Annotated in this window: 50 protein-coding genes, 2 tRNA genes and 5 pseudogenes; 20 read left to right on the top strand and 37 right to left on the bottom strand. The window is 70.3% G+C overall.

Annotated elements, in window-relative coordinates:
- Positions 1–18: 18 nt before the first annotated feature.
- On the top strand, positions 19–1,167 hold the full coding sequence (locus VS93_RS13860; protein ID WP_046470346.1) for a helix-turn-helix domain-containing protein: 1,149 nt from the start codon (positions 19–21) through the stop codon (positions 1,165–1,167).
- Between the two features lie 54 nt (positions 1,168–1,221).
- Entirely contained in the window at positions 1,222–1,470 is a 249-nt protein-coding gene (locus tag VS93_RS13855) for a hypothetical protein (RefSeq protein ID WP_046470345.1), read from the top strand.
- A gap of 454 nt (positions 1,471–1,924) precedes the next feature.
- On the opposite strand, the gene VS93_RS13850 is transcribed toward VS93_RS13855, so the two are convergent.
- Positions 1,925–2,407 (bottom strand): OsmC family protein, encoded by a 483-nt coding sequence (locus VS93_RS13850; RefSeq protein WP_173434310.1) that lies wholly within the window; start codon positions 2,405–2,407, stop codon positions 1,925–1,927.
- Positions 2,408–2,536: 129 nt separating this feature from the next.
- Here VS93_RS13850 and aroA point away from each other — a divergent pair, with 129 nt between their 5' ends.
- On the top strand, positions 2,537–3,811 hold the full coding sequence (aroA, locus tag VS93_RS13845; RefSeq protein ID WP_046470344.1) for a 3-phosphoshikimate 1-carboxyvinyltransferase: 1,275 nt from the start codon (positions 2,537–2,539) through the stop codon (positions 3,809–3,811).
- A pseudogene (gene rsgA / locus VS93_RS13840) lies at positions 3,808–4,810 on the top strand (ribosome small subunit-dependent GTPase A). The gene aroA and the pseudogene rsgA overlap by 4 nt, the downstream one beginning before the upstream one ends.
- 71 nt (positions 4,811–4,881) lie before the next feature.
- Here the strand turns inward: rsgA and VS93_RS30450 are convergent.
- From VS93_RS30450 to VS93_RS13820, 6 genes are all read right to left on the bottom strand, one after another.
- The gene (locus VS93_RS30450) at positions 4,882–5,340 is read right to left on the bottom strand and encodes a hypothetical protein (RefSeq protein ID WP_201776642.1); all 459 of its coding nucleotides are present in this window, start codon (positions 5,338–5,340) and stop codon (positions 4,882–4,884) included.
- Entirely contained in the window at positions 5,223–5,867 is a 645-nt protein-coding gene (locus tag VS93_RS30445) for a redoxin domain-containing protein (RefSeq protein ID WP_052745744.1), read from the bottom strand. Before VS93_RS30445 ends, VS93_RS30450 begins: the two co-directional genes overlap by 118 nt.
- A 71-nt stretch (positions 5,868–5,938) precedes the next feature.
- Positions 5,939–6,286, bottom strand: a complete 348-nt coding sequence (locus tag VS93_RS13830) for a hypothetical protein (protein WP_046470343.1) — start codon at positions 6,284–6,286, stop codon at positions 5,939–5,941.
- Positions 6,283–6,417 carry a hypothetical protein gene (locus VS93_RS32525; protein ID WP_269082855.1) on the bottom strand — a complete coding sequence of 45 codons (135 nt, stop codon included), beginning with the start codon at positions 6,415–6,417 and terminating at the stop codon, positions 6,283–6,285. The genes VS93_RS13830 and VS93_RS32525 overlap by 4 nt, the downstream gene beginning before the upstream one ends.
- Positions 6,414–7,226 (bottom strand): alpha/beta fold hydrolase, encoded by an 813-nt coding sequence (locus VS93_RS13825; RefSeq protein WP_201776641.1) that lies wholly within the window; start codon positions 7,224–7,226, stop codon positions 6,414–6,416. The genes VS93_RS32525 and VS93_RS13825 overlap by 4 nt, the downstream gene beginning before the upstream one ends.
- A gap of 67 nt (positions 7,227–7,293) precedes the next feature.
- Positions 7,294–7,626 (bottom strand): hypothetical protein, encoded by a 333-nt coding sequence (locus VS93_RS13820; protein ID WP_156184828.1) that lies wholly within the window; start codon positions 7,624–7,626, stop codon positions 7,294–7,296.
- Between the two features lie 676 nt (positions 7,627–8,302).
- Between VS93_RS13820 and hisN the strand changes: the two genes are divergently transcribed.
- Positions 8,303–9,109: a histidinol-phosphatase gene (gene hisN, locus VS93_RS13815; protein WP_046470341.1), complete on the top strand. Its 807-nt coding sequence runs from the start codon at positions 8,303–8,305 to the stop codon at positions 9,107–9,109.
- 51 nt (positions 9,110–9,160) lie between these two features.
- Positions 9,161–9,712 carry a hypothetical protein gene (locus VS93_RS13810; RefSeq protein ID WP_052745743.1) on the top strand — a complete coding sequence of 184 codons (552 nt, stop codon included), beginning with the start codon at positions 9,161–9,163 and terminating at the stop codon, positions 9,710–9,712.
- A gap of 330 nt (positions 9,713–10,042) precedes the next feature.
- Here VS93_RS13810 and VS93_RS13805 read toward each other — a convergent pair.
- The 3 genes and pseudogenes from VS93_RS13805 to VS93_RS13795 form a co-directional block, all read right to left on the bottom strand.
- Positions 10,043–10,119, bottom strand: a tRNA-Met gene (locus VS93_RS13805).
- 485 nt (positions 10,120–10,604) lie between these two features.
- A tRNA-Met gene (locus VS93_RS13800) sits at positions 10,605–10,678 on the bottom strand.
- A gap of 153 nt (positions 10,679–10,831) precedes the next feature.
- Positions 10,832–13,833 (bottom strand): annotated as a pseudogene (locus tag VS93_RS13795) (UPF0182 family membrane protein).
- 282 nt (positions 13,834–14,115) lie between these two features.
- On the opposite strand from VS93_RS13795, the gene VS93_RS13790 reads away from it, so the two are divergent.
- Positions 14,116–14,652, top strand: coding sequence for a PPA1309 family protein (locus VS93_RS13790; RefSeq protein ID WP_236700537.1), 537 nt, complete (start codon positions 14,116–14,118; stop codon positions 14,650–14,652).
- 71 nt (positions 14,653–14,723) lie between these two features.
- On the opposite strand, the gene VS93_RS13785 is transcribed toward VS93_RS13790, so the two are convergent.
- The 3 genes from VS93_RS13785 to VS93_RS13775 all read right to left on the bottom strand — a co-directional run bounded on the left by VS93_RS13785 (position 14,724) and on the right by VS93_RS13775 (position 17,443).
- Positions 14,724–15,779 carry a YlbL family protein gene (locus VS93_RS13785; RefSeq protein ID WP_046470339.1) on the bottom strand — a complete coding sequence of 352 codons (1,056 nt, stop codon included), beginning with the start codon at positions 15,777–15,779 and terminating at the stop codon, positions 14,724–14,726.
- Between the two features lie 63 nt (positions 15,780–15,842).
- Complete coding sequence (locus VS93_RS13780) at positions 15,843–16,280, bottom strand: molybdenum cofactor biosynthesis protein MoaE (RefSeq protein WP_046470338.1); 438 nt, start codon at positions 16,278–16,280, stop codon at positions 15,843–15,845.
- Positions 16,281–16,375: 95 nt separating this feature from the next.
- A complete protein-coding gene (locus VS93_RS13775; protein ID WP_046470337.1) occupies positions 16,376–17,443 on the bottom strand; it encodes an NAD-dependent epimerase/dehydratase family protein in 1,068 nt (355 codons plus the stop codon).
- 149 nt (positions 17,444–17,592) lie between these two features.
- Between VS93_RS13775 and VS93_RS13770 the strand changes: the two genes are divergently transcribed.
- Together VS93_RS13770 and VS93_RS13765 are read left to right on the top strand one after the other, a co-directional pair.
- Positions 17,593–18,972, top strand: coding sequence for a zinc-dependent metalloprotease (locus tag VS93_RS13770; protein ID WP_173434311.1), 1,380 nt, complete (start codon positions 17,593–17,595; stop codon positions 18,970–18,972).
- Positions 18,969–19,526 (top strand): NUDIX hydrolase, encoded by a 558-nt coding sequence (locus VS93_RS13765; protein WP_046470335.1) that lies wholly within the window; start codon positions 18,969–18,971, stop codon positions 19,524–19,526. Before VS93_RS13770 ends, VS93_RS13765 begins: the two co-directional genes overlap by 4 nt.
- Here the strand turns inward: VS93_RS13765 and VS93_RS13760 are convergent.
- Positions 19,523–20,164, bottom strand: coding sequence for a DUF2064 domain-containing protein (locus tag VS93_RS13760; RefSeq protein ID WP_046470334.1), 642 nt, complete (start codon positions 20,162–20,164; stop codon positions 19,523–19,525). The genes VS93_RS13765 and VS93_RS13760 overlap by 4 nt on opposite strands.
- Before the next feature lie 569 nt (positions 20,165–20,733).
- Here VS93_RS13760 and VS93_RS13755 point away from each other — a divergent pair.
- Entirely contained in the window at positions 20,734–21,276 is a 543-nt protein-coding gene (locus VS93_RS13755; protein ID WP_052745742.1) for an AAA family ATPase, read from the top strand.
- Positions 21,277–21,301: 25 nt separating this feature from the next.
- Here VS93_RS13755 and VS93_RS13750 read toward each other — a convergent pair whose 3' ends face one another.
- The 5 genes from VS93_RS13750 to VS93_RS13735 form a co-directional block, all read right to left on the bottom strand.
- Positions 21,302–21,859, bottom strand: coding sequence for a M48 metallopeptidase family protein (locus VS93_RS13750; RefSeq protein ID WP_082126875.1), 558 nt, complete (start codon positions 21,857–21,859; stop codon positions 21,302–21,304).
- Between the two features lie 264 nt (positions 21,860–22,123).
- A complete protein-coding gene (locus VS93_RS30075) occupies positions 22,124–22,282 on the bottom strand; it encodes a hypothetical protein (RefSeq protein WP_173434309.1) in 159 nt (52 codons plus the stop codon).
- Between the two features lie 73 nt (positions 22,283–22,355).
- Positions 22,356–22,634 carry a WhiB family transcriptional regulator gene (locus tag VS93_RS13745; protein WP_046470332.1) on the bottom strand — a complete coding sequence of 93 codons (279 nt, stop codon included), beginning with the start codon at positions 22,632–22,634 and terminating at the stop codon, positions 22,356–22,358.
- Between the two features lie 649 nt (positions 22,635–23,283).
- Positions 23,284–24,219 carry an acyl-CoA thioesterase II gene (gene tesB, locus VS93_RS13740; protein ID WP_046470356.1) on the bottom strand — a complete coding sequence of 312 codons (936 nt, stop codon included), beginning with the start codon at positions 24,217–24,219 and terminating at the stop codon, positions 23,284–23,286.
- On the bottom strand, positions 24,212–26,299 hold the full coding sequence (locus VS93_RS13735; RefSeq protein ID WP_046470331.1) for an ATP-dependent DNA helicase UvrD2: 2,088 nt from the start codon (positions 26,297–26,299) through the stop codon (positions 24,212–24,214). Before VS93_RS13735 ends, tesB begins: the two co-directional genes overlap by 8 nt.
- Positions 26,300–26,645: 346 nt before the next feature.
- On the opposite strand from VS93_RS13735, the gene VS93_RS13730 reads away from it, so the two are divergent.
- Positions 26,646–26,906, top strand: coding sequence for a mycoredoxin (locus VS93_RS13730; protein WP_046470330.1), 261 nt, complete (start codon positions 26,646–26,648; stop codon positions 26,904–26,906).
- 58 nt (positions 26,907–26,964) lie between these two features.
- Entirely contained in the window at positions 26,965–27,444 is a 480-nt protein-coding gene (locus VS93_RS13725; RefSeq protein WP_046470329.1) for an ANTAR domain-containing response regulator, read from the top strand.
- A 140-nt stretch (positions 27,445–27,584) separates the two neighbouring features.
- Here the strand turns inward: VS93_RS13725 and nudC are convergent, their stop codons facing one another.
- The gene (gene nudC / locus VS93_RS13720) at positions 27,585–28,553 is read right to left on the bottom strand and encodes an NAD(+) diphosphatase (RefSeq protein ID WP_046470328.1); all 969 of its coding nucleotides are present in this window, start codon (positions 28,551–28,553) and stop codon (positions 27,585–27,587) included.
- A gap of 69 nt (positions 28,554–28,622) precedes the next feature.
- Positions 28,623–30,005, bottom strand: coding sequence for a dipeptidase (locus VS93_RS13715; RefSeq protein ID WP_046470327.1), 1,383 nt, complete (start codon positions 30,003–30,005; stop codon positions 28,623–28,625).
- Positions 30,006–30,247: 242 nt separating this feature from the next.
- On the opposite strand from VS93_RS13715, the gene VS93_RS13710 reads away from it, so the two are divergent.
- Complete coding sequence (locus VS93_RS13710) at positions 30,248–31,561, top strand: acyltransferase family protein (RefSeq protein ID WP_236700535.1); 1,314 nt, start codon at positions 30,248–30,250, stop codon at positions 31,559–31,561.
- A gap of 27 nt (positions 31,562–31,588) precedes the next feature.
- On the opposite strand, the pseudogene VS93_RS13705 reads toward VS93_RS13710, so the two are convergent.
- The 6 genes and pseudogenes from VS93_RS13705 to VS93_RS13680 all read right to left on the bottom strand — a co-directional run bounded on the left by VS93_RS13705 (position 31,589) and on the right by VS93_RS13680 (position 41,426).
- Positions 31,589–34,937 (bottom strand): annotated as a pseudogene (locus VS93_RS13705) (ATP-dependent helicase).
- Positions 34,934–38,073: pseudogene (locus VS93_RS13700) on the bottom strand (ATP-dependent helicase). Before VS93_RS13700 ends, VS93_RS13705 begins: the two co-directional pseudogenes overlap by 4 nt.
- A 97-nt stretch (positions 38,074–38,170) precedes the next feature.
- Positions 38,171–38,554, bottom strand: a complete 384-nt coding sequence (locus VS93_RS13695) for an MGMT family protein (protein ID WP_082126874.1) — start codon at positions 38,552–38,554, stop codon at positions 38,171–38,173.
- A 72-nt stretch (positions 38,555–38,626) separates the two neighbouring features.
- The gene (locus tag VS93_RS13690) at positions 38,627–38,974 is read right to left on the bottom strand and encodes an SPW repeat protein (RefSeq protein ID WP_236700534.1); all 348 of its coding nucleotides are present in this window, start codon (positions 38,972–38,974) and stop codon (positions 38,627–38,629) included.
- Positions 38,975–39,150: 176 nt separating this feature from the next.
- The gene (gene moeZ / locus VS93_RS13685; protein WP_046470325.1) at positions 39,151–40,311 is read right to left on the bottom strand and encodes an adenylyltransferase/sulfurtransferase MoeZ; all 1,161 of its coding nucleotides are present in this window, start codon (positions 40,309–40,311) and stop codon (positions 39,151–39,153) included.
- A gap of 188 nt (positions 40,312–40,499) precedes the next feature.
- Positions 40,500–41,426 (bottom strand): alpha/beta fold hydrolase, encoded by a 927-nt coding sequence (locus VS93_RS13680; RefSeq protein ID WP_046470324.1) that lies wholly within the window; start codon positions 41,424–41,426, stop codon positions 40,500–40,502.
- 196 nt (positions 41,427–41,622) lie between these two features.
- Between VS93_RS13680 and VS93_RS13675 the strand changes: the two genes are divergently transcribed.
- From VS93_RS13675 to VS93_RS13665, 3 genes and pseudogenes are all read left to right on the top strand, one after another.
- Positions 41,623–41,844 carry a hypothetical protein gene (locus VS93_RS13675; protein WP_046470353.1) on the top strand — a complete coding sequence of 74 codons (222 nt, stop codon included), beginning with the start codon at positions 41,623–41,625 and terminating at the stop codon, positions 41,842–41,844.
- A 225-nt stretch (positions 41,845–42,069) separates the two neighbouring features.
- The gene (locus VS93_RS13670) at positions 42,070–42,693 is read left to right on the top strand and encodes a TetR/AcrR family transcriptional regulator (RefSeq protein ID WP_082126877.1); all 624 of its coding nucleotides are present in this window, start codon (positions 42,070–42,072) and stop codon (positions 42,691–42,693) included.
- 215 nt (positions 42,694–42,908) lie between these two features.
- Positions 42,909–43,735: pseudogene (locus VS93_RS13665) on the top strand (mechanosensitive ion channel family protein).
- A gap of 89 nt (positions 43,736–43,824) precedes the next feature.
- Here VS93_RS13665 and VS93_RS13660 read toward each other — a convergent pair.
- The 3 genes from VS93_RS13660 to VS93_RS13650 all read right to left on the bottom strand — a co-directional run bounded on the left by VS93_RS13660 (position 43,825) and on the right by VS93_RS13650 (position 45,562).
- Positions 43,825–44,070 carry a hypothetical protein gene (locus VS93_RS13660; protein WP_046470322.1) on the bottom strand — a complete coding sequence of 82 codons (246 nt, stop codon included), beginning with the start codon at positions 44,068–44,070 and terminating at the stop codon, positions 43,825–43,827.
- A 254-nt stretch (positions 44,071–44,324) separates the two neighbouring features.
- On the bottom strand, positions 44,325–44,636 hold the full coding sequence (locus tag VS93_RS13655) for a DUF6401 family natural product biosynthesis protein (RefSeq protein WP_046470321.1): 312 nt from the start codon (positions 44,634–44,636) through the stop codon (positions 44,325–44,327).
- Between the two features lie 212 nt (positions 44,637–44,848).
- On the bottom strand, positions 44,849–45,562 hold the full coding sequence (locus VS93_RS13650) for a ferritin-like fold-containing protein (protein ID WP_082126873.1): 714 nt from the start codon (positions 45,560–45,562) through the stop codon (positions 44,849–44,851).
- Between the two features lie 685 nt (positions 45,563–46,247).
- Here VS93_RS13650 and VS93_RS13645 point away from each other — a divergent pair.
- Both VS93_RS13645 and VS93_RS13640 read left to right on the top strand, forming a co-directional pair.
- Positions 46,248–47,762 carry a DEAD/DEAH box helicase gene (locus VS93_RS13645; protein WP_082126876.1) on the top strand — a complete coding sequence of 505 codons (1,515 nt, stop codon included), beginning with the start codon at positions 46,248–46,250 and terminating at the stop codon, positions 47,760–47,762.
- 276 nt (positions 47,763–48,038) lie between these two features.
- Positions 48,039–48,932 (top strand): alpha/beta fold hydrolase, encoded by an 894-nt coding sequence (locus VS93_RS13640; RefSeq protein WP_082126872.1) that lies wholly within the window; start codon positions 48,039–48,041, stop codon positions 48,930–48,932.
- Positions 48,933–49,030: 98 nt separating this feature from the next.
- On the opposite strand, the gene VS93_RS13635 is transcribed toward VS93_RS13640, so the two are convergent.
- The 6 genes from VS93_RS13635 to VS93_RS32520 all read right to left on the bottom strand — a co-directional run bounded on the left by VS93_RS13635 (position 49,031) and on the right by VS93_RS32520 (position 53,703).
- Entirely contained in the window at positions 49,031–49,969 is a 939-nt protein-coding gene (locus tag VS93_RS13635) for an MBL fold metallo-hydrolase (RefSeq protein WP_046470351.1), read from the bottom strand.
- A gap of 141 nt (positions 49,970–50,110) precedes the next feature.
- Entirely contained in the window at positions 50,111–51,031 is a 921-nt protein-coding gene (locus VS93_RS13630; protein WP_046470318.1) for a PHP domain-containing protein, read from the bottom strand.
- Between the two features lie 46 nt (positions 51,032–51,077).
- Entirely contained in the window at positions 51,078–51,737 is a 660-nt protein-coding gene (locus tag VS93_RS13625) for a DUF6758 family protein (RefSeq protein ID WP_046470317.1), read from the bottom strand.
- A 45-nt stretch (positions 51,738–51,782) separates the two neighbouring features.
- Entirely contained in the window at positions 51,783–52,934 is a 1,152-nt protein-coding gene (locus VS93_RS13620) for a CPBP family intramembrane glutamic endopeptidase (protein WP_052745740.1), read from the bottom strand.
- Between the two features lie 292 nt (positions 52,935–53,226).
- A complete protein-coding gene (locus VS93_RS29200; protein WP_156184826.1) occupies positions 53,227–53,376 on the bottom strand; it encodes a hypothetical protein in 150 nt (49 codons plus the stop codon).
- A 195-nt stretch (positions 53,377–53,571) separates the two neighbouring features.
- Positions 53,572–53,703 (bottom strand): hypothetical protein, encoded by a 132-nt coding sequence (locus tag VS93_RS32520; RefSeq protein WP_269082854.1) that lies wholly within the window; start codon positions 53,701–53,703, stop codon positions 53,572–53,574.
- 128 nt (positions 53,704–53,831) lie between these two features.
- Here VS93_RS32520 and VS93_RS13615 point away from each other — a divergent pair, with 128 nt between their 5' ends.
- Together VS93_RS13615 and VS93_RS13610 are read left to right on the top strand one after the other, a co-directional pair.
- Entirely contained in the window at positions 53,832–54,971 is a 1,140-nt protein-coding gene (locus VS93_RS13615) for an Mrp/NBP35 family ATP-binding protein (protein ID WP_046470316.1), read from the top strand.
- Positions 54,968–55,453: a nucleoside deaminase gene (locus VS93_RS13610; RefSeq protein ID WP_046470349.1), complete on the top strand. Its 486-nt coding sequence runs from the start codon at positions 54,968–54,970 to the stop codon at positions 55,451–55,453. The genes VS93_RS13615 and VS93_RS13610 overlap by 4 nt, the downstream gene beginning before the upstream one ends.
- Positions 55,454–55,514: 61 nt before the next feature.
- Here VS93_RS13610 and VS93_RS13605 read toward each other — a convergent pair whose 3' ends face one another.
- Entirely contained in the window at positions 55,515–56,588 is a 1,074-nt protein-coding gene (locus VS93_RS13605; protein ID WP_236700533.1) for a S1C family serine protease, read from the bottom strand.
- Positions 56,589–56,805: the final 217 nt, after the last annotated feature.

Genomic DNA, 56,805 nt, shown 5'->3' with positions numbered 1-56,805 from the left:
CCGGAAAGGTAGGGCCTTATGCGTACACGTGGCGCCCCTGATGGCACCCCCGCCCACAGGATCGGGCCGGTAATCAAGGACCTGAGAAAATCGTTGGGTTGGTCGCAGAGCCACCTGGCCACCGCCCTCGGCCGCGCAGCCGGCGCTGAGACCGTCACCCGCGAGCACGTCTCACGGTGGGAGTCCGGCCGCGTCTGCCCCTCCGCCCACTGGCTGCGGCACCTGGCCACCGTCCTGCAGGTCCCCCTGGAAACGCTGAACAACATTCGCGTGGACCGCAGAACCTTCCTGACCGACATCGCCGGGGTCGCGATCGCCCCCGCCGTCGCCGCCGACCTCATCGAAGCGGGATTCGCCGCGGCCCTACGTGGTGATGGGCCCTCCCAGGACGACTGGGAGGCCGCGGTGGAGACCTACGGGCGGGACTACATGACCTCCGGCGCCGCGGAGATCCAGAAGCGCTTGGCGGCGGATCTGGTGGTGCTGCAGCAGCAGTTGGACGCCTCGCACTCCTGGTCGATCGCTGCGAAGCTGGCGACGCTGTACGCCAAGACGTTCCCGGGCAGCGACGGGGCGAAAGCCGTCACCTGGTACCGGCACGCCGCGGCCTTCGCCGACCGGGCCAACGACGAGACCGCGCGAGTATGGGTCAGGGGACGGGCCGCCATCGCGCTGGGCTACGAGGGCGCGGCGCTCGGGGTCGCCGACACGCTGGCCTCCCAGGCGCTCCAACTCGACGACCGGCCGTCACTGGGGCGGGTGAACGCGATCATGGGCAAGGCCCACGTAGCGGCGCTGCGCGGCGACCGCGCGACCGCGCTCGCCCTGGTGGACGAGGGGCGGCGGGTGTTCGACCACGCTGGATCCGACGACGCCGAGACCGACTACGCGGTGCCGTGGTGGCGGTTCAACGTGTTCATCTCCCTCCTGGGCGCCCGGTTGGGCGAGGAGCGCCTGGCGATGAACGCCCAAGAGGAGGCCGGGCGCAGCCTGCCGCCGTCCCTGCCCAGGTTCAAGACGCACCTGGAGATGCACCGCGGGCTCATGCTCGCCCGGGTCGGCTCCCCCTACGGTGTCGGCCACGCCCAGGACGCCCTCAACGCGCTGCCCCCGGAGAAGCACAGTCTGACGTTGCGGATGCTGATGGAGGAGATCCGCGCCGCCTAGTTGATACCCCCGCTGATACTCCCCACCGGTGGGCAAACGGTTCATGGTGTGACCATGAACACCACGGATGGTGAAGCCGCCACCCTGGCGCGATTGAACCTCGACTATCCCGGCTGGCACTGCTGGCGCACCCACGAGCGCGGCCGGCTCAGAGCCTGGTGCGCCTCCAACAAGGACCCGGGCAGCGACCGGGCGCCGACTCTGCACGGCGACACCGCCGACCAGCTCGAAGCGCAGCTCAAGGATCCGCCGCGCAAGAGAGGCCGCACCATCGCTGAGCTGATCGGACTCGAGGCCGGCTGAGAACGGTCTGAACGGCTCAGCGGCGCTTCCCCGTCGATCGCGAGGTGGAACCCCCGTCCCCCGGATCGCCCCAGCCACGTTCCGCGCTGCCCGAAAGCGCCCCCTCCTTCCCCCGCGGCCGGGCAGCAGCGGAACAGGACGCCCTGACCCCGCGTCCGCCCCCGAAAACAGGCACCGGGAGACGGCCCCCGCCCCGCGGCCGTACGACCCACCTGGAGCGCTCCTCCAGGTGAGGGCCGATCGGCCCGCGCCCCCACGGCTGCGGGACCTACCTGGATATGGTCCTTGCGACCGAGGGCCGATCGGCCCGCCCCGCATCCGTGGGTCGTATACGGGACCAAGCGGATCCAGTCGGGCCCTCATCCGCAGAAAGCGGAATCGGCAAGAGCAGCGCCCCATGCGGAGCAGCCGGGACCAGAAGTGGCGCCGGCCCGGTCGGGGGCGCCCGCGGGAATCAGCCCTGGCCGGCGACTCTGGTGACGGGTTCGTGGTGGACCGGGAAGTCCACCGAGCGGACGATGAAGCACTTCTCGTTGGCCTTCTTGTGCAGGGCCTCCGCGGCGTCGACCATGACCGCCTCAGCGACGGTGACGACGGGGTGCAGGGTGACCTCCACGAACTCGCCCGAGGCGTCGGCGTGCGTCACCATGGTTCCGGTGGCCCTGTCCTCGTAGCCCACCACGTTGACCTTCGCTGAGACGGCCAGCGCCAGGTAGGACAGCATGTGGCATTCGCTGAGCGCGGCCACCAGGAAATACTCCGGGTTCCAGCGGGCGGGGTCACCGCGGAACGCGGAGTCAGCGGAGCCCAGCAGTGCCGGCTTGCCGTCCGCCTCGATGTCGTGGGCGCGTTCGAACCCCCGGTAGCTCAGCGTGCCCGTGCCGGTGTCGCCGGTCCAGCGTGTGCGGATCTCGTAGTGGTGCGACTTGTCCGCCATGGTGGCTCTCCCGGTGTCCGGTTCCGCTCCGCTGAACGGTTTCGACGGTGTGTTCGATTCCCCAGCCTCCCGCACGCGGCCGAGCACCGTAAAGGCGGGATCCGAGGCCAGGCCGGATAGCCTTTGGGTATGCCCGATTCCGCACAGCACTGGTCCGCTCCGACAGTCCGGTGGCCCGTGGACGCCACGGTGAGCCTGCCCGGTTCCAAGTCCATGACCAACCGCGCGCTGATCCTGGCCGCGCTGTCGGAGACACCGGCCATTGTGCGGCGCCCGCTGCGTAGCCGCGACACCGGTCTCATGGCGGGCGCGTTGCGTTCCCTCGGCATCGATGTGGCCGAACGCGGGTGGGACTGGGCCGTCACCCCGGCGGCACCGGTAGGCCCGGCGGCGCTGGATGTGGGCAACGCGGGCACTGTGATGCGGTTCGTCCCGCCGCTGGCCGCACTGGCCGGCGGCACCGTGCGCTTCGACGGCGACCCGCGGGTCCGGGAGCGGCCCATCGGCACCCTCGTGGACGCGCTGCGCACGTTGGGCGCCGATATCGACGACGGCGGACGCGGCGCGCTGCCCCTCACCATCCACGGCACCGGCTCCCTGCGCGGGGGCCCGGTGACCCTGGACGCCTCCGGGTCGTCCCAGTTCGTCTCCGCGCTGCTGCTCAACGGCGCACGCTTCGAGGAAGGGGTGCGCATCCGGCACAGCGGTCCCCCGGTCCCCTCGCAGCCGCATCTGGACATGACCGTGGAGATGCTGCGCGGCGCCGGGGTGCAGGTCGATGTCTCCGTGCCGGATGTGTGGCAGGTGTCTCCGGGACCGGTCAAGACCACCGAACTCGCTGTGGAGCCCGACCTGTCCAACGCCGCCCCGTTCTTGGCGGCGGCGCTGGTCACGGGGGGCCGGGTCACCATTCGCGACTGGCCGGAGGCCACGACCCAGCCCGGCGATGCGCTGCGCGACCTGTTCGCCCGGATGGGGGGCGAGGTCTCCACCGACTCGGAGGGCCTTACGCTGCGCGGCTCCGGCGAGATCCACGGGATCACCGCCGACCTGCGCGAGGTCGGCGAACTGACACCGACGATCGCCGCTGTGGCCGCCCTGGCGGACACGCCGTCGCGCCTCACCGGCATCGCCCACCTGCGGCGGCACGAGACCGACCGCATCTCCGCGCTGGTCCGCGAGATCACCCGCCTGGGCGGCGACGCCGAGGAGCTCCCCGACGGCCTGGTGATTCGCCCCCGCCGGCTGCAGGGCGGTGTGTTCCACAGCTACGAGGACCACCGCATGGCGACCTCCGGCGCCGTCATCGGACTCGCGGTGCCCGGCGTGGAGGTGGAGAACATCGCCACCACGGGCAAGACCCTCCCCGATTTCCCCGCCCTGTGGGCCGAGGTCACGGCATGAAGGGCGGGCGGCGCTACCTGGACGAGGACGACGTCCGAGTCCGGGCGCGCGGCGGGTCGCGGCCGCGCACCCGCAAGCGCCCCAAGCACGAGGACGCCAGGCCGGGGTTCGTGACAGCGGTGGACCGCGGACGCTATACCTGCCTGATCGAGGACCGGACGGTCATCGCGATGAAAGCGCGCGAGCTCGGGCGGGGCAGCATCGTCGTCGGGGACCGGGTGCACATCGTCGGCGATCTCTCGGGGCGCCCCGACTCCCTCGCCCGGATCGTTCGCGTGGAGGAGCGCGGATCGGTGCTCCGCCGCACCGCCGACGACACTGACCCCGTGGAGCGGGTCATCGTCGCCAATGCCGAACAGTTGGTGATCGTCTGCTCCCTGGCGGATCCGGCCCCCCAGCCGCGCTTCATCGACCGCTGCCTGGTCGCCGCCTACGACGCCGGTCTGCGGCCGCTGCTCTGCCTGACGAAGGCCGACCTCGCCTCTCCCGACGACCTGCTGGAGACCTACGCCGCCCTCGACCTGCCGTACGTGGTGACCAGCAAGGGCAGCGATCCCGAAGCTGAGGGAACGGCTGCTGGACCGCGCCAGCGTACTCGTGGGCTCCTCGGGTGTCGGGAAGTCCACGCTCGTCAACCTCCTCGTTCCCGACGCCGAGCGCGCCGTGGGCGACGTCAACCCGGTGACCGGGCGCGGGCGGCACACCTCCGCCTCCGCGGTCGCGCTGGCCCTGCCGGAGGGCGGATGGATCATCGACACCCCCGGCGTGCGCAGCTTCGGCCTGGCCCACATCAACCCGGACGAGGTCGTCGCCGGATTCCCCGACCTGGACGAAGCCGTCGCCGAGTGCCCGCCGGGCTGTACCCACGCCGCGGACGCGCCCGGGTGCGCCTTGGATATCTGGGTCGCCGAGGGCCGCCTCGACCCCACGCGGGTGGCCTCACTGCGGCGGCTGCTCACCAGCCGCGAAGGCGGTGACGAGAGCGGCGGCGGGCGCTAGCGCGGCTTGCCGGCGCCCGCGAGACGGAGCCCGGACCCGGACCTTCCGGGGCGGGCGGCTCCCGGTCGGATCTAGCCGAAGGTGAACACATACGCTTCGACTCCGGGGGCGAGGAACGTGATCTCGAAGGTGCGCTCGTCGACCGCTCCGGGCCGGCGGACGAGCTGGTAGAGGCGTCGGTCCACAACCGTCCCCTCGCCGCGGTCGTCGACGTCGAGCCCACGCGCGGCTCCCGGCGGATCTCCGTCGATCCGAACGCGAAACCGAACGGTCTCGCCTCGTTCTGCCGGCCCCATCACGAGGTGGACGTCGCGTGCGCGAAGGCGGTGGGTGAGGCGCCCGCCGGCCTCGTTCGATCGGGCGGCCTTCCTGCCGATCGTCCAGTCGCCGGAGAGCGCCCACTGGTTGAGCCTCAACCGGGACGGCGTGCTGTAGGTCTGACTCTGCCGCCATGCCGCGCCACCCGGGGAGGCGAAGCGCTCGGCACGTTCGTAGCAAGGTAGGTCTCGGGGGATCCCAGAGCGGCCCAATCGGCCGGAGCTTCGACTCCGTCTCCCTCGGCGTCGACGAAGTCCTGTGCGAGACGACCGGGTACGTCCAGCAACCGCCGGATGACCCACTCCGACTCCTCGTAGCGCCCTTCGCCGAAGTGGTGGAAGCGAATCGCGCCTTTGGCATCGGCGACGTACAGAGCGGGCCAGTATCTGTTCCCGAAGGCGCTCCAGATCGCGTAGTCGCTGTCGACGGCGACGGGATACGAGAGCCGCCTCTCCTCAATGGCCGCACGGATGCTGCCGACGTCTGTCTCGAATGGAAACTCAGGTGTGTGGACACCGATCACGGTGAGGCCGTGCTCGCGGTACTTCTCGTCCCACGCGCGGAGGTAGGGAGCGGTGCGGATCCAGTTGATGCAGGTGAACGTCCAGAAATCAATCAGGACGATGTGTCCGCGCAGGTCCGCAGGGGTGAGCGGGGCCGTGTTGAGCCACTCGGTCGCGCCGGCGAAGGACGGCATGGTGCCCTCGTAGGAGAAGCGGACGTTTTCGTGCGTGGTCATGGGAGTCGTCTCCCTGTTCGCGATTGGTGACCGGGGCGGCGCACTCGCCGCCCCGGTCGGCGGCGACTCGACTACCGCAGTGGCCTGAATGCGGCCCGCACCTCGTCGACGAAGAGTTCCGGCCGCTCCCAGGCGGCGAAGTGACCGCCTTTGTCGACCTCGTTGAAGTAGATCAGGTTGTCGTAGGCATTCTCGGCCCAGCTCCGCGGGGCTTGGTAGAGCTCTCTTGGAAAGACGCTCACGGCAGCCGGGATGGAAACGTTCTTGACGTCGAAGAAGCCGAACCTGTTCTCCCAATAGAGACGAGCCGAAGAAATCCCGGTGTTCGTCAACCAGGTGAGCGTGATGTTGTCGATGACCCCGTCTCGTGTATGGAAGTCCCGACTTGGGTCATCGGGGTCTCCTTTCCGTGGACTCACCCTCCGCGTTGCGGTACGGGGGCTAGGAACGCGGTCAGCGCCGCCAGCATCTCGTCGGGAGCGTTCTCGGCGACCCAGTGGCCGGTGCCGGGGATGACCAGGCTCTGCACGTCGTCCGCGAGGAGCTTCATCGCCTCCCCGACGTGTTCGCCGTAGCTCGCCTCTCCGCCGATCGCCAGGACGGGCATCGTGAGCGGCCGGTTCTTGCGCTGCTCGTTCTGTGCCATGGTCGTATCGAGCGCCCGGTACCACCCGAAGCTGCCGCGCAGGGCGTCGGGGTCGGAGAACATGCGGACGTAGTAGTTGACCACGTCGTCGGGAAGCTTCCGCCCTGGATGGCGAACTCGTAGCCGAAGAAGACGTCCTCCCGTCCCTGGACGAGTTGTTCGTTCACCTTCTCGACCCGGTTGAAGGGGATGTGCCAGAGCCGTTCGTTGAGCGGCGCGGGGACGAACAGGGACGGTGCGGGAGCCGCCCCCGGGGGGCCGGGGATCTCGGCGAGGGCCACGCGGTCGACCCGGTCCGGGTGATCCGCGGCCAGCGCATAGCCGATCGCGAATCCGGTGTCGTGGCCGACCACGGCGAACCGCTGGTGGCCGAGTGCGTCCATCAGCGCGACCAGGTCATTGGCGAGGGCACCGGTGTCGTACCCGCCCTCGGGTTTGTCGGACAGCCCGATACCGCGCTGGTCGACCGCGATGACCTCGAAGTCCCGGGCCAGCGCCGGCATGAGCAGGCGCCAGGCGTACCAGGTCTCGGGCCAGCCGTGCACCAGCAGCAGCGGCGGGCCCTCGCCTCCGATGACCGCGTGCAGGCGCAGCTCACCGGTGTCGATGTACCGGCTCGTGAACGTGTCGGTGAATCCCGCGGGGAGGTTCGGCGCGCCGGAGACGGAGCCGATGCCTTCCGGGGCGGGCAGGCGGGTGGAAAATGAGCTCATGAGGATCCCCTCTCAAGACCCGACGGGCTTTGGTCGACGTGGGACGGAAAGGACGGACTGCCTCGGCTCAGTCCTTCCGGTACCGAGGAGCCCGCTCATGCGCCGCTGAACGGCCTTGCGTCACCTGCTCCGAGGAGATGTCACTGACAGCCGCCAGGTGCCGACGGGCTGAGGCCTCATCGGCGGGGGCAACCAGCACCCGAACACCCTGCGTCTGCAGCGCCGGATATTGTTCTCCGGCGTCGTCCGCCGACACGGTCGCTCTCAAGTCGTAACCGCGCAACATGCCGACGATCAGTTCCGCCTCTGTGCGACTTGTAACGACCGCCACGGACACGGCCGCGGCCTCGCTGACAGGCTTCTCCCCGGGGTCGTTCGAGCGCCCGCGTTTCATATCCACGGTCTCAACCTTCTGCTCCGTGGGTCGGTGCCGGTCATCACGGTCGCCCTTCGGGCGGCCCGCCGCGCCAATGGGAAGCCCCGGCCTGCTCGCCCTTGTCTGCGCCAAGTGTTGATGTGCCTGGTACTGAAGGCGAGGATCGAGCACATGGCCGCAAGCCTGACCGAGGGACAACGTGGCCCTCCACCGAGCGAGCCGAAGCTATCGAGTGAACACTGCCTTTCTCCCTGTCAGGACACACCCGCTGTAGCTCGGGAACCAGGGGACTAAGGTCCCGGCAGCCCGAGTCAGGCGACCTGAGACCGGAAGGCTGCTGTGGATCGTGGTTCGCGGCCCCGAGCCGGCGCGCTTGGGGGCGCGATCTCGTGCGTGCAAGGAGGGTGGGACGCTGTGACTGTGGGGCCGGATGTGCGGCGGACCCGCCGGGAGATGATCCCGCCCGATGGCGTGCACGCCTTTCCCGTCCGCCATCGCGGGGAGTTGTCCGCGTCCGAGGAGGCCCGCCTCTCCTGTCCCCGTCCCCGGCCCCGGGAACCCGGGCTCCCGCCCCCGCGCCGGGGTGCTTACGCTGGGACGAAGCTCAAGATGCATACTGGCGACCAAAACCGTTAACACTCTGGTCACGCAGGGGCGCCGGTCTCCGGCATCGGCCTCCGGAAGGGTAGCGTTGCGCGCTATGGCGTCCTTCGACGATGATCTCCGTCTCGCTCACGTCCTCGCCGATGCGGCGGACGACATCTCTCTCAAGCACTTCCGGTCCCTCGACCTGAAGGTCGACACCAAACCGGACCTCACTCCCGTCACCGATGCCGACCGGGCCGTGGAGGAGACCCTGCGGGGCGTACTCACCCGGGCACGCCCCCGCGATGCCGTGATCGGCGAGGAGTACGGCCAGACCGGCAGGAGCCACCGTGTATGGATGCTCGATCCGATCGACGGCACCAAGAACTACGTCCGCGGGGTGCCTGTATGGGCCACCCTGATCGCCCTCCTGGAAGGGGCCCAACCCGTTGTGGGGGTGATCTCCGCGCCGGCGCTGACCCGCCGGTGGTGGGCGTCGCAGGGCGGCGGCACCTGGACCGGGCGCAGCCTGACCAAGGCCACGAGGTGCACGGTCTCGGAGGTGTCGGATCTCTCGGACGCCTCGTTGTCCTTCTCCGACCTGGCCGAATGGGAGCAGCAGCAGCGGCTGGACTCCTTTCTCGGCCTGACGCGGTCGGTGTGGCGCACCCGCGCCTACGGCGATTTCTGGTCGCACGTGATGGTCGCCGAGGGGGCGGTGGACATCGCAGCCGAACCGGAGCTGTCCATCTGGGACGCCGCCCCGATCCCCGTCCTCCTAGGAGAGGCCGGCGGGCGGGCGACCGACCTGCGCGGGCAGCGGTTCACCGACGGCGGCGCCCTCGTGTGCACCAACGGCCTGCTGCACGATCAGGTGCTCACCTGGCTCAACGGCGGGCCGACACCGCTCCGGGCGACCTGAGGTCTCTCAGGAGTCGCGCGAAACGGCATCGGCCGTAGTAGGGTTCCGCTCGTGTTCGACACCTGCACTTCGGCGCGTCCTGCCCGCCTTGTCCTGCTGCCCGCCGCTATGGCCGGTGTACTGGCGCTCTCGGGGTGCGGAGGCGAGTCCGGGCCCTCGCGTGAGGAGCTGGAGACGATGATCGCGCCCGACGACACCTCCGGCGAGGCCGCGCACGATCCCGAGATCTCCGAGCTGCAGTTCGACCCGGAGACGCTCATCTGCGAACCGCACGCGAACAGCAGCGTCGGCGGCGAGTGGGAGACCTCGGCGCCGCGCGAGAAGGTCTCGCCCGCCTCGAAGACGGAAATCGGTCTGCGGGACACCGAGGCGGCCGCTGAGGTCGATGTCATCGCCCGGATCACGACCCCGAGCGAGAACCTGTTCGAGGCCGAGGCCTCGATCAGCGGCGACGAGTGGTCGAACCTCGTCTTCCCCGATGATTTTCCGGGAACCCCGGAGAGCGTCACCACCGAGGGGGTCTACACCGTCGTCTGGTCCGCCGGCGAAGAGGGGGAGAGCGAGGGATCGTTCATCTCCTGCGACGGTTTCCGCATCGGTTAGAGACCGTTGGATAGCCGATCGGCTCCGTAGCGTCTCGTGAAGTCCGACGTGGTCGACCGTGCCGGCGCCCAGCGCTTTGGTGGTCAAGGGGAATGGCGCGTTGGGAGACGGTGTGGGCATGGCCCTGCGCCCGGAACCGCTTCCCCCATCCGTCGCCCCGCAGCGCCTTGCGGAATAAGTCGTGAGATCCAGAGGATCTCGCATCTGACCGACCGGGAGGAAACGGGCGGCCGGCCGCTCCAGAATGGCCCGTCCGCCGGAAGGAGTCAGGCGGTTCGGCCATCCGCAGACGCAAAAAGGTCCGGACTGCGGAAGTCCGGACCTTTTCCTTGGTAGCGGGGACAGGATTTGAACCTGCGACCTCTGGGTTATGAGCCCAGCGAGCTACCGAACTGCTCCACCCCGCGTCGATGTATGCACTCTAGCGCACCTGGGATACAGGGCAAAATCGTTTCCCTCCCCGCCCTCCTTCGGGGAGCGCGCTCGCCGCCCGCCTCGCCCTCGTACTAAGGGGATCTCATGACGAGCATGGACGCGTATTCCCCGGCGGAAGTCGCCAAGCGGGTAGCGGAGTTCGGAATCACCGAGGCCGGCCCACCGTGGCCGCAGTCCGTCATGCTGGGGATACTCACCGGTGATTTCATCGGTTACCGACAAAGTCGTCGGAACGATTCTTCCGCTCTTCCGCCCCTGGGGCTACCAGAGTGGAACATGTCGCGGCGAGCCTCTGCTTCATCCCGGGGCTTTCCGGTGGGGCGGTTTTTCCCGAATTGGCCTCCGGCCTGCCGCCGATCTCCGTCGCGGGCGGTGAGGCCGACTTACCCCCGGAAAACACGCGAAGGGCCCGCTCCGGGAGGAAGCTCTGCTTCCGACCAGACGGGCCCTCAGCTCGTAGCGGGGACAGGATTTGAACCTGCGACCTCTGGGTTATGAGCCCAGCGAGCTACCGAACTGCTCCACCCCGCGTCGATGTGTGCACAACACTAGAGGTCACCTGACCATTGCGCAAATCGAGGCCGGCGGCACCGGCTCTCCTCGCCCCGCGGCGGGTGGCGCCCCCGGACAGACGCCGGGGGCGGGAGGTGCGCCACCTCCCGCCCCCGGGCCGCTACCGGTCTGCTAGTTGGCGTTCTCCGCGCGCTCCAGTGCTTCCTGGAGCCGCTGGTTGGCCTCGTCGTAGGCGGTGAAGTCGCCCTCCTGCAGGGCTTCCTGACCCTCCTCGTAGGCCTCGGCGGCGTCGCTCAGAGCCGAGGAGAGCTCGTTGTCGGTGTCAGAGCCGTCCTCCGCGGCTTCCTCCTCCGACGGGGCCTCCTCATCCTCGCCCTCGTCCAGCGGCGCTTCCTCGCCGTCGAACAGGTTGTTCAGGGCCTCCTGGAGGTTGCCGCCGATGGCGACCTCGTCGCCGAAACCGACCATCACCTGCTGCAGTAGCGGGAAGGAGCTTCGCCGCCGCCGCCCGCCTGCACGAAGAGCGGCTCGACGTAGAGCAGCCCCCCGGCGAACGGCAGTGTCAGCAGGTTGCCGTTGGTCACCTCGGCTTCGCTCTGCTCCAGCGGCAGCAGCACTTCACGCATGTCCGCGTCGGAGTCGAACGCGTTCTGGACCTGACCGGGACCGAGGATCACGGTGCTGCGCGGCAGCTCCAGCAGCCGCAGCTTGCCGTACTCATCGGAGTCGGGATCGCTGTCGACCGCCATGAACGCGGCCAGGTTCTCACGCCCCCGGGGCACGAACGTCGACGTCAGCGAGAAGCTCGCCGCATCGTCACCGGGGTAGTGCAGCGTCTGCCGGTAGGGCGGCTCCGGGGTTTCGCCGTCCTGCGTGGGGTCGGCCGGGACGTCCCAGAAGTCCTGCCCGCCGTAGAAGGCGTCGGCATCGGTGATGTGGTAGCGCTTCATGATCTCCCGCTGCACCTTGTAGATGTCATCGGGGTAGCGCAGGTGCTGCTGCAGCTCTTCGCTGATCTCGTCCCGCTCGGTGACGATGCCGGGGAACGCCGCGGCCCAGGTCTGCAGGACCGGGTCGTCCTCCTCCCAGCCGTACAGCTTCACCGTGCCGTCGTAGGCGTCGACGGTGGCCTTGACCGAGTTGCGGATGTAGTTGATCTGGTTGCCGGGCAGAGCCTGCACCGTCTCGGTGCCTTCGGTGAACGTGTCCTCCGTGGCGGCGTTCAGGTCGATCTGCGTCGCGTACGGGTAGCCGTTGGACGTGGTGTAGGCGTCGACCACCCACTGCACGCGGCCGTCGACCACGGCCGGGTACGGCTTGCCGTCGGTCGTGAGGAACGGGGCGACCTTCTCGACACGGTCAGCGGGGTCGCGCTCGTAGAGGATCTGCGACTCGCTGGTGATCGCGTTGTTCAGCAGGATGTCCGGCTCCTGGTACTTCATCGCGTACAGGATCCGGTCGAAGAAGTTACTGAGGAGGACGCCGCCTTCGCCGTCGTAGTGGTTGGTGGCCTGGCTATCGTCGCCTTGGCCGCCCTGGCCTCCGCTCTCCTCGTCAGCCTGCTCGCCCTCGCCGCCTTGGCCCTCCTCTGCGCCGTCGGCACGCTGCGTGGCGGCCTCGCTGTCGGCGGGCGGCTGCGCGTTGTCTGGCTCAGGCCCGCCCTGCTCCGGATCGGCGTCCTCGGTGGTGGGAACGTCCTCGGTCCCGGCGTCGAGCGGGTAGTCGTACTCGGGCTCGGCGTTGACGATGACGTATTCGGCGCCTTCGCGGCCGAAGTAGATGCGCGGCTCGTACTCGCCGACGACATCGGAGAGCTCACCCGTGGGCGGGATGTTGTACTCGGTGAAGGCCGGGCGCCCTTCGTTGTCGACCTGGTTGCCCGCGGCGGCGACGACGCCGAAGCCGTGGGTGTAGACGAGGTGCCGGGTCAGCCAGTTGTCCTGGCCCTCGGGCGGACCGTCCAGCTCGCGGGCGGCGATGATGGTGTCCACCAGTTGGCCCTCGTCGTCCTGGTACCGGTCGACCTCCAGGACCTCGGGGAACTGGTAGAAGCCGCGGACCTGCTGCATCTGCTGGAAGGTCTGCGAGACGACAGAGGGGTCGACGAGGCGGACGCTCGGGATCGTCTCGGCCTCCTCCGCCAGCTCCTGCGCGTTCAGCTCGGTCTGGGCGTCGTAGGTTTCGACCTCGGCGTCGGAGATGCCGTAGGCGTCCCGCGTGGCCTGGATGTTGCGCTCGATGTAGGGGTTTTCCAGCCGCTGCTCGTTCGGGCTCACCGTGAACTGCTGGACGATCGCCGGGTAGACGCCCCCGACCAGTACCGCCGAGAGCACGAGCAGGCCGAGGCTGACCGTCGGCACCATCGCGTTCTTGAAGTAGATGTTCGCGAAGAACAGTGCGGCGCAGATGATCGCGATGATGAACAGGATCATCTTCGCGTACAGCACTGCTGTGACGTCGGTGTAGGACGCGCCGAAGGCGTAGCCGCGGTCGGAGAAGACGAGACCGTAGCGGTCGAGCCAGTACGCCGCCGCCTTCAGCAGGACGAACGCGCCGAGCAGTACCGACAGGTGAACCCGGGCCGCGGGGGTGGCGCGCTGGCCCTGCGTCTGCAGCCGGACACCGCCGTAGAGGTAGTGCACGATCACCGCGGCGATGAACGCGAGAACCACCGCCGCGAACAGGTAACCGAGGATCACCCGCAGGAAGGGGTAGACGAACGCGAAGAAGGAGATGTCTATGCCGAACTGCGGATCGGTCTCGCCGAACGGCGCGGAGTTGGAGAACTGCAGGTAGGAGCCCCATTCACCGCTCGCCGACGCGCCGGCGAGCAGCGCGAGCCCACCGGTGACCAGCCAGAAGAACAGTTTGCGGTGCGGGTCGATCGACATCCGGTATCGGTCGAGCCCCTGCTGTTCCAGGCTCATGGGCCGGGAGAGCGGGCGCGTACGGTACGCGAAGTAGATGCTGACTCCGACGATGAGCGCCATCACCAGGGCTCCGGCCGCGAACAGCATGGCCCGCGTCCGCAACTCTGTCAGGAAGACCGAGGTGTAGCCGACGGAGTCGAACCACTTGTAATCGGTCCAGAAGTTCGCGGCGATCATCAGTCCCGCGATGATGACGACCACGCCTGCCGCGACAGGCGCGAGCAGCCGGGATCGACGAGGCATACGCGCAGTCGGTGCGCCGGGCGATCGGAAGCTCACGCCTCCCCCTCGTTACGGTTATCACTGATCGGGCAGGACATCTTCGTCCCTCGTTGCGGTGCGTTCTTCTTATCGGCAACTTACGGGGGGCGCTCCAGGTTCCCGAACCATGCGTCGCGCCGATGACAACATGACATCGCCCCGGACTCGGCCCCGCATCGAGCCGCTGATGTCCTGACAGCGTACTTTCCGACCCTACTTCGCGGTGTGTGAGTGTCCGCTCCGGTCATCGGCCACCATGGAGGGGTGTCTTTCAACATTCGTGAAGCCGTGATGGACCTGGAGCGCCACGCAGCGGAGCAGGGCTGGGACCAGCCGATCCGCGTCTACGCCCTGGTACCGACCACTGACCTGGTGGAGCGCGAGCCCGCGCTCGCCGAGATGCTGGGGCTGGGCGAGGATGTCGCCGCCGAGGACCTCACCCCGATCGAGCAGGAACCGCTCCCCTCCGGGATGGCCGTGGAGGAGGCACTGGGGCGGATGGCCTGGCCCGAGGCGGTGACCGGCTGCGCGCTGGTCATGGAGCGCCTGGTGGTCCAGGGGTCGGACGAGACCCTGGCCCCGCCGGAAGGGTCCGATTCCGGGAAGTGGGCCCAGGAGCAGCCCGGCACCCAGGAAGTGCGGATGATCGCGGGCGTGCTGCGCGACGGCGGGCGACACTCGGCCCTGCGGATGCGCCAGTACGACAGCGAAGACCAGGTGCTCAACGGGGAGGACCTGGTGCCGGCGCTCACCTCCGCGCTGGCCCTCACCCTGGAGGACGACGAGGCGGAGAACGGTTAGCGCACCGCGGACCGCCCAATGGACGGCGCGGCGGTGGGAACCTCCTCACCGCTGCGTCCCGGTGAGCGGCCTCAGTTCGGCTCGCAGATGGGCAGGTCTCCCGGCCCCGCGCCGGCCCGGATCTTCTCCAGGGCGTCGAGGGCGTCGCCGAGCTCGTCGACCTTGACCACGTCGACCTGGCCGCTCGCCGCCGATTGGAAGGTGTGCGGGCAGTTCTCCTCCGCCACGAAGAAGTACTCCGCCCCTTTCTGAACGGCGCTGACCATCTTCTGCTCCACGCCGCTCACACCGCCCACGTTGCCGTTCGGGTCGATGGTGCCGGTTCCCGCGATGGTGTGCCCGCCGGTGAGCCCCTCCGCACTGAGGCGGTCCGTGATGCCCAGAGCGAACATCATCCCGGCGCTCGGTCCCCCGATCTCGCCGACGGCGATCTCGACGTCGAACGGGAACTTCATCTCGTTGTCGATCATGATCCCGACGACCGCGTTGCCCTCCTCGTCCTCGGCGGTGGTCAGCGAGAGCTCTTCGGTCTCGCCGTCGCGGAGCACGGTCAGCCCGACAGGGTCGCCCGGCTCGCGGCCCGAGACCTGTTCAACGGTCTCCTCCTTGCCGTCCACCGGCTCGCCGTCGACCTCGGTGATCAGGTCGCCGTCCTCCAGCTCCCCCTCGGCGGGCATGCCCTCGCCGACGCCGACGACGACGGACTGGATCTGGTAGTCGACCCCCATTTCGTTGAGGGCCGCGGCGGTGGCGGCGGTCTGGGAATCGTCCATCTGCAGGTTCTGGCTCTCGCTGATCTCCTCCAGGCTCCGGTCGGGCGGAAAGAGGGCCTCTTCGGGGAGTACGGCCTGGTTGGGCGACAACCACGCGCTCAGGACCGTGAACATGTCCATCCGGGTACCGGGACCGCCGGCGTACTGCACGGTGACCATGGTGAGCTCGCCGTCGTGCTGGTAGCTCTCCTCGCCCTCGACCCGGATGACCTGCTCCCCCTCGACCTCGCCGATGGTGTTCAGGGCGATGCCCGGCGAAGCGACGAGGTAAGGGACGGGAAGGAACATCCCTCCGGCCGCAAGGGCGACAAGCAGGGCGGATGCGACGATCAGGGTCATGGCACGACGGAACATGATGCACAGCCTAAACCGAGTCGCGCCTCCCGCCCGGCACCGGTTCCCGGGCCGGATCCGGCTCTAGCAGGCGCCGACCCATTCCGCCCTCCCGTCCGTGAAGACCTGGTGCTTCCAGATCGGGACCTCGGCCTTGATGTCGTCGATGAGCCGGCGGCAGGCGTCGAACGCCTCCTCGCGGTGGGCCGCCGCGGCCGCGACGACGACCGCGGTGTCGCCGATGCGCAAGTCGCCGACGCGGTGCAGCGCCGCTACCCGCCACACCGGGCGGCCGTCCTCGGAGGTGTCGGCCACCACCTTCTCCATGACGCGCCGCATCTCGGCCTCGGCCGAGGGGTGGGCGGAGTACGACAGGGCCTGCACACCGCGTCCGTGGTCGTGGTCGCGGACCGTACCGGCGAAGAACGCCGCCCCGCCGGCCTTGGCGTCGGCCACAGAGGAGACGACCTCGTCGATGGAGAGCGGGGTGTCGCGCAGTCCTACCAGGGTGATCGATTCCACAATGCCGACGTTACCAACGACATCTCCCAGTCGGCGGAACTACCCGGCACTACCCGGCGCCGTCCGCCGTAACCGGGCGGGCTCCCCGTCCGCGGTCAGCTCTTGCGCCGCTTCCGCAGGTAGCGGATCGCCGCGGTGGTGCCCACCGCGGCGACGGCCGCGCCCGCCGCGCTGGCCACAGTGATCGTGGCCTCCTTGCGGCCCAGATTCCGGCCGACCAGGGCGTGCTTGCCCGCCCGTGCCTCCAGTAGCGCGCGCAGCGACTCGGCGTTGCCGTACTCGGGCCGCCACCCGGCCTCCCGCAGCGTGGCGCAGTCGACGACACACGGGTAGACCAGGAACTTCAGCTCACTCGCCGAAGCGGGTGTGATACCGACCCGGTGCAGCCGCTGGGTGGCGTTGAAGGCCACGTTCGCGGGGACCTCGAAGCTGCGCAACTGCGCGATCTCTTCGGCCTCCGCCTGGCTGAGCGAGCCGTCGCAGCCCACCGCCAGCGCGCCGTCCTTGCCGTCGACTTCGTTGACGATGAGGAACTCCAGCGCGCTGACCAGGTCGTCGACGTGGCAGAACTGCCATGTCTGCTCCCGGCCTTTCACAGCCAGCAGCCGTGGGGCCGCGAAGTGCCGCGTGAGCAGCGTGTCGAGTCCCGGCCCGACCAGCGGGGCGGGACGGACCACCGTTACCGACAGCCCGGGGTGGGCGCGGCGGGCCAGGTGGGCCAGGTCCTCGATCTCGGCGAAGTCCCCGATCAGGCCCGTACCGCTCTCCGGCGAGACCGGGGCGTCCTCGGGCATCGGCACGGGGTTGTCCGGGGCGGCGCCGTAGACCATGGTGCTGGTGAGCAGGATGACACGGGGGACGCGTTCGGCCGCCGCCGCCGTGAGAACGGTCTGCGCGGCGCGGATGTTGTGCGTCCGGCGCTCCGCGGGCGGTGTCTCCAGGGACCTGTCGTCGTCGACGTGCGCGAGCACGTCCACTCCGGAGATCCGAGGCGCCAGACGCGGATCGCAGATATCAGCGACCTCCCAGGTCACACCTTCGATATCCTCGCTGTGGTCGTCGATGGCGACGACCTTCCCGACGGCACCGGAACCTGCGGCCGAGAGCAGTCGTTCCACGAGCATACGCCCAATGTCCGAGGCGGCTCCGGTGACAGCGACCACCGGCCCACCGGCTCCTGGACTGTGCTGTGGGCGAACCTGGCTGCTTTGGGTACTCACTCCGGGCGGCTCCCAGCTAACGTGACACTAGTGGAGACATTTCTATCCTGCCCTGAGGTCTAATCGTGAGCGACCTACCCTTTGGTTTCAGCATGCCGAACGACCCCAATGACGAGTCCGGGCGGGGGTCGGGCGATTCCGGCTCGGGTCCTGGAAGGGGCGGTCCAGGTGGGGGGGACCCGAACATGCCGGGCGGGTTCCCATTCGGAGACCCACAGCAGATGGCGCAGATGCTCCGCCAGTTCGCCGACATGATGGCGGCGCAGTCGTCACCTGAGGAGCAGGGAGGCCGCTCCACCACGGTCAACTGGGACATGGCCAGGAACATCGCCCGGCACACGGTCTCCCAGCAGGGCGACGCCAGTGTGAGCCCGGCGGAGAACGCCCAGGTGCAGGAGGCACTGCGGCTGGCGGACCTGTGGTTGAACGAGGCCACCGTGCTGCCGTCGGGTGTGCACACCATGCAGGCGTGGAGCCGGTCGGAGTGGGTCGAGCAGACCATGCCGACCTGGTCGCGGCTGTGCGAGCCGCTGACCTCCCGAATCGTGGAGTCCATGGGGCAGAACCTCCCGGAGGAGATGCAGTCCATGGCCGGTCCGCTGATGGGCATGGTGCAGCAAATGGGCGGCATGCTCGTCGGTCAGCAGGCAGGCCAGGCCATCGGCGAGCTGGCCCGCGAGGTGGTGGGCTCCACGGACGTCGGCCTTCCCCTGGGAGAGGAGGGGGGCGCGGCACTGCTGCCGGCGGGAGTCCAGAAGTTCGGCGAAGGGCTGGAGATCCCGGAGGACGAGGTGCGGCTGTACCTCGCCGCCCGCGAGGTGGCGCTGCACCGCCTCTTCGGCCACGTGCCCTGGCTGCGGGCGCACCTGTTCAGCCTGGTCGAGGAGTACGCGCTCGGCATGTCGTTCGACATGAGCGGACTCGAGGAGAAGCTGGGCCAGATCGACATCTCCAGTCCCGAGGCGCTGCAGGAGGCGCTGTCCGGCACCGAGGGCGAGGGACTGTTCCAGCCGCAGGACACGCCGCAGCAGAAGGCCTCGCTGGCGCGGCTGGAGACCATGCTCGCCCTGATCGAGGGGTGGGTGTCGGTGGTGGTCGGCTCCGCCGTCGCCGGTCGGCTTCCGCATGAGGCCTCGCTGGCCGAGGCCAGCCGGCGGCGCAGAGCCACGGGCGGCCCGGCCGAGCACACCTTCGCCACGCTTGTGGGACTCGAACTGCGGCCGCGCCGGCTGCGGGAAGCCGGCCAACTGTGGAACGGGTTGCAGGAGGCCCACGGGGTGCAGGGGCGCGACGCCATTTGGGAGCACCCCGACCTGATGCCGTCCAGCTCCGATCTCGACGACCCCGACGCGTTCGTCAGCGGCCAGGCCGACTCCGAGGCCGGCCACCTCGACATCTCGCAATTCACCGAGGGCGATGGCGAGGAGAGGCAGGACGACGGCAAGGACGACGAGGGCGAGGACGGCAGGTGACACTGCACGGCGACGCCCGGGAAGTCCTCTCCCTGTGGACCGCTCCTGACGGCGCGCAGGAGGCGCTGCGCCGCGAGTACCTGGCGCACCTGGCGAGCTTTCCCGACGGGATGCTGCGCGAGTGCCTGCCGGGGCACATCACAGCGAGCGCCGTGATCGTCGATCCCCGCGGCGAGAAGGCCGTGCTCACCCTGCACCGGGGGCTGCGGATGTGGCTGCAGACCGGCGGCCATTGCGAGCCCGGTGACAGCTCGCTGGCACAGGCCGCACTGCGCGAGGCCACCGAGGAGTCCGGGGTGGCGGAACTGTCCCTGCTGCCCGATCCGGTGCGGCTCGACAAGCACTGGGTCCCCTGTGGCGGGGGCACGTGGCACCTCGATGTGCAGTACGCGGCGGTCGCCCGGAACGGCGCCCCCCTCATCCGCGCCGAATCCGAATCCGACGATCTCGACTGGTTCCCGGCGGACGACCTCCCCGAACCCACCGACGCCGCCTGCCGCTCCCTGGTCCGCGCGGCGGCACACGCGGTCCGCACCGTCGTGGACAGCGGCTAGCCGGACTTTGGCGGTGGACCCGTCCGCCCCGCGAGCAGTGCACGGGTGTTCTCCCACCCCTCCAGTCCCGGGTCGAGGCGGGAGATGTCAGCGGGGCCGCGCAGCCGGTGCCACCCGGGGACGGTCGAAAGGGCGCGGCGCTCGGGGCGGGCCGAGGTGAGCGCCCCTAGGACGTCCGGATCGTCGAGATCCGGCTCGCCCGGCCACTCCGGAAACGGCAGGCGGGCCGCGAGAGCGACAAGTCCGCCGCTCTCAGCGGGGCACACCGCGACCTCGGCGTTGCCCAGCGCACGGAAGAGTTTGCCGATCAGCAACGGCGGAAGGTCGGGAGCGTCGGCCGAGACGAGGACCGCCTGCTCGGCACCGTGCCCGGTCAGCTTCTCCAGGGCCCCGCGGACGGATGTACTCCCGCCGGCGCGGAAAACCGGTGTACCCGGCCACACCACCTCGGCGGCCGCGGCCGCGAGCGAGTCGGCCCGCTCGGGCAGCGCATCCCAGGCCACGACGGTGGACTCGCAGAGTTCCAGCCCGGCGAGAACCTCGTAGCTGTCCTCGGTGAGGGCGGAAGCGAAGGAGCCGCGGTCGACACCGGGCGGCGGCGCGGCTCCGGTTCGGGAGGTGATGAGCACGGCCGCCATACGTTCCACGTGGCCCCCTCAGATCGTGGTCACTCCACGACGAGCATGCCAGCCGGCGCGGCCACCGCGCACCCGGGAGGGCTCGCTAAGGTTTGTCCCGTAACCGGTTGTTCTTGACCCGGCAGCGGCCGCGCGGCCGCTGCCGGGGGGGTGGTCCGGTCGTTGAGGGCGAGGATGTGGAGACGGGCGATGCCGGCGGTCGCGCGGCACGCTCCAGCACTTCGTCGAGGCGACGGCGTGCTCGGTGCGGGCGCACGCTCCGGTGAGAGGCGCTGTGCTCTCCTCTCCACTCGGACGGCGGCTCGTTCTTGGACGGACGCCGATGTGGGACGACGCTCCTCGGCCCCGATATCCGCCGTCGGCGATTACCGTCGCGTTGCGAGCGGCGTGGTCGCCCCCGGACTGCTCGAAGACTTCGGCGTCGTGCCGATTCCCCGGGAGCGGCTCGCCGAGCGCGGCGACCAGATGGGGGCAGCCTGGCGAACCGGCGTGCGGTCAGCCCATCGAACCGCTCGATCATCGTCTCGGCCGCACCCGGTACTCCCCGTTCGAGCAGGAAAGGCAGGCCCTTGAAACGCTACATATTGACCGGTGCACCCGGTGCGGGCAAGACGGCCATCCTCCGGTCCCTGGAAGCCGACGGCCACACGGTGATCGAAGAGGCCGCCACCGACCTCATCGCCCTGGAACAGGCTCGCGGCTGCGCCGAACCCTGGACCGAGCCGTCGTTTCCCGACCGCATCTGCCAACTGCAACACCAGCGCCAGGCCAAGGCCACCGGCGGCACCGACGCCGTGCAGTTCTACGATCGCTCGCCGATCTGCACCCTTGCCCTCGCCCGGTACCTGGACCACCCGGTCGCGCCGGGATTGGAGCGCGAGCTCGACCGGATCGAAACCGAACAGGTCTACCAGCGGCAGGTTTTCTTCATCCAGCTGCTGGGGTTCGTCACGCCGACCGCGGCCCGCCGCATCGACCTGGCCGAGGCGGTCCGCTTCGAGCACGTCCACCTCGAGGTCTACCGCGACCTCGGCTACGACTGCATCAAGATACCGCCGGGCACCCTACACGACCGCGTCGAAACCATCAAGCGGATCGCCGGGGAACCATAGCCACGGCAGAGTCACGGGACAGCCCTCAGTCCTCGATGACGTCGTCCTCCTCGCTCTCCTCGACTTCGACGGCTCCGGCCTCGAGTCGCGGAGCGGCGCTGACTCCTTCGAGGTAGCCCCGGGCGCGCTCCGCCTTGGGATAACGGCGCACCATATCCCAGAACTCGGGGCCGTGGTGCGGGATGATCAGATGCACGAGTTCGTGGATCAGGACGTAGTCGACCACCCACGACGGCATCCCCGACAGCCGCCGGGAGAGCCGGATGGAGCCGTTCTCGGGGGTGCAGGATCCCCAGCGGGTCTGCTGGTTGTCCACCCAGCGCACGGTTTCGGGCCGGGCCAGTCCGGCGAGATAGCGTTCGGCGAGGTCGACTGCCCGCGCGTGCAACGCGTCGTCGTCGGGGCGGCGGCGCTCCTCACGTGCCTCAAGACGCTCCAACATGCGGTCCACCCAGCGCTTCTCTTCCGCGCGGGAGAACGTAGCGGGAACGAGGACGACCGTTTTGTCACCGTCGCGGTAGGCGGACACGGTGCGCCGGCGGCGGGAACTGCGTCGTACCTCAACTTTTGTATTCGGAGGCACAAACTCACGGTAGCTCAGAGATGAGAAGTGCCACAGGGGCGAGACCCGGCCTTTTACGGCCGAACCCCCGCCATTTCGCCATCTCCGGTATCGGTGATCAAGCGATCCCCCTACACCACCGGGTTGCGGCCTGCGGAGGGATGCGCAAACCCGCCGCGGCCGCATCCGGCCAGGCCCGGTCGCGGGAAGGGCCGGCGCCTGGAAGGCGCCGACCCTTCGCCCCCGTCTCCGGGCGACATCCCGTCGCGGATGACCGACCCGGGATCAACACAGGCGTGCGCACCTGGGTTCGAGGAGCAGCCGTTCAGCGCGGTCGCGCTCGCGCAGCTCGGCTCGGCGACGGCGTGCCGCAAGACGGTCCCGCTCGCGGTCGCGCTTCTCGTCGACCCTCTCCTGCAGTCGCACCAGTTCGTAGAGCAGCATTGTTCGGTTTTCCTTTCCGGCGAAATGGTCGAGATCCCGTCCGGCCGGCGGGGTCGCGACTGCGGCCCGCGGCTCAGGCCGCCACTACTTCGGGGGTCTTGCGGGGACGGCCGCGCGGCCGCTTGCGCGGCACGACCTTGCCCGAGACGAACAGCTCGCCACCCCAAACGCCCCACGGCTCCCGCCGTTCCAGCGCGTCCGCCAGGCACTGCTCCCGAACGGGGCACTGGCGGCAGACAGCCTTGGCGGCCTCCACGTCGGCCGGGGCCTCAGCGAAGAAGAGGTCCGGTTCCCAACGACAAGGGACCTCGACTTCCCCGAGCCACGGAGCTTCCAGGACCGACGCAAGCATCGGTGTCCTCCCTGATCTTTCGTCTTCATCGCGGTTGGCGGTAACGACGGCCGGAAACCCTTCCGGCTTCGGGGCCAGGACCTGCGATGCGCCCGGCGACGCCGATCCCCTGCCAGAGGGAGCGCCATCACGGACATAAAGAAGGCCGCGGCCCCGATGTGGGGTCCGCGGCCACGGGAGAATCACCCGGCCTTCGCGTGGCTAAGCCGGAGCGCTCCGTGGACACCACCCCACGACGCCCTTGGGGCGCGGGGTTCCTGCTGCGAGCATGAGTTCGACCTGGCTGTACCGGCGGGCCCGCACCGTGGACCCGGCAAAGCCGGCCCGGCGCTTATCGCCCATGCCATCGCCTGCGTTCGCCAAAGGCATGACGCCATAAGCCAGGCGCGGTTCAGCGGACACAGTGCCGCCGCGCACGGTGTCCCGAAGACGCACAGCCGGGATCAGGTCGAACCTGTGGATCAGTGTGTTCATTTGACCGGGACACCTCCTTCACGATCGGGCCGACGGGTTTCCCGCATCGGCCGGCGCGGGCGACAACGGGTTCAACCCTAGAGGGGCGGTGCACGGCCGGCAACCCATTTTTCACCTGCGGATTTGGCCGGGTCCGGCCGGAACCGTACGGGAATTCCAGAACGTCTGCGCGGGTTCACCCGCCTCCCGCGGACCCGTCGTCCAGGACGCGGATGAGCCCCTCTTGGACCACCGAGCAGACCAGTTCGCCGCTCTGCGTGTAGACCAGGCCCCGGGCCAGGCCGCGGGCACCGGCGGCGCTCGGTGTCTCCTGGGCGTAGAGCAGCCACTCGTCGGCGCGGAACGGCCGGTGGAACCACATGGCGTGGTCGAGGCTGGCCATGGAGATGCCGGCGAAGGTCCGGCCGTGCCCGAGCAGGACGGTATCGAGCAGGGTCATGTCCGAGGCATAGGTCATCAGGCAGACGTGCAGCATCTGGTCGTCGGGGAGCTTGCCGTCGACTTTGAGCCACACCAGGTTCCGCGTGGTGCGCAGGCCGGGGTTCTGCTCGACCTCGAAGGAGAGCGGCCCCACAGGGCGCAGCTCGATCGGGTGCCAGCGGGCGAATCTGGGCACCTTGCCGAAGGCCTGGAAGAGCCGCTCGCGTGCGGTCGGCAGCTCCTCGGGCCCGGGGACCTCGGGCATCTCGACCTGGTGCTCCAGACCCGGTTCCGTCTTGTGGAACGATGCCGACAACGTGAAGATCGCCTTGCCGTGCTGGATCGCCACAACCCGGCGGGTCGTGAAGGAGCGGCCGTCGCGGACCCGATCGACGTCGTAGACGATCGGGACGGCCGGGTCTCCGGGACGGATGAAGTAGGCGTGCAGCGAGTGGACGTGGCGGTCGGAGGGGACCGTGCGTCCCGCGGCCACCAACGCCTGCCCGGCCACCTGCCCCCCGAAGACCCGCTGGGGGCCGTCGTCAGGGCTGCGTCCGCGGAAGATGTTCACCTCGATCCGCTCCAGGTCGAGGATCTCCAGGAGTCCTTCGATGGTCTGCCGTGGCTCCGCGGATCCGCCGGTGTGCCGCTCTTCCAGTTCGCTCGCCGCCCCGTCCGCCGTCTCACTCATCGCGTTGCCCTTCCGCGCCACCGCTGCCAGGCTCCTTCCCTGCGCACAAGGCCAGTACAGCCTCACCGTAGCGTTCGAGCTTCACCGCACCGACACCGGATATCCGGGAGAGCTGGGCCTCGCTGGTGGGCACGTGTTCGGCCAGGGCCTGCAGGGTGGAGTCCGTGAAGATGACGTAGGGCGGGACCTTCTGCTCCCGGGCGGATTCGCGCCGCCACGCCTTGAGGCGCTCCAGCAGCTCCTCGTCATAGTCGACAGGGCAGTCCAGGCACCGGGCGAGCTTGCGTTCGGCGGCCTCGGTGAGGGTGGTCCCGCAGACGCGGCACTGCACGACCGCGGCCTGGCGGCGGCGTCCGGCGCGCTCTCCCGCCAGTGCCGGGGAGGCCGGGCGCAGGCCGTCGAGGAACCGCGACGGTTTGCGGCTCTTGCGCCCTCCCGGGGAGCGCGCCAGCGCCCAGGACAGCGCCAGGTACTCCCGTGCACGGGTGACACCGACGTAGCACAGCCGCCGTTCCTCCTCGATCTGCTCGGCGGACTCGGCGTAGATGATCGGAAGCATCCCCTCGGTCAGGCCGACGAGGAAGACCGCGTCCCATTCGAGGCCCTTGGCCGAGTGCAGCGACGCCAGGGTGATCCCCTCGAACTCGGGGGCGTGCTCCGTCGCCACACGCGCTTCGAGCTCGGCGGCGAAGTCCTCCATGGCGGCCCCGGGCCGTTCCGCGGCCACGTCCTCGGCGAGCTGCGCCAAGGCCGCGAGGGACTCCCAGCGCTCCCGGGCCTCGCGTCCTTCGGGCGGAACTTCGGTGAGACCCAGGGGGGCGAGGATGTGCCGCACCGTGGTGACCAGCGGCTCCTGCTCCGCCCCGTGGCGGGCGCCGCGCAGGGTGTGCACGGCCTGCTTGATCTCCGGACGTTCGAAGAACCGCGTGGCGCCGCGCACGCTGAAGGGGATGCCGGCATCCGAGAGCGCCTGCTCGTAGGCCGCCGACTGGGAGTTGGTACGGAACAGCACCGCGATCTCCCGGGCAGGGGTTCCGGAGTCGATCAGCGCGGCGATCTTGCGCGCGACCGAGGTGGCCTCAGCGGGCTCGTCGTCGTACTCGGTGTAGGTGGGGTCGGGGCCGTCGGGACGCTGGGCGGCGAGCTCAAGGCGGTGGTCGGCGGCCGGGCCCCGCGCGTGCCGCAGTACCCCGTTGGCGACCCGCACCACCTGCGGTGTGGAGCGGTAGTCGCGGACCAGCTGCACGACGGTGGCGTTCGGGTAGCCGGCGGAGAACCGGGTGAGGTAACTGGGGGTCGCGCCGGCGAAGGAGTAGATGGTCTGGCTGGGGTCGCCGACGACGCAGAGGTCGTCGCGGTCGCCGAGCCACGCGTCGAGCAGCAGTTTCTGCAGCGGGTTGACGTCCTGGAACTCGTCGACGACGAAGTAGCGGTACTGGTCGCGCACCCGTTGGGCGATCGCGGGGTGCTCGGTGAGCATCGCCGCTGTGAGCTCCAGTATCGACTCGAAGTCCAGCAGGTTGCGTTCGCGGCGCAGCTCCTCGTACGCCTCGTAGACCCGGGCGACGTCGTGCGCGGGCATAGGGGCGGCCCGGCCGGCCTTCGCGGTCGCCTTCTCGTAGTCGGTCGGGCGGACCTGGGTGACCTTGGCCCATTCGATCTCGCTCGCGATGTCGCGCAGTCCGGTGCGGTCGAGCTGCAGCGCGCAGGAGTGGGCGGCCCGGGCGACCACCTGGATCTTGCTGCTGATCAGTGTGGGTTCGGGCCCCCCGATGACCTGCGGCCAGAAGAAGGAGAGCTGGCGCAGCGCGGCGGAGTGGAAGGTGCGGGCCTGCACCCGCGGGGCGCCGAGGCCGCGCAGTCGGCCGCGCATCTCGCCTGCGGCCCGGGTCGTGAATGTCACCGCGAGGATCTGCTGCTCGGTGACGACCCCACTGGCGACCGCGTAGGCGATGCGGTGCGTGATCGCGCGGGTCTTTCCGGTACCGGCACCCGCCAGGATGCACACCGGCCCGCGCAGGGCGCGCGCCGCGTCGCACTGTTCGGGGTCGAGGCCTTCCAGTACGCGGTCAGGGTCCATCGACCTCTCCAATCCGCTCGTGTCCCAGGGCGCCGCGGTGGCCCTCCGGTTTCGCACCGGCCGCGTCCGGCCACACCGGGCCCGCCCGCCCGGGCCAGTCTCTCAAGTATCGGCGCGGGCGCGGACAGAGCCGCCCCGGCGCACCCTCTCTGTGGAGGGACGAGAAGAGGGCGTTCTCCAGGCGGGAACCAGAACTCACCGGGAGACGTCCCACCGCTGACAGCGAAACCGGAGATATCGGTCAGGGAAGCTCGGCACAGGCTTCGGCGTTGCTAGTAGGCGGTGTAGGTGCCAACGTCAGCGTCCGTACCCCGACCAGACGGCTTCGTTAGGAGAGACCCCCTTTATGAGTACTCCGACCACCGCCCAGATCACGATGTACTCCACCCCGTGGTGCGGCTTCTGCAAGCGGCTCAAGAGTCAGCTCGGGCGCGAGGGAATCGTGATCGAGGAAATCGACATCGAGCAGAACCCCTCAGCGGCCGAGTACGTCATGGGGGTTAACGGTGGCAACCGCACGGTGCCGACGCTGGTGTTCGCCGACGGCACAGCCCTGACGAACCCGTCGTTGGCTCAAGTCAAGAAGAAACTCACGGGGCAGTCGTAGACACGTGGCCGCCGTTCGAACGGAACGGCGGCGCACGCGACGGAAGTTGAGGGATCACGTGACGTCTCACAGCACAGCCCGGGGTAAGGGTCCGGCGGACTCCGATTCGGGATTCATCCGGCGCACGCCCGGAGGATGGCGCGTGCACGACGGCGAGGAACTGCCCGATCTGCTGAACGCGATAGTGCTGGCCGATCTGCTCGTCACCGAAGATCAGCCGTCAGCCGATCCCTCCGCCACTCACACCACCACGCCCCCCAAGGCGCCGGACGACGCATCGGAGGTGGAGCGGCTCCGGGTGACCGTGGCCCAACTGGAGCACGCCCTGCATACCCGGGTGGTCGTCGAGCAGGCGATCGGCGTGCTGACCGAACGGCACCGGCTCAAGCCCCGCGAAGCGTTCCAGCGGCTCCGCTCCGCTGCGCGCTCGCGCGGTCGGAAGGTGGCCGACCTGGCCCGCGAGGTCGTCGCGAGCTCCACCTCCGCGTTCCCCCAGTTGCCCGGGGAACTCGCCGGGGAACGCACCACCGAGAACTGACCCCTCCTCGTGCCGCGCTCCGGGGGAGCCCGGGCGGACAGGCACCGTTTCGCCGCGTTCGCAGCGAGTGACGCACCCTGTCCGCTGCGCGATGGCGCGTCCGGCTCCGGTCCCTTCCCGAGTCAGCGCACCGCCCGCCGTCACCACCCGCCGGGGAGTTCGGCGCCGTACCAGTACTCGATCAGCTTGCGGGCGATCGACACCGCCCCCGGGAGCAGGACCTCACCGCTCTCCGCGGCCGCGCGCAGTTCCGGCCGGCTGAACCAGCAGACCTCGGCGATCTCCTCGTGGTCGGTGCGCTCGGCCTCGCCGACCGCCCGCGCCAGGTAGCCCAGCATCAGGCTGCGCGGGAACGGCCACGGCTGGGAGGCCAGGTACTCCGGTTCGGCCACGATCACGCCGACCTCTTCGGCGACCTCCCGCGCAACGGCCTGCTCCAGTGACTCCCCGGGCTCGACGAACCCGGCGAGCACGGAGTAGCGGTTGGCCGGCCATTGCGGGTTGTGCCCCAGCAGGCACTGCCCCACCCCGTCGACCTCGCGGTGGACCAGCATGATCACCGCCGGATCCATCCGCGGGAAGTGCTCCGTCCCCTCCTTCTCGCAGACACGCACATGCCCGGCGGCGGCCATCCGCATCGGTGCGCCGCATCCGGGGCAGAAGCGGTGGGTGGCGTTCCAGTTGGCGACCGCGACCGCGTGGGTCAACAGACCGGAGTCGCGGTCGTCCAGCAGCGCGCCCACCTCGCGCAACGAGGCCGGTCTGCTGTCCGCGCGCTCCTGCAGAGGGATCCCCGGCGCGGCGCGCACGGCGAAGACGGCCCGTCCGGCCTCGTCGACGCCGAGCAGGTAGCGTTCTCCCTCAGGCGCCTCCGCCGACGGGCGGAAGACCAGCTCCGGCCGTTCGGTACCCGTTGTGATCATCGCACGGGACTGGCGGGCCAGCAGGGCCTTCCATCCGTAGCTGTCCGGGTCCCCGCCCTCCAGGACCAGCACCCGGGTCGCGGGGTCGGCCCACGTTTTCTCCAGCCAGGCGTCATCCCGCCGCCGGTGGCCAGCAGTGTCGATGACGCCTCGGGAGAGGGCCGGTGTCAGGTTGCGGTGTGCCATAAGCGGTCGTGCTGCCTTCGAGGTTCGAGAAACGGGGGCTGGAGAGCAGGGCCGCGCCGCCGGCGGCCGTCAGCACCGCAGCGCCGCGGCGAGCTCCTCCCACAGGTGGGCGGCGCTTTCGGCGCCCTTGAGGAGCAGGGGGATCTCGACCTTCTCGTTCGGGGCATGGATGCGGTCGTCGTCCAGCCCCACCGCGACGAAGACGAGCGGCGCGTCGAGGATGTCGGCGATGTCGGCTTCGGGACCGCTACCGCCCTCACGTGTGAACAGTACCTCGGTACCGAAGGCGCGCCCCATCGCCGAACGGGCGGCGCGAACGGCCGGGGAGGTGATGTCGGAGGCGCACGCGCGCACACCCGGGCCGGAGAAGCGCACATCGGCGCGTACCCCCTCGGGAAGCGCGGCCTCGACGTAGTCGCGGACCCGTTCCTGGATGCGCAGCGGTTCCTGGTCGGGCACCAGGCGGAAACTCACCTTGGCGTGCGCCGAGCGCGGCACGATCGTTTTGGTCCCGGCGCCCGTATGGCCGCTCCACATCCCGTTGATCTCCGCTGTGGGCCGCACCCAGATACGCTCCAGCGTGCTGTATCCGGTCTCCCCGGCGGTGGCGGTGCTGCTCGCGGTGCGCAGCCATTCCGCCTCGTCGAAGGGCAGCTTGGCGAGGAGTTCGCGTTCTTCGGTACTGATCTCGGCGACGTCGTCGTAGAAACCGGGGACGGCGACACGGCCGCCGGCGTCGTGCATGTCCGATAGCAGGTCGGCCATCGCCCGTGCGGGATTGGGGACCGCGCCGCCGAACGACCCGCTGTGCAGGTCGACCTCGGGGCCGTACAGGTCGATCCGGCAATCGGTCATGCCGCGCATACCGACGCACATCGAAGGCGTGTCGGCCGCCCACATGGTCGTGTCGGAGATGACGACGATGTCGCACGCGAGCCGGTCCCGGTAGCGCTCAAGGAGTCCTGCGAAGTTCGGCGACCCGGACTCCTCCTCCCCCTCGACCAGCAGCTTGAGGGTCACCGGCGGAGCCGCCGCCCCCGATGCCGCGAGGCCGGCGCGCACCCCCAGGGAGTGGAACAGCACCTGGCCCTTGTCGTCGGAAGCACCGCGCCCGATGAGGCGGTCACCTCGCTCCACCGGGTCGAACGGGTCGGTCTGCCACGACTCGGCGGGATCAGCGGGCTGGACATCGTGGTGTCCGTAGACGACGACAGTGGGAGCGTCGGGGTCGGCGGCCGGCCATTCGGCGAACACCGCCGGCATGCCGTCCGTCTCCCAGATCTCCACGATCGCGAAGCCCACCGCCGCCAGATGCCGGGCGAGCCACTCGGCGGATCTGCGCACGTCGCCGTGGTGCGCGGGGTCCGCCGATACGGACGGGATCGCCAGCCACTCCCGCAACTCGGCGACGAACTCGCCGCGGTGTTCCGCGATATATGTGCGCGCGTCCATCCTGTGGCCCGTCCCTTCCGCGCCTTCCTGTGCCATCGACACCGAGACTAGCCACCGCGAGAGGCCCTTGCGCCCCGTCGCCCCAGGCCGGGGAGGTCCTCGCCGGACACGGGCCGTCATTCGGCGCGCCGTCAACGGGTAGGAACAGCATGACCGGCCGAGCGGCACGGCACATCGCCCGCGCGCGGCGCCGACCGCCCTCGGCGACGACGCGGCGGTTTCCCAGGCACGAGGTCCCAGTGATGCCCGCCCCCGGAGAGAGCTCTCCCACCGGCGTCCCGGACAACGGCACCGGAGGCGCCCGCTGGTCCCGTCCCCTGTCCGGGGGCGGGATGCTGCGGCGCCTGCGCGCGGCCGCCCGGCGGGTCGACCGTGCGACACCGGACTCCCGGGAACGCGCGATCGACGGACTGCGGGCACTGGCCATCTGCGCGGTGTTCACCGGTCATTGGCTGGTCAGCGCGCTTGTGGTGTGGGAGGGCGGCGAGCTGGGCATCAACAGCCCGTTGCGTTACATGCCGGAGTTGTCGCCGATCAGCTGGCTGTTCTCTCTCCTCGCGCTCTTCTTCCTGGTCGGCGGGTACGTAGGGGCGCGCGGGCTGGACCGCTCCCGGCGGCGCGGCCACGGTGATCGAAGCTGGCTGCGCGGACGCGTGCACCGGCTGGCCCGGCCGGTGCTGCTGGTCTCAGCGGTCTGGGGCCTGGTCATGGTGACGCTGGTCCCGCTCGGCGTCCCGTGGCAGACCGTCCGCTCCGGGGCGATGCTGACGGTGCAGCCGATGTGGTTCGTCCTGGTCTTCCTCGCCGTTACCCTGCTCACCCCCTGCCTGGTGGCGGCCGACCGGCGGTGGGGGCTGCGGGCCGCCCTCCCGGCGCCGCTGCTCGTTGCCGTGGTCGACCTGCTGCGCTACGGGCCCTGGGAGCAGTCCGTACCGAGCTGGATCGGGCTCCTCAACGTCATTCCGGCCTGGATGTTCTGCTACCAGCTGGGGATCGCCTGGGAACGCGGCCGGCTGGGGCGTGCGGCCGTCGCGGTCCTGGTCATCGGGGGCGCCGCCGGGCTGGCGCTGCTCGTGACAAGCCTGGGCTACCCGGCGAGCACGGTCGGGATACCGGGGACGGAGCGCACCAACTCGCACCCGCCCTCGCTGTTCGTCCCCGTCCTGGCGATGGTCCAGATCGGGATCGCGGTGCTGCTGCGCGACCGTGTGGAGCGGCTGCTGCGCCGGCCCCTCCTGTGGGCGGGGGTGGCCTCACTGAACGCCGTCGCGCTCACGGTGTTCTGCTGGCACCAGAGCGCTCTCACCCTGGTAAGCGCTGTCGGAGCGGTATGGGGTGTGCTGCCCGGCCTGACCGCGGTTCCCGCGGATCCGTGGTGGATCCTCGCCCGGGTGGCGTGGCTGGCGGTGTTCGCCGCGGTGCTCGTGCCTCTGGTGCTGCTGTTCCGCCGGTTCGAGGGCCAGTGGCGCACAACCGTGCTGGCTTCCTGGCCCGCCCGCACCGGTGTGGGCGCCTTCGCCGCCGCCTACGCCGGAGTCATGCTGGCCGAGCTCTGAGCGACCGCCGCCCGCGGTTTCGGCGGGTCAGTCGGCCTCGGGCAGGCTCTGGATCAGGGCCGCCAGGCCTTCGGCGTCGAGAAGGTCAGCGGGGCGGACCGTCCTGTCCGCACGGACGTAGTGGAACGCGGCCCGGACCTCCTCCAGCGGGACGCCGGCAAGCTCCGACCATGCGAGGCGGTACGCGGCGAGCTGGACGGCCACGGCCTTGCGTTCACGTTCGTTGCCCGGAGGGCGGCCGGTCTTCCAGTCGACGACGTCGTACCGCCCGACGCCGTCCTGGAAGACGGCGTCCATCCGCCCGCGGACCAAGCGGTCGCCGATGATGGTCTCGAACGGAACCTCCACGTCCACCGGGATGCGGTCGCCCCATTCCGAGGCCTCGAAGCGGCGCTGCAGTTCCGCGAAATCCTCGTCGCCGCCCGCGGTCTCGTCCGCGGCCCCGGGGAGCTCGTCGGGCACCAGCAGGCTCTGCTGCCCGTAGCGCTGCTCCAGCCACGCGTGGAAGGCGGTGCCGCGCCGGGTGTGCGGCGCCGGCGGGCGCGGCAGCGGCCTGCGGATCTGCCGGGCCAGCGCCTCGGGGTTCCGGGCCAGGGTCACCAGGGACGACACCGAGAGGTGTGCCGGCAGGTCGACCGGGGTCGGCCCGTCCGCGGCGGCCTGCGTGTCCCGATGGGCGAGCAGCAGCCCGGTGTCGCGGTTCCAGCCGTCGATGCGGCGGCGCATGTGCACGGGCATCTCGGCGCGCTCCAGCAGGTTCAGCCACGATCGCCCCGAGCCGTCGCGGTACCGTGCCACGAGTTCGGCGCCCTCGGCGATGTCGCGGTAGCGCCGGCCGGCGGCTCCGTCATCCGCCTCGGGCGGCCGCGGCCATTCGACGGGGCCGGTTTCGGTGGTCTGCGGGTTGCGTTCGTCCTCCTCCGGCGGCGGCGCCCAGCGGGCGACACGGCCGGCCCCGTTCTCACACGCCTCCTTGATCTCCTCCAGGAAGGGCGACGGGCCGCGCCTGCTGGCGTTGGCGTGCCCCCACCAGTGACCGGTGCACAGCAGGGCGAACGAGGCGCGGGTCACGGCGACGTAGGCGAGCCGTCGCTCCTCCATACGGTGCCGCGCCTTGTCTGCCTCCTTGAACCGCGCGATGCTCTCTTTGTCGACATCGTCGAGCTTGGGCAGGCCCGCGGCGTCACCGCGCAGCGGGAAGGGGAGCTGCTGCTCCTGGCGGGCCCAGCCTCCGCTGTCGCGCGGGTTGGTGGGAAAGACCGGGTAGCGACCGCCGGCCAGCCCCGGCACCGCAACCAGCGGCCACTGCAGGCCTTTGGCGGCGTGCACGGTCATCAGCTTCACGGTGTCGCTGCCGCCGATGCGCTCGCCGGGCTCCAGCCCTTTCTCGGCGTCCTCGGCCGAGCGCAGGTAGGTGAGGAACGTACCCAGCGTCGGGTCATCGCTGTTTCCCACGAAGCGCACCGCGGTGTCGACGAAGGCGTCGAGGTCGGCCCGCGCGGCCGCCGGGTCGCGACCGGGACGCGCCCCGACCTCGATGTCCAACCCGAGGACGCGTTCGATCTCGGTGACGAGCTCGGGCAGCGGCTGGCCGGCGAGCTTGCGCAGCGCGCGCAGCTCATCGGCGAGCGCGTTCAGCCGCTCGTACCCGGTCTCGGAGTAGCGGTCGGCCGGGCCGAGGTCGTCGAGCGCGTCGGCGAGGCTGCCGGATTCGGCGGTCAGGTCCAGAACGGTCCGGCGCAGCAGGTTCTCCCGGTCCTGGTCCTCGCTGTCCTCGGGCTCCGGTGCGCGCAGGTCGCGCCGCGCGTCCTTTGCCAGCTCCACGGCGCGCGAGCCGAGAGCCACCAGGTCCGCCGGCCCCATCCGCCATCGAGGCCCGGTGAGCAGCCGGGCGAGCTCGTTTCCGGCCGAGGCGTCGTGGACGACGCGCAGCGTGGCCACGATGTCGCGCACCTCGGGCACGGTCATCAGGCCGCCGAGTCCCACGACCTCCACGGGTACCCCCTGGTCCTCGAAGGCCTGGCGGAGGATCGGGAACTGGGACCGCTTGCGGCACAGGACCGCGACGTCGCCGGGGGTGATGGCGGCGCTCCCCTCGCCGGCGGGCCATTCGAGTCCGTCGGGAGCGAGGTGACCGGGCTGGTCCATGGCCGCCCGGACCGTCTCGGCGATCCAGGCCGCCTCCTCGGTCTCGGTTCGGAACAGGCCGCACGCCACCGTCCCGCGCCCGCGCCGGGCCGGCCCCGGGTAGAGCACGGGGACGTGCTCGGCCTCCGCACGCAGCGGCCCCGACAGGTGCCGCGCGACGCGCAGCACGCGCTCACCGTTGCGGAAGCTCGTGGCGAGCCGCCGAACCGGGGCGGGGTGTCCGGGCTTCGGGGAAATCCGTGGGGAACCCGGTGAGGTTGCCGGCGCTCGCGCCGCGCCAGCCGTAGATGGACTGGCAGGGGTCGCCGACGGCGGTCACGGGGTGGCCGTCGCCGAAGAGCGCCCGCAGCAGCAGCAGTTGAGCGTGGCTGGTGTCCTGGTACTCGTCGAGGAGCACCACCTTGTACCGGCTGCGCTCGATCATCCCCACCTCGGGATGGCGCGTCGCGATCCGCGCGGCCAGCGCCACCTGGTCGCCGTAGTCCATTACCTCGCGCGCCGCCTTGGCGCGCGCGTAGCGCTCGACCAGCGGCAGCAGCTGCTCCCGTTTGCGCTGGGTGGTCACCAGCTCCGCGGTGTCCTTGCCCGGTCTTTTGGGCAGCGCGGCGACGCGCTCGTCGATCCAGCGCCCGACACCGCGCACGTCATCAGGGGTGCGCAGATGGTCGGCGAGCTCCCCGGCCAGGTCCAGCACCCGCCGGACCACGGTGGCGGGCTTGACCGTTATGGCGTCCATCGGTCCGTCGTAGCTGCCGACGATGCGCGCCACGAGCTGCCATGCCTGCCCCTGGCTGAGGAGCCGGGTGGAGGGTTCGACGGCCTCCCGCAGGGCGTGGTCCGCCACCAGCCGGGCGGCGTAGGAGTTGTAGGTCGACACGGCGGGGTCGCCCTCCACGAGCCCCGCGGGCACCTGTTCTGTGGCGCGCAGCTGTTCGAGCCGCTTGCGCACACGTTCGGCCAGTTCCGCGGCTGCCTTGCGGGTGAACGTGAGGCCGAGGACGTGTTCCGGGCGTACGTAGCCGTTGGCCACCAGCCACACGACGCGCCCGGCCATGGTCTCGCTCTTGCCCGAGCCCGCACCCGCGATCACCACCCCGGGACCGAGCGGTGCCGCGATGACGTCGGCCTGCTCCACTGTGGGTTCCGGCTGCCCCAGCAGCCGGGCGAGCTCGGTGGGGGTGAGGACGCGGGTCGTGCGCTCGCGCGCCGTCTCCCATCCCGTAGTCAAACCCGCTTCCCTTCGTCGTGCGCGGGACAGCTGGAGCGGACGGCGCAGGAGTCGCAGAACGTGTTCCGGGTCGCCGGGAAGCTGGACCCGGCCATGCCGCCGGCGACCCCCCGGACCAGCCGCTCCGACCACTCCGGTGCGGCGTCGTCCCCGAGCGCCTTCTGACCCTGCTCCTTGGGGTTGACCCGGTCCCCGCCGACCTGCACCAGCGACGCCCCTCCCGGCTCGGTCAGCCCGAACCTCGCGAAGGCGTCCTTGAGCACCGCGAGCTGGTACACCCCGAGCTGGGGGTGGCGGCCGATCTCACCGTCCTTGGGGACCGAGCCGCCGGTCTTGATGTCCACGACGAAAGCACGCCCCGCGGCGTCCTTCTCCAACCGGTCCACCCGCCCGATGATCTCAATGCCTCCGATGTCGACCTGGAACCCCTCCTCGGTGACGACGAGTTCCCGGTCGTTGCCCTCGTGCCAGTCGATCAGCTTACGCACCATCTGATCGGCGCGCTCCCGTTCCTTGGCGGCGAACCAGGGTCCGCCGAAGTCCAGCTCGGACCAGATCTCGTCCATCCGCCGCCGGATCTCCGCCGTCTCCTCGCCCTCGGCGACGAGGACCGCGATCGCGTGCACGATACTGCCGAGCGCCGATGACATCTCCGTGCCCGACGCACCGGCGGCGCTCTCCAGCAGCCACCGGAGCCGGCAGGTGGTGAAGCTCTCCACCTGCGACGGCGAGACGCGTATGGTGTCGTCCTGCCCGGCGAGCGGCCGGTCGTCGGAGAGCGGCGTGAGCGCGTACCACTCCGCCGGGTCCGCTCCGCGCACCCCTTCGTCCGCGAGCGGGCAAGGTGCGCGGCCGCCGCGCGGCGCAGCGGGTCGGGGCGGCCCGGATCGGTGACCACGGAGCGCAGGTCGGCCACCAGAGCGGGCAGCGAGAGCCAGCGGAGGCCGGTACTGACCCGCTCAGGTTCACCCACTCCGAGCTCGGCGAGGAACCGCGAGGGCCGCTCCTCGGTGTCCTCCCCGCCGACCGCCGTGACGATGAGGGTGTGCCGCGCCCGTGTCACGGCCACGTAGAACAGCCGCCGCTCCTCGTCCAGCAGTTTGGACGCCACAGCGGCCCCCGAACTGTCGGCGATGCCCGCCACGGTGTCGACCAGCTGCTCCACCCCCAGCAGCGATCCGCGCAGCCGCAGGTCGGGCCAGTCGCCCTCCTGGACCCCGGCGACCACGGTCAGGTCCCACTCCAGGCCCTTGGCCCTATGCGCGGTGAGGATCCGCACGGCGTCGCCGTCCGGGGCCCGCTCGGCGAGCGTGTCGCCCGGGATCTCCTGGGCCTCCAGGTCGTCCAGGAACCCTTCGGGGAGCCCGGGCGGCAGCCGGTCGCAGTACCGCGCGGCGCTCTCGAAGAGCGCGACGACGGCGTCCAGATCGCGGTCCGCGGCAGCGCCGCGGCGCCCTCCCGCCTGGCCCGCGCTGAGGAGCTTCTCCGCGAGGCCGCTCGCCCGCCACACCTCCCAGAGCACGTCCTCGGCCGACCCGCCCGCCGCGGCGCGCTCTTCGACCAGGCGCAGGTACTCCGCCACGCGCTGGGCGGGCGCGGCCACTCCCGGATCCACCATGGTCAGCTCGCGCGGGTCGCGAAGCGCGTCGGTGAGCAGCCGCGCGGCCGTCCGGCGGCCGCCGGTCTCCAGCTCCAGGCTGCGCAGTGCACGTCCCAGGCGGCGCAGGCCGATCGTGTCGCCGCCGCCGAAGGGGCTGTTCAGCAGTTCGTGCGCGGCGTCCTCGTTCAGGGTCTCCGGGCGGAGGGCGCAGCGGAGCAGCAGCAGCATCGGACGAACCAGCGGCTCCGCGGCCAGCGGGAGCTCGTCCCCGCCGACGATGACCGGGACGCCCGCCGCCGAAAGGGCCCGGCGCAGCACCGGGATCTGCCGGGTGGCCGAGCGGACCAGCACCGCCATGCGCGACCACTCGGCGCCGTCGACGAGGTGGGCCCGGCGCAGTGCGTCAGCGATGACCGCGGCCTCCTGTGTGGAGCTCTCGGCCAGCAGCGCCCGGACCTCTCCCTCGGGCGTCCCGGCAAGCGGTTCCAGCACGCGATGCGCGTTCACCGGACCGCTGCCCGCGGCGGGGGCGGCGGGCAGCCGCTGGGCGACACCGCGGGAAGCGCCGAGCAGCGCCCGCCCGCTGCGGCGGCAGGTCCGCAGCGCCACGACGGGCGCTTCCCGGTGCTCCACTGTGCGGAAGCGCCGCGGGAACTCGAGGATGCCCCGGACGTCGGCACCGCGGAAGCCGTAGATCGACTGGTCGGGATCGCCCACGGCGACCAGGTCGCGCCCGTCGCCCGCCAGCGCGCGCAGCAGCTCCTCCTGAGCGGGGTCGGTGTCCTGGTACTCGTCGACGAACACGACCTCGCGGGCGGCTCGCTCGCGAGCCTGGACATCGGGTCCGGAGACCAGGTTCGCCGCCACCCGCACCAGCTCGGCGTAGTTGAGGGTGGGCACCGGGGCGATGTCGAACCGGCCCGTGTACCGGTCGAGGAAGTCCCCGGCTGCCACCCAGTCGTCCCGGCCGTGCTCCCGGCCGAGGCGGTCCAGGTCGGGCGCGGCGAGCCCCCGCTCCTGGGCCCGCATCAGGAAATCCCGCACCTCCTCGGCGAAGCCCCGGGTGTACAGGGCGGGCCGCAACCGCTCCGGCCACATCTCCGCGCCGTCGGCGATCTCGCCGGAGAGCAGTTCGCGCACCTCCATGAGCTGCTCCGGGCCCGAGAGCAGGCGGGGCGGCAGGTCGTTGGCGCGCCGGAACTCCCGGCGGATCAGCGCGTAGGCGTAGCTGTGGAAGGTGAGCGCCAGGGGTTCGCGCGTGGTGCGCCGCAGCCGCGCCGTGATGCGCTCGCGCAGTTCCTGGGCGGCCTTGCGGCTGAACGTGAGGACCAGCACCCGCGAGGGGTCGATCCCCCGGTTCTCGATCCGGTCGACGACGGCTTCGACGATCGTCGTGGTCTTGCCCGTCCCCGGTCCGGCCAGCACCAGCAGCGGGCCGCCCTTGTGCTCAACCACACGGCGCTGGTTCTCGTCCAGTACCGGGGGCGGCGTGTCCGGACGTGAACGCCGCACAAGGCGATAGGGGGGTGAGCTCACCCGCCATAGTCCACCAGATCCCTGCGACAGAACAACCCCCGCCCCACCTCGCGGAACGAGCCGGGGCGGGGATGGGCCCTCGTAGCGGGACGCTCCCCTATGTGCCGTCCCACCTGGCACGACGCATATCGACGCGCGAGGCGCCAAGGCGCAGTGGAGTGGCCTCGGCCGCGTAGCGCTCCATCGCCTCGACCTCCAGGCCGGGGGGCGGGCTTCCGTCGGCGCGGATCACCCGCCACCACGGGACCGCGCCGCCCCACGTGGACATGACCGTCCCCACCTGGCGCGGCCCGCCCTCGCCCAGGTACTCCGCGATGTCGCCGTAGGACATCACCCGGCCCGGCGGGATGCGCTCCACCACATCGAGCACGCGCTCAACGAAGTCACCGGGGTGATGCTCGGTCTCCGGCGGGGAGGCGCCCGACCCGGCGGGGCCGCCGGCGGTGGCGCAGAGAAGGAGCGGGAGCGCGAAGAAGAGCACGGCCAGAGCCTAACGGCAGCGAAAAGCCGGTCCCGGGGAAGGAACCGGCCGGTGACCGCTTATGCCCGTTGGTCAGCGCGGAGCGGCACGGCGGTGCACCGTGTTCGCGAGGGGCATCCCGACGAGCCCCATCACGGCGATCACGGCACCGGCGATCCACGCCGTCCACGCCGCCGCCATGGTGCCGGTGAACGCCAGCACCCAGGGCGATATGAACATCAGAACACCCAGCACGAAGATGACCGCCTCCGTGGCGATCAGCCCGGGCCTGGTAATCGAGATGACCGCCGCGAGCACGGTGAGCACACCGAGGATGAGCAGAGTCGCCATCCCGATCCCGAGCATGCCGGTCCAGATCCAGCTGATGGCCGCAGCCACACCCGCGACTATGGCCACCCAGTCCTCCCAACGCCCCTTCATATTCATAGCGCACCTCCCCCGCCCGGAATCCCAGGTAATTACTGGATTTGTACCCATAATGCGGTTCCGGTGAACCCGGAACCACGAGTGGGAAACCCCGGATGACAGGCGATGGGGGCCGTCGCGGCGTACCGCGGCGGCCCCCTCGTGGCCCGCGCCGGGTGGAGCGGCCGGGATCAGTAGGTCGGCAGGCTGGGGTCGACCTGGTTGACCCAGGCCAGCACGCCGCCGCCCACGTGCACGGCGTCGCTGAACCCGGCTCCCTTGAGCGCGGACAGCGCCTCGGCCGAGCGCCCCCCGGACTTGCAGTGCAGCACGATCTGCTTGTCCTGGGGCAGCTTGCTGAACGCCTCACCGGTCAGGAACTCCCCCTTGGGGATGAGAGTGGCGCCCGGGATGCTGACGATCTCGTACTCGTTCTTCTCCCGCACGTCGACGAGGTGGAAGTCCTCGCCGCTGTCCATCTTCTCCTTGAGCTCCCGCGCGGTGATCGTGGAGTCGGCGGCGGCCTCCTGGGCGTCCTCGGAGACCGCGCCGCAGAACTCCTCGTAGTCGATCAGCTCGGTGATCGGCTCTCCCTCGGGGTCCTTGCGGACCTTGACCGTCTTCCAGGTCATCTCCAGCGCGTCGAAGATCATCAGCCGGCCGACGAGGGGGTCGCCGATGCCCGTGATGAGCTTGATGGCCTCGTTGACCATCACCGACCCGATGGAGGCGCAGAGCACGCCCAGGACGCCGCCTTCGGCGCAGGAGGGGACCATTCCGGGCGGCGGCGGCTCGGGGTAGAGGTCGCGGTAGTTCGGCCCGTACTCGTTCCAGAAGACGCTGACCTGACCGTCGAACCGGAAGATGGAGCCCCAGACGTAGGGGATGTTCGACAGCACGCAGGCGTCGTTGACCAGGTAACGGGTGGCGAAGTTGTCCGTGCCGTCGAGGACGAGGTCGTACCCCTCGAAGACCTCCAGCGCGTTGGAGGAGTCGAGCCGCTCCTTGTGCAGCACGACCTTGGTGTAGGGGTTGACCTCCTCGATGCTCTCGCGCGCGGACTCCGCCTTCGGCTTGCCGACGTCGCTCTGCCCGTGGATCACCTGCCGCTGCAGGTTGGACTCGTCCACGACGTCGAAGTCGATAATGCCCAGGGTGCCCACACCGGCGGCGGCCAGGTACAGCAGGGCGGGCGAGCCGAGCCCGCCGGCACCCACGACCAGTACCTTGGCGTTCTTCAGGCGCTTCTGGCCGTCCATGCCCACATCGGGGATGATCAGGTGACGGGAGTAGCGGCGTACCTCGTCAACGGTCAGCTCGGCAGCCGGTTCGACCAGCGGCGGCAGCGACACAGCAGCTCCTCAACTTCCTCGATGACGTCACGCCCCTCAAGGGGGGCGCCTCGGGCGGCGCCGGAAGGTACGGGGTGCGTGACGAGCTTCCTCTCATACCCAACCTACGGGGTGGGGTTTTGCATTCCCATCGCGGGGAAGCCATCCGCGCCGATCTGCAGCGGTGGTCGGCGCCGCCTCCGTTCCCCTCAGGACACGGTGCCGCCGCCCGGCCCGGCCGGCGACGCCGCCCGCACGAACGGCCGCAGCTCGCGCGCCACCCGCTCCGGGTGCTCCATCATGGGGACGTGCCCGCTCTTGGGCAGCAGTACCAGGCGGTTCCGCGGAAAGGTGCGTGCGGCCCTGCGGGACAGGCGCGGGTTCACGAACTTGTCGTTGTCGGCGTAGACGAGCAGCGTGGGGCTGCTGATCCCCGCGGCCTGCCGCCACAGCGAGCGCCGCCCGATACGCAGGTACTCGGCGACCAGACCGCGCAGTGATTCCAGCACGGCCGTGTGCGCGTAGTCGCACAGATCGCGTTCGCGCTCGGCTTCCAGAGCGTCCAGTACGCGCTGGGCGGAGGCGGCGGACGGGTCGTAGAAAGTGGCGTCCAGCGTTCCCTGCACCCGGACCTCGGCCGGGCGGCTCTGGATCCGCGCGTAGACCGCTGGCCCCACCACCGGGATCAGCGCACCGCTCATCTGGTACGGGATGAGCCGCGGCCACAGGTCCGGCAGAGCGGGCGAGATGAGAGTCAGGGTACGCACCAGCCGCGGATAGTCCGCCGCGACGCGTACGGCGGCGGCTCCGCCCATGGAGTTGCCGACAAGGTGGACCGGGTGCTCGCCCTCCCGGATGAGATCGGCGACGGCCGCGGCGTGCGCGTCCAGGCTGTAGTCGCCATCGGGCGGTGGCGGTGACTTGCCGAAACCGGGCAGGTCGGGCGCCTCTCCGGTGAACTCGGGTGACAACGCCCCCATGAGATCGGTCCAGTCGGTGGAAGCCCCGGCCAGACCGTGCACGTAGACAATGCGCCCATGGGACGGCGCCCCGCCGGAGTCGTCACGGCGAACGAAGATCCTGCGGCCACCGGGTTCGCGGAACTCGCCCGGCCACAATGGGATCGTCTCTCCCATGGCCCCTCCGTAAGGTGTCAGGCGGCCCGAGAGGGCCGGGTGCGGCGATGGCGCCCTGCCGTCCGGTCCGTTCTGCTGTGCACTCTATTGCCTCTGCGGCCGGGTGAGCGCCCCTCAGTCCGCGGCACCCCTGCCTCCTGCGTCGCTCGAGGCGGAGTAGCGTGGGGAGGGAGCCGCGACGATGCAGGAGGGTCCTGTGACTTCCCACCCGCAGCAAGGCGAATCAGCCGAGGAAGAGAACCCGGAATCCGCGCTGGAGTCCCCGGAGGCCGACTCCGCGGAGCAGCGCACTGCCGTGACCGGGGACGGCCGGGACTGGATGTGGAGCGGGTACTCCGGCACCGAGGGCGAGGTCTCCGAGGCCGATGCAGTGGAGCAGCTCCAGGAAGTGGAGGTCGACGAGGACGACTACCGCTGACACCGCGGCGCGGACCGCCCCCGAGTACGGGAACGCACTGGTCACGAGATCGATACATCCGGGTCCTCCGGACCCTGGCGGCGCCTAACCTACGTCGAAGTAAGATGGGAGCACTGCGCCGGGAGTGGAGTGCTCGTCTTTCCACCTCTGGTGGCACGTTCCAGGAACACACGTCATCGAGCGTGGCGCCCCGATCGCGCCGCGATGAGTTCGGAGGGTGTGGGTGTGACAGCTCCTTCAGACGCCCGCCCGCGCGGGACCCGGCTGCCCCGGCTCGCACGACGGCGCCAACTGCTGACCGCGGCGCAGGAAGTCTTCGTTGCCCAGGGGTACCACGCCGCGGCGATGGACGAGATCGCCGAACGCGCGGGCGTCAGCAAGCCCGTGCTCTACCAGCATTTCCCGGGCAAGCTGGAGCTCTACCTCGCTCTGCTGGAGCAGCATTCGGAAATCCTGGTCGAGAAGCAGCGCGAAGCGCTGGAGAGCACGACCGACAACCGGCAGCGGGTGACCGCCAGCTTCCAGGCCTACTTCGACTTCGTAGCGGGCGAGGGCGAGGCGTTCCGGCTCGTCTTCGAATCCGACCTGCGCAACCTGCCCGCTGTCCGGGAGAAGACCGAGGAGACCCAGCAGCGCTGCGCCGAACTCATCGGCGAGGTCATCCGGCAGGACACCAGCATCTCGGACGAAGAGGCGCACCTGCTCAGTGTCGCGCTGGTGGGCATGGCCGAGACCAGCGCCCGGCACTGGCTCAGCAGACACGGCGCGATCCCCAAGGAGGCCGCGGAACTCCTCGTCGCCCGCTTGGCGTGGCGCGGAATCAGCGGCTGGGACCTGACCCGCAGCTAACTCCCCGCGTTTCCCTCCACGGGGTGCGCGGTGCCGCACTGCCCCGGTAAAGCGCGCCCCAATTCTTACTATTCGCAGCCGCTCGTTACTTTATGGCGGTTCAAAGCTTCCGTAACGGGTAGCCGCACAGTAGGAACGATTCATACCGGTTTCGCCGGATACAGGGTGGGGGCGGGCTCCCGGCTGCGGCGAGGCGTCTTCGGGGGGAAACGCCTATGGACATCGGGCAAGGCCTGACAGAAACGTGGAACGCTGTAGTGGCTTCGCGCCACGACTCGCAGCCTTCCTGATCATCCTCATCCTGGGCTGGCTGCTCGCCAAGCTCATCGGCACGCTGATTGGCAAGGCCCTCGCCCGGCTCGGTCTCGACCGCGCTCTGGACCGCAGTGGCGTCGGGGGGTACTTCCAGCGCAGCCGCTACAACGCGAGCGAACTCAGCGGAAAGATCATCTACTACGCCGGTGTGCTGCTCGTCCTGCAGCTCGCGTTCAGCGTGTTCGGGCCGAACCCGATCAGCGAGCTGATCAGCGGCATCATCGCGTGGATCCCGCACGCGATCGTCGCGCTGATCATCATCGTGGTGGCCGGCATCATCGCGAAAGCCGCCCGCGACATCGTCGCCGGGGCTCTCGGCGGGCTCACCTACGGACGCGTCCTGGCGAATCTGGTCGGGATCTTCATCCTGGCGCTCGGTGTGATCGCCGCCCTGAACCAGATCGGCGTCGCCACGACCGTCACCCAGCCGGTCCTCATCGCCGTTCTCGCCACCATCGGCGGGATCCTGGTGGTCGGTGTCGGCGGTGGCATGATCCGCCCGATGCAGCAGCGCTGGGGGCGCTGGCTGGAGGCGGCCGAGCGCGAGACCGCCCGGATGCGCGAGGACGAGAGTTACCAAGCCGGGCGCTCCGACGCGATACGGCAGCCGACCGCGGAACGGCAGCCGACCAAGCAGCAGCGGCAGCAGGAGTCCGCGGAACACGCCGCGCAGCGCACACCGACAGCCGGCCCCGGCGACCGGGAAAGGCGCGCTTCCGAGGAGTGACCGTTCGCCCGGAGACGGGAAAGGGGCGGGGCCGCGCGGCCCCGCCCCTTTCCCGTCTCCGGGCGCATGATCCCGAAGCGCAGCGCCTCTTACAGGAGTTCCTCGTCTCGGATGACCTCGTCGCGGGCGAGTCGGCCGATACGGCGCACGGCGAGCACCAGGCTGGCGAAAACCGGCACGACAGCGAGCCAAAAGGCGGGGTCGGTCCATCCGCTCAACACCATGACAGCCGCGGCGACCATGATGATCAGGCCGAAGAGGCAGAAGTCAAAGCGTTCTCTGCGGATCAGGACGCCGATCGGTGGACGTGCCGCCCCATGTCGGCCGCTCCTCATGCGCTTTTCCTTTCTCGCGGCACTCGACCGGCCGCATCATCGGTCACGGGGCGAGTCCTCTGGCAGATCCGACGGAAGCGGAACACCAACCGCGGTTCCCCGGTCCAGGACCCCCCGTCCGCGCGGAGAGGCGCGGAGGGTTCGAGCGGATCCCGGACAGGGCTTAAGCGTACGCCCGGTGGGGGAGCTCCGGAGGACTTACCGGACGGTCCTGTGCGCGCGGCTCCGACGGATCTCGCGCGGACATGGCTAATCTAGCGGACGAACCCGTATTCCTTGGCCATGCGGCAGATCGCCAGCACGCGCAGGGTCTCCCAGTCATAGTCGACCGAGCTGGAGTCCCATCCCCGTTCTCGACAGCCGTCCATGAATCCCTGCAGGTAGTGCGCGAGGCTGCGGCGGGTCACCTCGATTCCGTCGCCGGAGATCGAGTCGCGGACAGCAGCGGCGTGCTGATCCAGTTGGGCCGTCAGCGCGGGGTCCTCCGAGATGTTCAGCGGCCCGAACAGGTCGAAGCCGCGGGAGAGCCGCGTCAGCGGGCAGTCGGTGAAGAACCCATTGCGCATGGATACGTACCTCTGGCAAGGAAACGACGGGAACGGAGCACACTATATACGGACAGGCAAAGAAGACGTGATGAATGTGTCGAAGACGACACAAGTCCTCTTAAAGCCAAGGAGGGAATGCCCTGCGGGCGCTTTATCAAAGAGACGCATCTACTCATGGGTAAGTTCCCCTCGCGCCGCAGGCCGTGCGTGATTCTCCCAGGGGCGGAGCCTCATCCGCTCAGCCCCATGGCCTCCAGCCGCGCGTTGTGGGTGTCGGTCAACTTGGCGAACATCCGGCTGACCGCCGCCAGATCCCCCGGCTCCGACTCGGTCTCCCCCTCCTCCGCGGTGAGCAGGGACGCGAGCTCGACCCGCGCCGTCGCGACGACCTGAGCCTGGCTCAGCGCCTCGCCCACCAGGCGGCGCGCCCACAGGGACAGGCGTCCGGCCAGGGCCGGATCCTCGGCGACAGCGGCGCGGACGTGAGCCGCGATGAACTCGCCGCGGTCGCTCTCCGAGAGCACGGTCTGCGCCAAGGCACGGGTGTCGTCGTCGGCGCGCTCGGCGACCTTCCGGTAGAAGTCCCCGGCGATCCCGTCGCCGACGTATGCCTTGACCAGACTCTCCAGCCAGCTCTGCGGCCTGGTGCGGGCGTGCCAGGCATCCAGCGGCTCGACGAACGGCCCCATGGCCTCCTCCGGGTCCGCACCAAGCTCCGCCAGGCGGCCGTGCACCCGCTTGTAATGCGCGTACTCGGTGGCGGCCAGTCCGGCGAGCTCGCCCTTGGCCGCGAGCGTCGGAGCGAGCTCGGCGTTGTCGGTCAACCGGAAGAAGGCGACGAGTTCGGCGTAGGCCAGCAGGCCGAGCAGGTCGAGCACCGCAGAGGGGTGTCCAGCGGCGGGCGCCGGGGAATCGGGCGCGGAGTCAGCGGAACCGTACGTCATGCTGCAAAGATTAGCCCTCACGGCGGTGGGAACGAGCCGGGGACTAATCGGGGCGGTACTCCGCGTTGTACTCACCGGGAGTGCGCGAACGCCCCGAATCTGTGGTACACACAGCGTATCCAGCGGCGAAGCTACAAGATAGACTCTGTCCGTGGTCGGCACCCGCCGGCCACTGGCGCGAGCACCCCCTTCGCGCGCGGGAACCGCGGACCCCCTACCGGGGTCGGCATCCGCTGGGCGGATCCGCCGAGCGCGGACCGACGGACAGGGGAACGCGCGGAAACCCGCACGACCGGTCAGGAACACGAGCGCACTAGCAGGTGAGCCGCCCTGGCCGGCTTGACAAGAGAAACACCGACGCGAGCGAAGCCGCCGGTGCCGCACCGGATCCCCGCGCCGACACAGGGAGCGGGGAACGGGAACTCAAGACAACAGCGGCGCAGACGTGAGGACTCCGGAGGAACGGCCCTCATGCGCCGGCCGCGGATCCGCGTCGGGCAGCGCTGACGTACCGGGCCGCGCCACGGCCCGAGAGCGTGTCGGTCTTGAGCCGCGCCCGGCATGTCCCGCCGACGAGAACGAGCAAGGCGGGACGCCGCTCCGTGAAGGGCGTCGAGCCCGACGCAGCACGGGTCCGTCCAGCGACCACGACTTGAGGCCGCATATGCGAATGCGGTCGACCCAGATGGAGGCAACAGCCCTGACAAGCACAGATACGACCCACGAACCCCGAACGACCTTCCGCGATCTCGGTGTCAACGACGAGATCGCGGACGCCCTTGAAGCGGAGGGGATCGTCGATCCCTTCCCCATCCAATCCCTGGCTCTCCCACTGGCGCTGAGCGGGACCGACATCATCGGGCAGGCCCGCACCGGCACTGGTAAGACCTTCGCCTTCGGCCTCCCCCTGCTGCAGCGCGCGCGGAGAACGCCGGGCGAGGCCAGGCGCCCGTGCTCGCTTGTCGTGGTGCCCACCCGCGAGCTCGCCATCCAGGTGGCGGCGGACCTCACGACAGCGGGCAAGCGCACCGGCGGCCGCATCCTGACCGTCTACGGAGGTCGGGCCTACGAACCGCAGATCGAGGGCCTGCAGAACGGAGTCGACATCGTCGTCGGCACGCCGGGGCGGCTGCTGGACCTGCAGAAGCAGAAGCACCTGAGCCTCGCCGGCGTCAGCGCCGTGGTGCTGGACGAAGCCGACAAGATGCTCGACCTCGGATTCCTGCCCGACATCGAGCGGATCCTGACGATGATCCCCGACGAGCGCCAGGTCATGCTCTTCTCGGCGACCATGCCGAGCGAAATCGTGTCACTGTCGCGCAACTACCTTCGCCGGCCCACTCATGTCCGCGCGGGCGACGACGATGACGTCGACGAGAGCCGCAACAGCCAGATCCACCAGCACGTGTTCCGGACGCACCCCATGGACAGGCTGGAGATGCTGGCGCGGCTGCTCCAGGCCGAAGGACGCGGGCTGAGCATGGTGTTCTGCCAGACCAAGCGGACCTGCGACCAGGTCGCCACGGCGCTCAAGGGGCGCGGATTCGCGGCCGCCGCCGTCCACGGCGACCTCGGCCAGAGCCAGCGGGAACGCGCGCTGCGCGCCTTCCGCAACGGCAAGATCGACGTACTGGTGGCCACCGATGTGGCCGCGCGCGGACTCGACGTCGACGACGTCACCCACGTCGTCAACTACGAGTGCCCGGAGGACGAGAAGACCTACACCCACCGTATTGGGCGCACCGGCCGCGCCGGGCGCTCGGGGACGGCGGTGACCTTCGTCGACTGGCAGGAGACCGCACGCTGGAAGCTCATCAACACAGCGCTCGACCTGCCGCACTCCGAGCCGGAGGAGACCTACTCGACCTCTGACCACTTCTTCGAGGCGCTGGGAATCCCCCAGGGCACCAGGGGGACCCTGGCCAAGGAGCACCGCGAACGTGCGGGCCTGGAAGCCGAAGAGGTCGAGGACATAGGCGACACCGGACGCCAGCGCGATGAGGGCGACCAGCGTGGCGGCAGCCGCGCCCATGGCCGTTCACGCAACCGGCGGCGCACCCGCGGCGGGAAGAAGCCCGCCGGCGCCGAACAGTCCGCCGAGTCCGCGAACACCGCGCGGGGCGAAGGCCACGACAAACCCGCTCGCCGGCGTCGTCGCCGCACCCGCAACGGTGCAGAGGTAAAGAAGGACCAGGACTGAGCACATGCCTGAGGACGGGGCCATAGGCGCACCGGACCCCGGTGACTTCGGCCCCGTCACGAGCGAGCGCACGGTTCCGGTGCGCTCGCCGGCGCCGCTCCCCCTCCGGATCTCCGTGGCGCCACACCCCCGGCGCCGCCCGGTGGCCCGCGCCGGCCCCTTCCAACAGACCGGTAGCGGACGCGCCTCACCGCCCGGCCGACGATGCGCCGCCTTCACGGAAACCGGCCCGTCCCCGAACCTCACCCGCCACCCGATCGTCTATGGTGAACCGTCGTGAGTACACCTCGGTTTCTGGAACTCCCGCCCGGCGTGCGGCGAACCGACATCGCGACGGCACGCGGGACGATCGCCGCACTGCAGGCCATGCCGACCTCCGGCGGATGTGAACTGCAGGCGGCGGTCCTGGTACCGGGATACACCGGCAGCAAAGAGGACTTCCTGGCGATACTGCAGACACTGGCCCAAGCCGGGCGGCCAGTGATCGCGATCGACCTGCCCGGGCAGTACCAATCCCCCGGGCTCGAACGCGTCGGGGACTATACCCGCGCGGCCCTCGGTCAGGTCATCGGCGAACTGATCGCCGCCCTCGGCCACGGCCCCGTCCACCTGCTGGGCCACTCCTTCGGCGGCCTGCTGGCGCGCGAGACCGTACTCGCGAACGAAGCACCCCTGCTCTCGCTGACCATGATGAGTTCGGGCCCCTCCGGTATCGAGGGTGTACGCGCCGGCGACGCCCGCCGACTCGTGGCGGCGCTCGGGCCCGAGCCGACACGCGACCGGGTCCGGGAGGTCTGGACCGAGCACCTCGACGAGCCCGCGCGCGCGAGCGGAGTTCCGGAGGAGATCCACGCCTTCCTGCGCGAGCGCATGCTCGCCAACGATCCGGAAGGGCTGGTGCGCATGGCCGAGGAACTCCTCACCGCTCCCGACCGCACCACTGAGCTCACGGCGGTCGCGGACCTGCCGAAGCTGGTCCTCTACGGCGAGAACGACGACGCCTGGCCCCCGGAGGTGCAGGCCACCATGGCCAAGTACCTCGGCGCCGAGCGCGTGGTGATCCCGGGAGCCGCCCACTCCCCCAACGTCGAGGCCCCCGAGACCACCGCGAGGGCGCTGACCGAGTTCTGGACCCAGGCGGAGACCCCCGACCGCACCGGCGACCTCTGAACGGCCGGAGTTCTCGCCCAGGGGCGGGTGGCTTCCCGGGGATCAGCGCGCGCCGAGCCGTCCGGCCGCGTGAGCGCGGGCGGGCGGCTCGGAACACGTCAGCTCGTGGAGACCCACGAGTCGAAGTTCTTGGATTCCGCTTCGACCATAGTCTCCGGGCCGCTGTCGGGGAGGACCCGGGTGTCGGGGGGCAGCGACAGCAGCACCTCGCCCACGGAGTGGAGCTGGCGGGTGTAGTCGATGTAGCCCTCCCCGACGGTGCCGAGCTCCCCCTTGCGGAGGGTGTCGCCGCTGAAGACCGCGCCGCGCTCGGAGATGTAGAAGCCGACGCTCCCCGTCGAGGTACCGGGGATCGCGAGGACGTCCACCTCCAGGTCGCCGACCTGGAGCGTCCCGCCGCCCTCGATCTCGTGGTCGGGTCGGCGCTCCACACCATGCGCCTTGCGCCAGGAGCGCAGCTCCCGAGGGTGCAGGGCGATGGGGGCGTCGTCGCGCTCGGCGACCTCGACGGCGGCGGAAACGTGCGTGTTGTACCCGTTGGTGCACGCCACCAGGTAGACCTCGCGATCCCCGACCGCCTCCAGAATGGCCTTGGAATCGTGGGCCGGGTCGATCACGATGACGCCGTCGTCGTCGGCTTCGACGACCCAGGTGTTGCTGACGACGTCGAACTCCTCGTCGTCGACCTTGAGCACGCCCGCGGTGCGGACGCACTGGATGCGGTCGCGGTCGGGGGTGTCGGTGCCGGGAACCTCCGCCTCGGCGTCGTCCTGGCCGTCGTCGCCCGAGACGCTCGCGGTGTCCTTGTCGCCGGCCTCCTCTTCGTCGTCGGCGTCCTCCGCGGAGGTGCCGCCGGCCTCCGTGGCAGCGGTGTCCTCCGCGTCGGCACCGGCGGCGGTCTCCCGGTCATCGGCGGTTCCGGGCCCGGGCTCCTCGGCGGAGTCGTCCTCGGTCTTCGTCGTCACCGCCGAGGACTCCGCCTCCCCGTTGCCGGGCTCGTCGCTGTCCTTCTTCTTGCCCTTCCACTTCCAGAACACGGTGCCGACCCTTCGCTTCACGTCCGGATTCAAAAACATTGTGCGGGACCATTGTTCCGCTCCCGCGCCGTGGTTGGGTACACGTTCCCGTGCCTCGGAACGGTTCCGCCCCGCCGCGACGGCAGCGACGCGCTGGGCTCCTCATCCGCTCCCGACCGCCCTGCCGGGGCCTGTGCCGCCGGTGATGAGCGCGGCTCCGGTCGCCGGTTCGATCAGCCGGCTGAACGCCTCAGGGGCCGTTGTCCGGTAACCAAGGCGGCGGCCGGTCAGTTCGCCGTGGTCGTCGCTGGAGCCCGTGACGACCACGGCGAGCTCGGTTGCCCGCGAGCGCCAGTACGCCTGCTCCGCTTCGTCATGTGAGGGGTGGTCCGCCTCGATCCCGCCGAGACCGGCTCCCACCATGCGCTCGACAAGGAAGTCGGGGACCGCTCCCGAAACGGCGCCCTCGCCCCGCGCCGGGTGGGCGAGCGCGCAAACCCCGCCGGCTTCCCGCACCAGGGCCACGGCCCGCACCGGGTCCGGTGCGTAGCGCGCGAGGTAAGCGGGACGGCCCGCCCCGATCCACCGGTCGAAGGCGTCCTGGACGTCCCGCGCCGCCCCGGCCTCCACGATCGCACGGGCGATGTGCGGGCGTCCCACGACCTCCTCCCCGCCCATGGGCGCCGGCCGCGCACCGGGATCCGCGCTCGCGATCTCCCTGACCCGCTCCCACGTGACGGCGATGCTCTCGTCCCGCAACCGCTCCACCGTCTTCTGGGCCCGGACGACGCGGTCGGCGCGGATCCGCCGCAGTTCGGCGGCGAGTCCGGGATGCTCCGCGTCGAAGAGGTAGGCCAGCAGGTGGACGCTGGCCCCGTCGTGCGAGCAGGACAGCTCCATGCCGGGAACGAGAGTGAACCGCGGGGGAACGCGCGCGGCGGCGGCCGCCAGCCCGCCGACCGTGTCGTGGTCGGTCAGGGCCAGCACGTCGAGTTCAGCGGCGACCGCATATTCGACGACCTGTTCCGGTGTGTCGGTACCGTCCGATACGGAGCTGTGGGCATGCAGGTCGATACGCATGATCAGACGATTCTACGGTCGAGGCGGACGATGGCCACTCCTTCGCCCGTCAGGTGGGGAACGCCCGCAGCGCAGAGGTCAAGAACGGGGAGAGCGCACCGAACGGGGGTTCCAGCGTCGAACCGCCGTCGTGGCGGTCGCGCAGGTCGCGCATACTGGTGAGTTCGTACATCAGCACACCGGTGTCGGCGGGACTGAGGACGAACCACATCCATTTCGCCAACGCCTCACCGACATAGACCGCCCGCTCCTTCCCTCCCTGGATACTCCATAGGGGGATGTCGTGCCCGGCGTAACGGAGCTTGCTGTGCACCACTCCGGAATCGAACCCGGCCCCGGGGTCGGGACCGCGCAGTCCGGCGAGGCGCGCACCGAGGCCGACCCCGGGGTCCTCAGCGACGATCACCATCTCCCCGATGCCGCCCAAGGGCGCCGGTCCGGACAGGGCGACCGCGACCGCGACCGCTCCGCTGCGGTCGTCGCCGCCGTCGGCGAAGCCGGTGACGACCCATCCGGCGGGCAGCGGCCACGGCAGCCAGATCGGTACCTGTGCGGAGTCGATCAGCAGCTCAAGCGAGGTGAGGGTGGGGTTGCGCACCGGGTACAGCGGAGCCACTGGGCCGTGCGCGTCGCACTGCCACGCGCTCGACCACAGGTTCGGCGCGTGGATCGCACGTCCGCAACGGGGACACGTGGGGTCCGATCTCATAATTGCCCGAAGTGGTACCCCCGTGCCCTGTGCGGAAACTCACTTTTACGATGAGGGCGGTGAGTGCGGCCCGTTCGCAGGGGGCTGCACCCAGCCTCCGGGTGCCGGGGCCCCCGTTTCGTACCGCTGCTGGACGGGCTGCCGGGCGGAGGGCCATCGCTCGTGGTACGGATCGTACTGCGGCGCGGCCCGCTGCCGGCCGTACTGCCCATAGGGGTAGGGGGAAGGCTGTGAGGCCCACGCGGGCAGCGGGGTCTGCGGAGGGGGTTCCTCATGGTCCGCCGCCTCGTCCGGGACGGTCCGGCGAACCCCCATGCGCCGGGCCAGCCAGACCACAATGAAGGAGTAGAGGACCACCTCGACGAAGGTTCCGCTCACCCCCTGCCAGGACCCGCTGCCCGTAGCGGCGTCCTCCAGCCTTCCTTCGTAGGCGGTGATGGTGAAGACAACGAGGTTGTGCAGCACATGTAGGGCGACCGCCGCCTCAAGCCCGCCCGTATACCAGGTGAGCCAGGCCATGGCGATACCGAAGACGGCGACGTCGAGCATCGCCCAGTCGGTGTACTCGTGCATCAGCGTGAACACGCTGCCGCTGACGAGGATGCCGGGAACCGGACTTCGCAGTACGCGGGCGACGACCCCGCTACCGCGCCGCTCCCCCGGGCCGGCACCGTAGGCTCCGATCGCCTGCATCAAAAAGCCGCGCAGCGCGAACTCTTCCGCCGATGCCTGGAAGGGCACCAGTAGCAGGATCACCAGCAGGGCGAGCGCGAACCCCGATTCCGGGTTGAAGGCGCCGACGAACTCCGACTCCGGAGCCGTGGCCCGTTGCAGCCCGTACATCACGGCGAACGAGACCGCCAGCGGCACGGCGGAGACCGCACCGCAGATCAGCATCCACCGCCAGCGCAGCCGCCCCTCCACCGAGAAGAGTGTGCCCACCGGGCGCCGCTGCACGAACCGGACGACGAACATGACCAGCGGGGTCATCGTACTCAGGGCGATGAGAGTGAAGGCGAGGTCGGGCAGCGGTGCACCGAAAATGGAATCCGCCTCGGGATCCGGGGTGAGCCCGGCGACCAGCGCCGTGAGCAGGGCCGCGATCCCCATGGCGATCTGCACCAGCACGATCAGCACCACCGCGCAGAGCACCGAGAGCAGCGGCACCCACCATCGGTAGCGCCATGTGCGCGCCATACGATGGTAGGGAGTCCCCGGCCACGGGCGGGCGATCCCCGACCTCAGCGGCCGGGGCCGGGCCGGAGGCGGCCAGGCCCACGCCGGTGCCGCCTGCCCCCCTGGCGACGGCGTTCCGGGAGGCCAGGCCCACGCCTGGTCCCGCGGACTCGGCGACTGCTTCGGGTCTCCCGGTCCGCAGGGCTCGGGTGGCCAGGACGAACCAGGCGGTGGCGGCGCATTTCCCATCGTTTGCAGAGATTACTATCCGCCCGTGTATTGACAGCGTTAAGATTCTCTCGCTACCGCCCCATCATCCAAGGTCACAGGCTGTCATCAGAGTGTCTGCGTCGGGAGGGCCGCGCAGCTTGGCGGTGTTGCGGACGATGAGCACCTGGATGATCCGGTCGCCGCTGACCCCCAGACCCTCGCTGTGCGGCATGCCGAACATCTCGCGGAGCACGAAGACCGCCTACCCGATCGGCCCCAGGGACTCCAGCGCGACCGGCATCGCGAGCGAGACGGACGCGGCGCCCGCGGCCCCGTTCGCCACATCCGGCCCGGTCAGCAGCGGTTCGGGGAGTCCTGGGCCGACGCGGGGCTCCCGCCTGCCGCGCACCGCACGCAGTCGACCAACGTGACATTCACCACACTCCGATCAGATGGTTCTTCGGGCGGCGACGCTGCCCGGCATGTCGCAGGACACGCTGAACAGCAGTCCCCGGTTCCAGCGGGACACGCCGGCCTTCGCGGCCGGATTGGTCAGCAGGATGCGCGTCTCGCGGGCCATGGCCCTGCCGTGGTCCCGGCAAAGCGGCGGCGTGGCGGAAGGGAGAACCGCGCACCGTTCCGGCCGGAGGGGAAAACCCGGCGCCCCTGCGGTGTTCTCCCGCCTCAGGCTTTCCGTACCATGGATGTATGGCCTCCACACCCACCACCGAGCAGGTGAACGCGGCCCTGGCGACCGTCCAGGACCCCGAGATCCATCGCCCGATCACCGATCTCGACATGGTCAAGAGCGTCGAGATCGCCGACGGCGGTCTCGTGAACGTCGGCATCTACCTAACGGTGGCCGGTTGTCCCATGAAGGGGCGCATCGAGAAGGATGTCACCGAGGCCGTCTCGAAGGTGGCCGGAGTCACCCGGGTCGCCGTCGAGCTCGACGTCATGAGCGATGAGCAGCGCAAGGCGCTGCAGACCAAGCTGCGCGGCGGCCAGGCGGAGAAGGAGATCCCCTTCGCCAAGCCCAATTCGCTCACCAAGGTTTTCGCCGTCGCCTCGGGCAAGGGGGGTGTCGGCAAGTCGTCGGTCACGGTGAACCTCGCCGCGGCCATGGCCGAGCAGGGGCACAAGGTCGGCGTGGTCGACGCCGACATCTACGGCCACTCCGTGCCGCGGATGCTCGGGGTCTCCACGCACCCCACCAAGGTCGAGGACATGATCCTTCCGCCCACGGCGCACGAGGTCAAGGTCATCTCCGTGGGGATGTTCACCCAGGGCAACCAGCCGGTCGTGTGGCGGGGTCCGATGCTGCACCGGGCGCTGCAGCAGTTCCTCTCCGACGTCTTCTGGGGCGACCTCGACGTCCTGCTGCTGGACCTGCCGCCGGGCACCGGCGACATCGCGATCTCCGTCGCCCAACTGGTCCCGAACGCCGAGATCCTGGTGGTCACCACCCCGCAGCAGGCCGCCGCCGAGGTCGCCGAACGCGCGGGCGCGATCTCCGCACAGACCCATCAGCGGGTGAGCGGCGTCATCGAGAACATGTCGTACTACATCGCTCCCGGTTCCGAGGAGCGCACGTACCTGTTCGGCGAGGGCGGCGGCCAGGTGGTCGCCGACGGCCTGACCAAGGCGCTAGGCGCGCGGGTACCGCTGCTCGGCCAGGTCCCCATCGACATCCGGCTGCGCGAGGCCAGCGACGAAGGAAAGCCCTTCGTGCTGACCGACCCGGAGGCCGCGGCGAGCCAGACGCTCCTCCAGATCGCCGACGACCTCGTGGGCAAGCCGCGCGGGTTGTCCGGCATGCAGCTCGGCGTCACCCCGGTGGGCCGCTGACTCCGGTATCGGCGCCCGGGGCCGGCCCCGGGCGTTACCAGGAGTGGCTGCGGATCGCCGTCGAGGAGGCCGAGGCCGGGCTCGCGAGCGGCGGCCTCCCCATCGGAGCGGCGCTGATCGGCGGCGACGGCCGGGTGCTCGGCCGCGGGCACAACCGCCGCGTCCAGGACGGCGACCCGTCCGCCCACGGGGAGACCGCGGCGTTCCGGAACGCGGGCCGGCAGCGCTCCTACGCCGGCACGACGATGGTGACCACACTCTCGCCCTGCTGGTACTGCAGCGGCCTGGTCCGGCAGTTCGGGATCCCCCGCGTGGTGATCGGTGAGGCGCGGACCTTCTCCGGCGGGCACGAGTGGCTCGCGGAGAACGGGGTGGAGATCATATTGCTCGACGACCCGGAGTGCGTCCGGCTGATGAGTTCGTTCATCGAAGTCGATCCCGGTCTCTGGCACGAGGACATCGGCGGGGACGGCGACCCCTGAACCCGCGCCGGCCGCGACGCGGGCCCAGGCCGGGGCGGATCCGCGCCGGGCCGGGAACGGGTCAGTCCGAGGCCGAGCCGAGCGTAAGGGTGGCCGTCTCCTCGCCGCCGTCGCGCTCGTAACTGATCCGCACCTCGTCGTTGGGGGCCTTCTCCCCGAGAAGCTCCAGGAGGGCGGGGGTGTCGCGTATCGGGGAGCCGTCGAACTCCACGATCAGGTCGCCGGGTTCCAGGCCCGCCTCGTCCGCCGGACCTCCCGACTCCACGGCCCCGCGGCCGTCCTCGATCAGCGCCCCCGGCTGCTGGTGCTGCAGGACGAGATCGGCGCCGATGTCGGCCTGGGGATCCTCCCCGGTCTCGATCAGATGGCTGACGACGCCCTCGGCCTCCTCCGAGGGGATCGCGAAGCCCAGGCCGATGCTGCCGCTCTGCTCTCCCGGCAGGGTGCCCATGGTCGCGATCGCGGAATTGACCCCGATGACCCGCCCCTGCGCGTCGACCAGCGGCCCTCCCGAGTTGCCGGGGTTGATGGCGGCGTCGGTCTGCAGCGCCTCGATGAAGGCCTCGCCCTGTTCGCCGGTCGAGACGGGGCGGTCCACCGCGCTGATGATGCCTGTGGTCACGGTGCCCGCCAGGCCGAGCGGAGCACCGATCGCGATGACCGAGTCCCCCACCGTGACGTCCTCGGAATCGCCGAACTCCAGCGCCTTCACGCTGAGGGGGTCGTCCAGTTCCAGGACGGCCAGGTCGGAGCTGACCGCCTGCCCGACGACCGAAGCGGCACTGGTGTGCCCGTCGCTGTAGGCCACCTCGATGCCGCCGCCTTCGAGCGCGTCGGTGACATGGGCGTTGGTGACCACGTAGTTGTTCTGGATGATGAACCCGGAACCGTTGCCGCCGGCGCCGCCGTCGCCGTGGATGGAGACCACGCTCGGGCTGACCCGCTGTGCGACGCCGGCGATGGTGTCCGGCTCCCGGCTCGGGGTTCCGCTGGGCACTTCGTTGTTGAGGTCCGGGGCGTCCTCATCGGCCGCGGCGCCGTTCTCCGCGCCGACGAAACCGCCGGCGACTCCGCCTACACCGGCCGATACCACCGCGACCACCGACAGGCTGACGAGTACTGCCCACAGCGGCACAGCTCGGCGGCGTTTCGGCCCGCCGGGGTTTCCCGGAACCGGCGCCCCGGCAGGGCCGTGCCCGGGTCCCCCGGGGAGGCCCGGCATCCCCGGCCCCGCCGGCCCCATGGGACGAGGGGGACCACCTGCCATCGGCCACTGGCCGCTTCCGGCCATCCCGCCGCCCGGACGGGGATACCCGCCGCTGCCCGCCTGCGCCTCGCCCGGTGGCCGCCGC

The sequence above is a fragment of the Allosalinactinospora lopnorensis genome (assembly GCF_000981225.1).
Lineage (GTDB): Bacteria > Actinomycetota > Actinomycetes > Streptosporangiales > Streptosporangiaceae > Allosalinactinospora > Allosalinactinospora lopnorensis.
The sequence above is the reverse complement of the archived record's forward strand: the minus strand, read 5'-3'. Positions and strand labels throughout refer to the sequence as shown.

Excerpts from the sequence above, each read along its gene's own strand:
- VS93_RS13860 (WP_046470346.1), top strand. The coding sequence starts at position 19 with ATGCGTACACGTGGCGCCCCTGATGGCACCCCCGCCCACAGGATCGGG.
- VS93_RS13855 (WP_046470345.1), top strand. The coding sequence starts at position 1,222 with ATGAACACCACGGATGGTGAAGCCGCCACCCTGGCGCGATTGAACCTC.
- VS93_RS13850 (WP_173434310.1), bottom strand. The coding sequence starts at position 2,407 with ATGGCGGACAAGTCGCACCACTACGAGATCCGCACACGCTGGACCGGC.
- aroA (WP_046470344.1), top strand. The coding sequence starts at position 2,537 with ATGCCCGATTCCGCACAGCACTGGTCCGCTCCGACAGTCCGGTGGCCC.
- VS93_RS30445 (WP_052745744.1), bottom strand. The coding sequence starts at position 5,867 with ATGACCACGCACGAAAACGTCCGCTTCTCCTACGAGGGCACCATGCCG.
- VS93_RS32525 (WP_269082855.1), bottom strand. The coding sequence starts at position 6,417 with ATGAAGCTCCTCGCGGACGACGTGCAGAGCCTGGTCATCCCCGGCACC.
- VS93_RS13825 (WP_201776641.1), bottom strand. The coding sequence starts at position 7,226 with ATGAGCTCATTTTCCACCCGCCTGCCCGCCCCGGAAGGCATCGGCTCC.
- hisN (WP_046470341.1), top strand. The coding sequence starts at position 8,303 with ATGGCGTCCTTCGACGATGATCTCCGTCTCGCTCACGTCCTCGCCGAT.
- VS93_RS13785 (WP_046470339.1), bottom strand. The coding sequence starts at position 15,779 with ATGTTCCGTCGTGCCATGACCCTGATCGTCGCATCCGCCCTGCTTGTC.
- VS93_RS13770 (WP_173434311.1), top strand. The coding sequence starts at position 17,593 with ATGCCGAACGACCCCAATGACGAGTCCGGGCGGGGGTCGGGCGATTCC.
- VS93_RS13760 (WP_046470334.1), bottom strand. The coding sequence starts at position 20,164 with ATGGCGGCCGTGCTCATCACCTCCCGAACCGGAGCCGCGCCGCCGCCC.
- VS93_RS30075 (WP_173434309.1), bottom strand. The coding sequence starts at position 22,282 with ATGCTGCTCTACGAACTGGTGCGACTGCAGGAGAGGGTCGACGAGAAG.
- VS93_RS13745 (WP_046470332.1), bottom strand. The coding sequence starts at position 22,634 with ATGCTTGCGTCGGTCCTGGAAGCTCCGTGGCTCGGGGAAGTCGAGGTC.
- tesB (WP_046470356.1), bottom strand. The coding sequence starts at position 24,219 with ATGAGTGAGACGGCGGACGGGGCGGCGAGCGAACTGGAAGAGCGGCAC.
- VS93_RS13735 (WP_046470331.1), bottom strand. The coding sequence starts at position 26,299 with ATGGACCCTGACCGCGTACTGGAAGGCCTCGACCCCGAACAGTGCGAC.
- VS93_RS13730 (WP_046470330.1), top strand. The coding sequence starts at position 26,646 with ATGAGTACTCCGACCACCGCCCAGATCACGATGTACTCCACCCCGTGG.
- nudC (WP_046470328.1), bottom strand. The coding sequence starts at position 28,553 with ATGGCACACCGCAACCTGACACCGGCCCTCTCCCGAGGCGTCATCGAC.
- VS93_RS13715 (WP_046470327.1), bottom strand. The coding sequence starts at position 30,005 with ATGGACGCGCGCACATATATCGCGGAACACCGCGGCGAGTTCGTCGCC.
- VS93_RS13710 (WP_236700535.1), top strand. The coding sequence starts at position 30,248 with ATGCCCGCCCCCGGAGAGAGCTCTCCCACCGGCGTCCCGGACAACGGC.
- VS93_RS13690 (WP_236700534.1), bottom strand. The coding sequence starts at position 38,974 with ATGAAGGGGCGTTGGGAGGACTGGGTGGCCATAGTCGCGGGTGTGGCT.
- VS93_RS13680 (WP_046470324.1), bottom strand. The coding sequence starts at position 41,426 with ATGGGAGAGACGATCCCATTGTGGCCGGGCGAGTTCCGCGAACCCGGT.
- VS93_RS13660 (WP_046470322.1), bottom strand. The coding sequence starts at position 44,070 with ATGAGGAGCGGCCGACATGGGGCGGCACGTCCACCGATCGGCGTCCTG.
- VS93_RS13655 (WP_046470321.1), bottom strand. The coding sequence starts at position 44,636 with ATGCGCAATGGGTTCTTCACCGACTGCCCGCTGACGCGGCTCTCCCGC.
- VS93_RS13650 (WP_082126873.1), bottom strand. The coding sequence starts at position 45,562 with ATGACGTACGGTTCCGCTGACTCCGCGCCCGATTCCCCGGCGCCCGCC.
- VS93_RS13645 (WP_082126876.1), top strand. The coding sequence starts at position 46,248 with ATGGAGGCAACAGCCCTGACAAGCACAGATACGACCCACGAACCCCGA.
- VS93_RS13625 (WP_046470317.1), bottom strand. The coding sequence starts at position 51,737 with ATGAGATCGGACCCCACGTGTCCCCGTTGCGGACGTGCGATCCACGCG.
- VS93_RS13620 (WP_052745740.1), bottom strand. The coding sequence starts at position 52,934 with ATGGCGCGCACATGGCGCTACCGATGGTGGGTGCCGCTGCTCTCGGTG.
- VS93_RS32520 (WP_269082854.1), bottom strand. The coding sequence starts at position 53,703 with ATGGCCCGCGAGACGCGCATCCTGCTGACCAATCCGGCCGCGAAGGCC.
- VS93_RS13615 (WP_046470316.1), top strand. The coding sequence starts at position 53,832 with ATGGCCTCCACACCCACCACCGAGCAGGTGAACGCGGCCCTGGCGACC.